At 64.4% G+C, this 44916-nt stretch carries 34 protein-coding genes; 14 read left to right on the top strand and 20 right to left on the bottom strand.

Annotated features, from left to right (window positions below; translation table 11 throughout):
• Window positions 1–471: 471 nt before the first annotated feature.
• Window positions 472–3621: a hypothetical protein gene (locus tag KA354_19020; GenBank protein ID MBP7936740.1), complete on the top strand. Its 3150-nt coding sequence runs from the start codon at window positions 472–474 to the stop codon at window positions 3619–3621.
• A 5-nt stretch (window positions 3622–3626) separates the two neighbouring features.
• On the opposite strand, the gene KA354_19015 is transcribed toward KA354_19020, so the two are convergent.
• The 3 genes from KA354_19015 to KA354_19005 all read right to left on the bottom strand — a co-directional run bounded on the left by KA354_19015 (window position 3627) and on the right by KA354_19005 (window position 8315).
• Window positions 3627–4637 (bottom strand): Gfo/Idh/MocA family oxidoreductase, encoded by a 1011-nt coding sequence (locus KA354_19015; GenBank protein MBP7936739.1) that lies wholly within the window; start codon window positions 4635–4637, stop codon window positions 3627–3629.
• A gap of 267 nt (window positions 4638–4904) precedes the next feature.
• The gene (locus KA354_19010; GenBank protein MBP7936738.1) at window positions 4905–6644 is read right to left on the bottom strand and encodes a glycoside hydrolase family 16 protein; all 1740 of its coding nucleotides are present in this window, start codon (window positions 6642–6644) and stop codon (window positions 4905–4907) included.
• A 327-nt stretch (window positions 6645–6971) separates the two neighbouring features.
• Entirely contained in the window at window positions 6972–8315 is a 1344-nt protein-coding gene (locus tag KA354_19005; protein MBP7936737.1) for a sigma-54-dependent Fis family transcriptional regulator, read from the bottom strand.
• 227 nt (window positions 8316–8542) lie between these two features.
• On the opposite strand from KA354_19005, the gene KA354_19000 reads away from it, so the two are divergent.
• The 3 genes from KA354_19000 to KA354_18990 are packed head-to-tail and all read left to right on the top strand — an operon-like array spanning window position 8543 to window position 11768.
• Window positions 8543–9679 carry an efflux RND transporter periplasmic adaptor subunit gene (locus tag KA354_19000; protein MBP7936736.1) on the top strand — a complete coding sequence of 379 codons (1137 nt, stop codon included), beginning with the start codon at window positions 8543–8545 and terminating at the stop codon, window positions 9677–9679.
• Window positions 9676–10626, top strand: a complete 951-nt coding sequence (locus KA354_18995) for an ABC transporter ATP-binding protein (GenBank protein ID MBP7936735.1) — start codon at window positions 9676–9678, stop codon at window positions 10624–10626. The genes KA354_19000 and KA354_18995 overlap by 4 nt, the downstream gene beginning before the upstream one ends.
• The gene (locus KA354_18990; protein ID MBP7936734.1) at window positions 10623–11768 is read left to right on the top strand and encodes an ABC transporter permease; all 1146 of its coding nucleotides are present in this window, start codon (window positions 10623–10625) and stop codon (window positions 11766–11768) included. The genes KA354_18995 and KA354_18990 overlap by 4 nt, the downstream gene beginning before the upstream one ends.
• A gap of 63 nt (window positions 11769–11831) precedes the next feature.
• Here the strand turns inward: KA354_18990 and KA354_18985 are convergent, their stop codons facing one another.
• The gene (locus KA354_18985; GenBank protein ID MBP7936733.1) at window positions 11832–12755 is read right to left on the bottom strand and encodes a prepilin-type N-terminal cleavage/methylation domain-containing protein; all 924 of its coding nucleotides are present in this window, start codon (window positions 12753–12755) and stop codon (window positions 11832–11834) included.
• Window positions 12756–13294: 539 nt separating this feature from the next.
• Between KA354_18985 and KA354_18980 the strand changes: the two genes are divergently transcribed.
• Complete coding sequence (locus tag KA354_18980; protein MBP7936732.1) at window positions 13295–14131, top strand: hypothetical protein; 837 nt, start codon at window positions 13295–13297, stop codon at window positions 14129–14131.
• Window positions 14132–14143: 12 nt separating this feature from the next.
• On the opposite strand, the gene KA354_18975 is transcribed toward KA354_18980, so the two are convergent.
• Together KA354_18975 and KA354_18970 are read right to left on the bottom strand one after the other, a co-directional pair.
• The gene (locus KA354_18975; GenBank protein ID MBP7936731.1) at window positions 14144–15250 is read right to left on the bottom strand and encodes an LptF/LptG family permease; all 1107 of its coding nucleotides are present in this window, start codon (window positions 15248–15250) and stop codon (window positions 14144–14146) included.
• 133 nt (window positions 15251–15383) lie between these two features.
• A complete protein-coding gene (locus KA354_18970) occupies window positions 15384–17030 on the bottom strand; it encodes an LptF/LptG family permease (GenBank protein MBP7936730.1) in 1647 nt (548 codons plus the stop codon).
• Between the two features lie 204 nt (window positions 17031–17234).
• On the opposite strand from KA354_18970, the gene KA354_18965 reads away from it, so the two are divergent.
• From KA354_18965 to KA354_18955, 3 genes are all read left to right on the top strand, one after another.
• Entirely contained in the window at window positions 17235–17675 is a 441-nt protein-coding gene (locus KA354_18965) for a hypothetical protein (GenBank protein MBP7936729.1), read from the top strand.
• Window positions 17676–17867: 192 nt separating this feature from the next.
• Window positions 17868–19808 carry an MFS transporter gene (locus tag KA354_18960; protein MBP7936728.1) on the top strand — a complete coding sequence of 647 codons (1941 nt, stop codon included), beginning with the start codon at window positions 17868–17870 and terminating at the stop codon, window positions 19806–19808.
• A 16-nt stretch (window positions 19809–19824) separates the two neighbouring features.
• On the top strand, window positions 19825–20865 hold the full coding sequence (locus KA354_18955; protein MBP7936727.1) for a DUF4838 domain-containing protein: 1041 nt from the start codon (window positions 19825–19827) through the stop codon (window positions 20863–20865).
• Between the two features lie 201 nt (window positions 20866–21066).
• On the opposite strand, the gene KA354_18950 is transcribed toward KA354_18955, so the two are convergent.
• Both KA354_18950 and KA354_18945 read right to left on the bottom strand, forming a co-directional pair.
• On the bottom strand, window positions 21067–22134 hold the full coding sequence (locus KA354_18950) for a glycosyl hydrolase family 43 (GenBank protein MBP7936726.1): 1068 nt from the start codon (window positions 22132–22134) through the stop codon (window positions 21067–21069).
• A gap of 73 nt (window positions 22135–22207) precedes the next feature.
• On the bottom strand, window positions 22208–23071 hold the full coding sequence (locus KA354_18945; protein MBP7936725.1) for a M55 family metallopeptidase: 864 nt from the start codon (window positions 23069–23071) through the stop codon (window positions 22208–22210).
• Between the two features lie 159 nt (window positions 23072–23230).
• Between KA354_18945 and KA354_18940 the strand changes: the two genes are divergently transcribed.
• The gene (locus KA354_18940; GenBank protein ID MBP7936724.1) at window positions 23231–24070 is read left to right on the top strand and encodes a glycerophosphodiester phosphodiesterase; all 840 of its coding nucleotides are present in this window, start codon (window positions 23231–23233) and stop codon (window positions 24068–24070) included.
• Window positions 24071–24314: 244 nt separating this feature from the next.
• Window positions 24315–24476, top strand: a complete 162-nt coding sequence (locus KA354_18935) for a hypothetical protein (GenBank protein ID MBP7936723.1) — start codon at window positions 24315–24317, stop codon at window positions 24474–24476.
• Window positions 24477–24734: 258 nt separating this feature from the next.
• Here KA354_18935 and KA354_18930 read toward each other — a convergent pair whose 3' ends face one another.
• Window positions 24735–26003, bottom strand: coding sequence for a DUF3754 domain-containing protein (locus KA354_18930; protein ID MBP7936722.1), 1269 nt, complete (start codon window positions 26001–26003; stop codon window positions 24735–24737).
• A 915-nt stretch (window positions 26004–26918) separates the two neighbouring features.
• On the opposite strand from KA354_18930, the gene KA354_18925 reads away from it, so the two are divergent.
• The 4 genes from KA354_18925 (at window position 26919) to KA354_18910 (ending at window position 31374) form a co-directional block, all read left to right on the top strand.
• Window positions 26919–28055, top strand: coding sequence for an FtsX-like permease family protein (locus KA354_18925; protein ID MBP7936721.1), 1137 nt, complete (start codon window positions 26919–26921; stop codon window positions 28053–28055).
• A 262-nt stretch (window positions 28056–28317) separates the two neighbouring features.
• Window positions 28318–28977 (top strand): ABC transporter ATP-binding protein, encoded by a 660-nt coding sequence (locus KA354_18920; protein ID MBP7936720.1) that lies wholly within the window; start codon window positions 28318–28320, stop codon window positions 28975–28977.
• Between the two features lie 68 nt (window positions 28978–29045).
• On the top strand, window positions 29046–30125 hold the full coding sequence (locus KA354_18915) for an efflux RND transporter periplasmic adaptor subunit (GenBank protein MBP7936719.1): 1080 nt from the start codon (window positions 29046–29048) through the stop codon (window positions 30123–30125).
• Between the two features lie 52 nt (window positions 30126–30177).
• Complete coding sequence (locus KA354_18910) at window positions 30178–31374, top strand: hypothetical protein (protein ID MBP7936718.1); 1197 nt, start codon at window positions 30178–30180, stop codon at window positions 31372–31374.
• A 6-nt stretch (window positions 31375–31380) separates the two neighbouring features.
• Here the strand turns inward: KA354_18910 and KA354_18905 are convergent, their stop codons facing one another.
• From KA354_18905 to KA354_18855, 11 genes are all read right to left on the bottom strand, one after another.
• A complete protein-coding gene (locus tag KA354_18905) occupies window positions 31381–32316 on the bottom strand; it encodes a bifunctional methionine sulfoxide reductase B/A protein (GenBank protein MBP7936717.1) in 936 nt (311 codons plus the stop codon).
• A 190-nt stretch (window positions 32317–32506) separates the two neighbouring features.
• Window positions 32507–34111, bottom strand: coding sequence for an NADH-quinone oxidoreductase subunit N (locus tag KA354_18900; GenBank protein ID MBP7936716.1), 1605 nt, complete (start codon window positions 34109–34111; stop codon window positions 32507–32509).
• Window positions 34108–35850 carry an NADH-quinone oxidoreductase subunit M gene (locus tag KA354_18895; protein MBP7936715.1) on the bottom strand — a complete coding sequence of 581 codons (1743 nt, stop codon included), beginning with the start codon at window positions 35848–35850 and terminating at the stop codon, window positions 34108–34110. The genes KA354_18900 and KA354_18895 overlap by 4 nt, the downstream gene beginning before the upstream one ends.
• Window positions 35851–35854: 4 nt before the next feature.
• Window positions 35855–37813, bottom strand: coding sequence for an NADH-quinone oxidoreductase subunit L (nuoL, locus tag KA354_18890; protein ID MBP7936714.1), 1959 nt, complete (start codon window positions 37811–37813; stop codon window positions 35855–35857).
• A 30-nt stretch (window positions 37814–37843) separates the two neighbouring features.
• Complete coding sequence (gene nuoK / locus KA354_18885; GenBank protein MBP7936713.1) at window positions 37844–38101, bottom strand: NADH-quinone oxidoreductase subunit NuoK; 258 nt, start codon at window positions 38099–38101, stop codon at window positions 37844–37846.
• Window positions 38102–38162: 61 nt separating this feature from the next.
• Window positions 38163–38915 carry an NADH-quinone oxidoreductase subunit J gene (locus KA354_18880; GenBank protein ID MBP7936712.1) on the bottom strand — a complete coding sequence of 251 codons (753 nt, stop codon included), beginning with the start codon at window positions 38913–38915 and terminating at the stop codon, window positions 38163–38165.
• Window positions 38912–39490 (bottom strand): NADH-quinone oxidoreductase subunit I, encoded by a 579-nt coding sequence (locus tag KA354_18875; protein MBP7936711.1) that lies wholly within the window; start codon window positions 39488–39490, stop codon window positions 38912–38914. Before KA354_18875 ends, KA354_18880 begins: the two co-directional genes overlap by 4 nt.
• A complete protein-coding gene (nuoH, locus tag KA354_18870; protein ID MBP7936710.1) occupies window positions 39487–40656 on the bottom strand; it encodes an NADH-quinone oxidoreductase subunit NuoH in 1170 nt (389 codons plus the stop codon). The genes KA354_18875 and nuoH overlap by 4 nt, the downstream gene beginning before the upstream one ends.
• A 301-nt stretch (window positions 40657–40957) precedes the next feature.
• On the bottom strand, window positions 40958–42583 hold the full coding sequence (locus KA354_18865) for a (2Fe-2S)-binding protein (protein ID MBP7936709.1): 1626 nt from the start codon (window positions 42581–42583) through the stop codon (window positions 40958–40960).
• A gap of 52 nt (window positions 42584–42635) precedes the next feature.
• Window positions 42636–44000: an NADH-quinone oxidoreductase subunit NuoF gene (gene nuoF, locus KA354_18860; GenBank protein ID MBP7936708.1), complete on the bottom strand. Its 1365-nt coding sequence runs from the start codon at window positions 43998–44000 to the stop codon at window positions 42636–42638.
• A 3-nt stretch (window positions 44001–44003) separates the two neighbouring features.
• Window positions 44004–44621 (bottom strand): NAD(P)H-dependent oxidoreductase subunit E, encoded by a 618-nt coding sequence (locus tag KA354_18855; GenBank protein MBP7936707.1) that lies wholly within the window; start codon window positions 44619–44621, stop codon window positions 44004–44006.
• Window positions 44622–44916 lie beyond the last annotated feature (295 nt).

Genomic DNA, 44916 nt, shown 5'->3' with positions numbered 1-44916 from the left:
TTCCGATGGCCAGAAACGACTGGGGCGAACGGGCGGCTGACGTCGCCCAACCCCCCAGCCGCCGGCGACTCCACACCGCAAGGACACACCTCCCCCCCCCCCCAGCAATCCGTAAGGGTCCTCCGCCCCAGCCCCGCTCCGGCAGTACGTCGTCCGTGCCCACGCCCTCCACGGCCATGCGAGTACTCCACCGTCCATCACACCACAACCGGCGGCCCATCACCATCAACACCCGCCCGGTCAACGATCACACGATGAAACCCCCTCTGCCCCCAGCCATCCGGTTGAGTCCGCCCATCCCAGGAAGCAAGCAAGGCCAAACGCCGGACATGCACACGGCAAGTTGATCCTGTGCCCACCCATGCTATCCTGGACCCCCGGCACCCATAACCGCATACGCGGGCAGGATCCTCGATGATCGGGCCAGGCACCCATACCCACGAAAGCCTCAGCAATACGAAAGGACCGGACATGCGCTCATCACTTCGCTTTGCCTCGGCGGCGACCCCCGCGGCTTCGGTAGCATCGCGTTCAACCCACATGCTTCAGCCCCGGCGACGGTCCGGCCACCTCATCCCCTGCATTCTGGCCGTGGCCCTGGCCGGGCCGAGTACCCTGGCGCAGCAGGCCACGCGTGCCCCGGCAGTGGTCAAACCCCTGGCCGACGGGATTCTCCAGCTCGACGCTGGCACCGCGGCAATCCACGGCCAGACCGCCCGGTTCATGGTGCTCGAGGGCGTCGGCAATATCTGCTATTGGACCGATGCGGCGGAATGGCTCTCCTGGCAGGTAGCACTGGATCACTCCGGCGAGTACGTCGTGGAGATGCGATACTCCTGCCAGGCCGGCTCGGAAGGCAGTGCGTTCGAACTGGCACTCGACGGCCAAATCTTGCCCGGCACCATCGCGGTACATACCGGCACTTGGCTCGACCACGAGATTGCCCGAATCGGCACCCTGAAGGTCGGACGCGCCGGACCGCTCGCCCTCTCCCTCAAACCCACCACGAAACCCGGTCAGGCGGTCATGAACCTGGTGTGGCTGCGGCTGATACCGGCCCGAGACTATGACGCCTATCGGTCCCGCACCGCCGCCGAACGCCGGCAGAAGTCCCCCCCTCTGCCCGCTCGGGTCTTCGTGGTACCCAACTTCCACCCCGCCAGCTGCGGCTGGCTGACCAACTGGTCCACCGAGCGAAACTACTGCGCCAACAGCTACCTCGACCACCTCGACCGCGTCCGCGATGACACCCACTACTGCTTCGCGCTCTCCGAGTGCAATAACATGATCGCGATCGGCAACTTCGAGCCGCGACGCTTCACCGAGCTCAAAGAGCGCATCGCCCAGGGCCGCGTCGAACTGGTCAACGCGTTCTTCCTCGAACCGACGATCAATCTCTCCGGCGGCGAGGCCCTGGCCAAAATGGGTATTGACGGACTTCGCTGGCAGCAGCAGGTCATGGGAGCCCGGCCGCGGTTCTGCTGGGCGATCGATGTGTGCGGTACCCACTACCAGATGGCCCAGTTGTGCACTCAGCTCGGACTCGAAGCCCTCATCTACACTCGCCGCAACCGGACCGACAAGAGCATCTTCTGGTCCGAATCGCCAGACGGCTCACGCATCCTCACCCTCGTGCCCGGCCACTACTCCGACGACATCGGCGGATGCTACGCGGCCCGGGAACCCCTCACCCCAGCCCAGCTGCGCAGCATGGCCGGCGCCATCGCCTCGAAGGTCGGCTACACGTCACCCGGACTCCCCGTGCTCATCCTCGGCGGCTACGGCGACTACGCCTTGGCCCCGCCACGGCGCGAGAACCCGACCGAGCTCCTGAAACAATGGAAAGACTACCGCCCCGATTGTGACCTGCGTTTCAGCACCCTGTCGTCGTATGTCGATGCCGTGTTGCCCGACATCAAATCCGGCAAGCTCGAGTTGCCCACCGTCCGCGTCAACACGAACTTCACTTACGATTCCTTCTGGATTCAGAACCCGCGAGTGAAGAGCTGGTATCGCCGTGACGAACACGCCCTGCAGGCCGCCGAGACCCTGGCCACCATTGCCAGCCTCAAGAGCGACTTCGAGTACCCCGCGCAGCAACTCTATCACGCATGGCTGCTGATGCTGCTGAACATGGACCGAAACACGCTGTGGGGGGCCGCCGGCGGCATGGTGTTCGAGCACCAGACCTCATGGGACGCACGCGACCGCTTCGAGTGGGTCGAACGCAACAGCGCCGCTACCCTGGATGCCGCCGCCCGCAAGCTCGCCGGCGAGGGCGCGAATGTCACCCTGTTCAACCCCGCAAACTGGCTCCGTACCGATCCGCTCTGCCTGAAACTGCGCCCCGGAATACGCCTCGCCGAAGGTCTGTCCCAGGACGCCGGCAACGGGACCACGCTGTGCCGCCTCGACCTGCCCCCAACCGGACTGCTCGGCGTCGAAACCACAACCGGGGCGGCACCGGCCCCCAAGACCATCGCGCTGCCACCGGTCATCGAAACGAACTTCTACACCGCTCAACTGGACGCGTCGACCGGGGCCCTCACCAGCCTCAAGCTGAAACCGTCCGGACGCCAGATGCTCGGCGGGCCGGCCAACGTCTTGGTCGCCGAGAAACACGTCGGCGACCACGATCCGGGAGACTTCACCGAGCTTCGCCCGAAACGCCCCCGCCTGGCCACCTCGAGCGACTCCAAGTCGACGGTCACCGTCACCGAGGGGCCGCTGGCTATGACCGTGGAGGCCCAAGGCGAGTTCTACGGAGGTGGAACCGGACGACGCATCACACGCTTCTTCAAGAACCATCCACGCATCGAATTCGAGACCGAACTGAACGATATCCCCAACCGGACCGTCGTCGTCGCCGAATTCCCCCTCGCCGAAACCCCCGCCGAAATCCGCCGCGGCATCCCCTTCGGCTTCTCCCGGGACGACGGCCAGGTGGAGGGCATCACCCCGACAGTGCGGTGGAGCGACTATGCCTCCCCCGGAAAAGGCGGCGTGGCCATCCTCGACCGCGGCTTGACCGGACGGGAAATCAACCACCGAACCCCCGCCCTGTATCTGCTCAATGCCACCGAGAAGTACAACGGCTATCCCAATGCCTGGCTCAGCGGCAAAGGCGCGCACCGCTTCGAGTACGCCCTCGTGGCCCACGACACGGATTGGCCGACCGCACGAATCCCGCAGCTGGCCTGGGAATACAACTGCCCCGTCATCCTGGCCGATCACTGCAAACCGGTCGCCACCGCCTCGTTCGTACGCACCTCCGACAACGTCATCGTCGAGGTCATACGCCGCGACGGCCAGGACATCGAAATCAGACTGCTCGAGGTCATCGGCCAGGCGGGTATCGCGACAGTCACCGTCGATTTGCCACACACCAACGCCGCCCTCACCAGCCTGGTCGGCGATCATCCCCGCAAGCTCGACAATGGCCCGACATACCAATTCCCGGTCCGCCCCCAGCAGATTATCACCCTGCGGCTTCGCACCGCCACAGCTCTCCAGCCGGTCAAGCCGCTCCTGGAGTGGGACGAACTGGTCCCCCCTGCCAAGCTGCCCGCCCTGCGGGAACATCTCAAGAACGTCAAGGGACATCCGCCCCGGGGCTCCTGACCAGCCTATTTGATCTGCCAGTCGTGCTCCTTGACCGCCATCGTGATCCGCTCGGCCAGATCCACCGCCGCGGCGCCTTCCTCGGCCGTCACCGCCGGCCTCTCACCCGTGCGAACCGAATGCAGAAACGACTGCAGTTCCGCTCGCAGCGGCTCGACATCATCCACCACCAGCGGCTCAACCTTGACCATCGAGCCGAAGTCGCTGCCGGCCAGCTGCGAGAGATCCTCGGCCTTGTGCTCGCGGGCAAACTTCAGCAGGTCCAGGTTCGCGTCCTTCTTGATCGCGATACCGCTCTTCTTCTGATAGTCCAGCGACAGATAGGCCTCCTGGCTGAATACCCGGATCTTTCGCTCGGTCTTCAGAGCCAGACGCGAAGCGGTCAGATTGGCTACGCACCCGCCTTCAAAGATCACCCGGGCGTTGGCAATGTCCTCGTGCCGGCCAAGCACGCTCACCCCCACCGCCTCTACTCGAGCCGGATTCGCCTTCACCAGCGAGAGCACAATGTCAATATCGTGGATCATCATGTCCATGACCACGCCAATGTCCGCCGAGCGAAAAGTGAACGGGCTGATGCGATGAGTCTCGATGAACTGCGGCGAGACCTGCATGCTCCTCATCGCCCGAACCACGGGATTGAACCGCTCGGTGTGCCCGACCTGCAATAACGTTCCATGCCGCCGGCCGGTCTCGAGCAGTTCGCCCGCCGTCGCCGTGTCCTGGGCCAGCGGCTTCTCGATCAGCACGGCCACACCCGCCTCCAGAAAAGGCCGGGCAACGGCCAGGTGCGCAACCGTGGGAACGGCCACACTCACCGCCTTCACCTTGCCAAGCAGCGGCGTAATCGAGGCGTAGGCCTTGGTCTTGAACTTCGCGGCCAACTCCCCCGCACGGGCCTCGTCCAGGTCCACGATTCCCACCAGCTCCGCTTCGGCGAGCTCGTGGTAAATACGCACGTGATGGCGGCCCATGTGACCGGTGCCAATGACCGCGACAGGGAGACTCTGCGACACAGTGTGGACTCCAAACAAGCAATCAGCTGCCGGTTCTCGCCCAGGAGCGAACGTCGGCACCCCAACGCCGGCATCCGGCCATCAGCCCTCGGCTGGCGGCCGTCAATCCCCGGAAGCCGAACGACGGCATAGTCTAACCGAAGCGGCACCGCCCCAGAAAGCCCACTCCCACGCCCATCGACGACCGCATAACGCCCAGTTCACCAAAGCAAGACCAGACCCTCACGCCACCAGACGGGTGCGGTCCCACCCGTTTCCCCAACGAGTTCATCTCTTGGCATAGGCCCGGACATAGTCCACGTACAGGTACGAGGGGCTCACCGCCTTGTCGATCGGCCATCCGCTGCCCATGGCCAGGTTAACCAGCATGTACAGCGGAACCTTCGCTTCCTCCGGCGTCTTCTGCTGCTGGGTCCGGATGCCATCAAAGTAGTAGGTCACGTTGTCCTCGTCGATCAGTACCCCGTAGCGATGAAACTCCTCCGTCAAGCCCGGCACGTTGATGTGGTCCCCGACGGCCGTATGCTTGCCGTTCGGCCGCCAGAGATGCATGGTGGACATAACCAGGTTCGGGAGTGCACCGTACCACTCCACTACGTCAATCTCGGGGTTGGTCCTCGACCGGTCGGTCAGCGAAGGCTGACCCAGCAGCCAGAACGCCGGCCACATGCCCGGGCTCGCGGGGAACTTGGCCCGCATCTCGAAGTAGCCGAACTTCTGGGAAAAACCGCCCCCCTTGGGGTCGGCAGAGGCCAGGATGCCGCTGCACCAGCGCCCGTCCTTCTTGGCGGCTTCAATCCGCAGGACAGGCTTGTCCGGCAGAACACCCTTGACAATCGAGAATGGAAAGCCGTCCGCCTGGGGCACGAAGCGGGCGTCGCCAAAACTCTCCTTCGTGGCCGTAAACCACCGCGTCCCCGGACCGGCCGCCGAGACGCTGAGATCCCGGAACTCGTCCTCGAAGGTCACAACGTAGCCGTCCAGATTCAACTTGGGCCCGGTCAGTCGGGGAATCGGCGCCCGCGAGTCAACCTCGAGTACGCCCACCTGGAAGGCAGTGGGGTCGCCTCTGAACGCCGTGACCCCATCCCCCGCCTTGAGGACCACACGCCTTCCGCCGCGATAGAGACCGGCTACCATCACATACTCGCCCTCGGGGCTGTCGATCGGTACGTAAATCCGGTTCTTGTACTCGATGCGCCCGGACCAGATCGAGGTCGATTCAGGAGCCGCATGGTCAGACTGGAACACCATCTTCCCCTTGGCGTCCAGAAGGTGAACGAAAACACGGTGGTCACTGCCCAAAGGCTCGGCATCCCAGCGATATCGGACCGCAACCTCGAAGCCGGGGCGGCAGGAGGGCCGATCCGGAACCACCGAATGCAGGGTCGGATGCCCGTCCATCACAGGCCCCGGAACAACCTCGATGTCATCCAGGTGAATCGAACTCGCCCCCGTCCGGGCGGTGGCCGCGTCCCTGCCGATATTGATGCCCAGCCCTTTGGCCGGTCCGTGCCATCTGCCGTCATTGGCCCCGCCCCAGTGCTCGCCACCCACCACATCCGCGATCTTCAGGACCACCTTCTGCCAGTCCGCGGTCGCGGCCAGGGCGACTCCACCATGCTTCTGGTGGCACTGGTCGGTGCTGTCGACGATACGCACGCCAATGTGGGCAACGTGATTCGACTTGATCCACAGATGGATCGCCTTGAAATCCTCATCCTTGAGCCGGTCGAGATCGCGGTACGTCCCAACGTAAGCCCCACCGGCGGTGAAGTCCGCCTCGAGCTTCAAAGAGGCTTTGCCCCCATGAGCCACCGTCGTGTCAAGGGCCAGCGATCCCTTCGCCCCCGGGAACTCCCGCCCATCGACGTAGTTCCACCCGTCCCGCCCGTTTTCGAAGTCTTCCAGCATCTTCCTTGGGGCCTCGACCTGGACCTGCCCCCAGACTGTCGGCGGTGAGAGGACTGCGCAAACGATCGCCGCTAAGAGCAGGTCAGGTCTCATCACCGCCTCGTTTCGTCGGGTTACGGTACGGATCACATCAAGGCTTGAACGGGCCCAGGAGCAGACCACTCCCCTCCGCCGTCATGGTCAGGATGTCCGGCCGAAGCCTCTCTCCGTCAAGAGTGACCCTGTCTCTGTCAGGAGTGAGCCTGTCTCCCTCAGCAGTGTGGAGCAGGCTTCCAGCCTGTCACTTGACCGGCAAGCTACCAGTCCCACACCTAACGGGATAGGCTCCAAAGCCTGCTGGCGCCCCGGTTCGCCATCCGCCCCTTTGCCCGCACCACGACCACCGCGTTCACGCCCGCCTAGTAGGTGAACGACTCGGCCTCAGGTCTCGATGTCGCTCTTGCCCTGCGAAGTGCCAACCATGCCGTACTTGGTCATCTTGTCACGCAGGGTGGTGCGGGGAATGCCGAGAATCTGAGCGGCCCGGGCTTGGTTGCCGGCGGCCCGCTGAAGCGCGGAATCGATCAGCGTCCGTTCAATGTCGGCGATTGTCTCGGTCAGCGCCGGCGGGCGAACCGCGTCGGCGGCCGCGCTGGTCGAGGTCAAGCGGGTAGACTCCTCGGGGAGGAGAACGTCCCGAAGCTCGATCTGGCCCCCGCTGGTCAGGGCCGCGGCCCGTTCAAGAACATGCTCCAACTCGCGAATGTTGCCCGGCCAATGATAGGCGAGCATGGCCTCCGTCGCCTGCGAGGCAAGACGCAGCGTCTGCCCGCCGGTCCGTTGGGCCCTGTTCCGTAGATACGCCTCAGACAGCGGCACGATGTCCTCGCGGCGATCGCGAAGCGGTGGCACGGTCACCGTCACGGTCGAGATGCGATAGGCGAGATCCTTGCGAAATCCGCCCGAGTCAACCAGAGACTTCAGGTCGCAGCCGGTCGCGCAGATCAGCCGAACATCGAGCCCGCCACCCTGCGGCGTCTGCATCCGGTCCAGCAGATACAGCAACCGACCCTGGATCTCCGAGGGCAGCGTGTCTACGTTCTGAAGAAACAAGGTCCCCCCCGCAGCTTCCTCGAACTTGGCGGGCAGATCCATCTCCAGCTTGGGCGCCGGACACAGATCGCAGTCCAGCACCAAAAACGGCTTCTGGCCACCACGGCTGAGCTGATGGATCGTCCGCGCGACCAGACCCTTGCCGGTCCCGGTCTCACCTTGTAGCAGGACGGCACAGTCGTTGCCAGTCAGCTCACGCACCTGCCGACAAAGTTGGGCCCCCGCGTAACTGTACCCGACCAGCGGGCCAGCCTGCTCCCCACCCGCCGGCTGGGCTCCCGCCGCCCCGCCCAGAACCCCGGCCGCCCGCAGACCATCCAGCTTGCGGATCAGCACCTCCGTGGCAAATGGCTTCGTCAGGTAGTCCTGGGCACCACGCTTGATCGCCGTGACTGCTGCATCAACTGTCCCGTAAGCGGTCATCAGGATCACGTGGGTGTGCGGCCAGTGCACCTTGATCTGCTCCAGAAACTGCAGCCCGTCCATCTGGGGCATCCGAACATCGGTGACCACCACGTCCACCGGCCGGGCCTGCAGCTGCCTGAGCGCAGACTCGGCATCGGTGGCATCCAGGACCGTATAACCCGCTTGCGAAAGCTCAATCTGTAACGTGATTCTCTTCAGTGGCTCGTCATCGACGACAAGCACGACGCCCTTGGTGTTCTCGCTCATGCCCGCAATCCTCTTGACGTGTGGTGGTGAAACTGCTTCCCGCCACTCCCTTGGCTCGCGTTCGCCACAACGGCCGCAAGACCCTGCAAGGCCGACACTATCGGACCGCGGCCCACAGTTTATCAGCCGCGGGATTAATTGCAACGGGAATTTTGCGTCTCATTCACCTCGTTACAAACGAAAGACCACACGCTAAGATGGGCAAGCTCCTTCGGAGGTGAATCCTCATGCGTAAGGTGCTCGGACTTGCCGTCCTGGCCGGCCTCGGCGTCCTCGGCTGGTTGTATTGGCAGCAACACAAACCACAGGCCCTCGTCGTCTCCGGCTTCGTGGAAGCCGATCTGATCCGCGTCGGCTCCCGCGTCGGCGGACGGGTCGCCGAGGTCAGCGTCGTCGAGGGCCAGCAAGTCAAGGCCGGAACCCCCTTGTTCCGGATCGATCCGTTCGATCTTCAGGAGCAACTCAAACAGGCCGAAGCCGAACTGGCCGCCAGCCAGGCCGATCACGCCCGCCTCAAGGCCGGCAATCGCCCCCAGGAGATCGAACAGGCTCGGGCCAAATTCAACCGGATGAACGCGATCCACGAGAAACTGCTGGCCGGCCCCCGCCCTCGGGAGATCGAGATCGCCCGGGAAGAACTCAACCGGGCCAAGGCCGGCCTCGAACTGGCCGAATCAGAGCACGAACGCGTCGAATCACTCCGTAAACAGGGCACCGCACCCAAAATCGAACTCGACCTGGCCATCCGCCAGCTCAAGGCGGCAAAGGCGGATACCGCCGCAGCCCAACTCAAGCTCGCCCTCCTCGAGGAAGGCTCCCGAAAGGAGGATCTGGCCGAGGCCAAGGCCGCTTTGGCCGAGGCCGAGCAGGCCATGAAACTCCTGGAGGCCGGATTCCGGACCGAAGACCTCGCCAAGGCCGCCGCCCAGGTCATGGCCGCCCAAGCCAGAGTGGCGGCGATCCAAGTGCGATTCAAGGAACTCGTGGTCATCGCACCCTGCGATTGCTCGGTCGAGGCCATCGATCTCCATCCCGGCGATCTGGTCGCCATCAACGCACCCGCCGTCTCACTGCTCGATACCACCAGCCTCTGGGTCCGAGCTTATCTCCCAGAATCCCGCCTCGGACAGGTCCGACTCGGACAGAAAGTGCCCATCCGGGTGGATAGCTTCCCAACCGAGCAATTCCAGGGACGCCTCACCTTCCTCGCCCAGGAAGCCGAATTCACCCCCCGAAATGTCCAGACCCCAGAGGAACGTAGCAAGCAGGTGTTCCGGATCAAGGTGTACCTCGACCAAGGCTCGGACCGGCTCCGCGTCGGGATGGCCGCTGACGTCCTGCTGGGAGAGGCCGCCAATCCATGAACCAGGCAGTCATCCACACCACCAGGTTGACCCGCCGGTTCGGCAGCTTCGTGGCCGTCCGCGAGGTGAGCTTCGAGGTGCCACGAGCCAGCATCTTCGGCCTGCTCGGCCCCAACGGATCAGGCAAATCCACCTTGATCCGCATGCTCTGCGGCGTCCTCCGACCCAGCGACGGACAGGGCCGAGTGCTGGGCATCGACATCCGCCGCAACCCCGAGGCCATCAAGCGGCGGATCGGCTACATGTCCCAGAAATTCAGCCTCTACGCCGACCTCAGCGTGACCGAAAACCTCCGATTCTACGGCATGATCTACGGCCTGAACGCCACCCGTCAACGCGAACGAGAACAACGCGTCATGGAACTGACCGGCCTGGGCGCGTACGCCGACCGCCTCGCCGGACATCTCTCCGGAGGCTGGAAACAACGCCTGGCCCTGGCCTGCGCCGTGATCCACGAACCAGAAATGCTCTTCCTCGATGAGCCCACCGCCGGCATCGATCCGGTCGCCCGCCGGGATCTCTGGGATCTGCTCTTCACCTTGGCTCATCAGGGCGTCACCATGCTCGTGACCACCCACTACATGGACGAGGCCGAACGCTGTACCCACGTCGGATACATCCACCTGTCACAACTCATCGCCCTGGGCGAACCCGACGACCTCAAGGCCCTGCCCGCGGTCATGCCCGCCGGTACCCGGCGATTCGAGGTCGTCTGCGCCAATCCGCCCGCCGCCTTGGCCCGGTGCCGGGAACTGCCCGCCGTCCGCGACGCCACCCTGTTCGGAACCGCCTTGCACGTCCTGGTCCAGGAAACCCTCCCCCCCCAGAACCTCCTGGCTCACATCGCCCCAGGCGATTCGGCGGCTACCTTCCGCCCCATCGGACCCACCCTGGAAGACGTGTTCGTCCTCCTCAGCCGTCAGCGGGCGGCGGGAGGTGCCTCATGAACGGCTTCCGGGCTATCCTCCTCAAGGAATTCTCCCACATCCGCCGCGATCGCTCCACCCTCATCTTCGCCCTCTTCGTCCCCGTACTCCAATTGACCCTCTTCGGCTACGCCATCAACGTCACCATCGATAACATCCCCCTCGCGGTCTTCGATCTGGACCGCCGGCAGGAGAGCCGCCGACTCATCGATGCCATGTGCAACACGCGAACGTTTCGCGTCATCGAACACACCGCGGATAGGCAAACACTCCAACGCGCGATGACCAGCGGGCGAGCTAAAACCGGAATCCTCATCCCCGCCGACTACTCCGAACGGCTGCTCCGCGGCGAACAGGCCCAGGTCCAGGTGCTCATCGACGGCAGCGATTCACAGGTCGCCAGCACGGCCTTGAACGCAGTCAGCCTCCTGGTTGTCCAGCTCTCCACCGGAAAGGCCAAGGCCGTGGTCGAGGCGGCCCAGATCGCCCCGTCACGCGATCCCCGCGGCCGCCCGGCCTTGCCAATCGAGGCCCGCGCCCGCCTGCTCTACAACCCCGACCTCGAAAGCTCACACTTCTTCGTCCCGGGCTTGATCGCCATTATCCTGCAACTGGTCCTGGTCTTCATGACCAGCTTCTCCATCGTCAAGGAACGCGAACAGGGAACACTCGAACAGCTCTTCGTGACCCCCGTCGGCCGCGCCGCCTTGCTCTTCGGCAAGCTGATCCCCTACGCCCTCCTGGCCCTCGCCGAACTCCTCGTCATCCTCGTGGGTATGAACGCCGTGTTCAAGGTGCCTGTCCACGGAAGCCTCCCGCTGCTCATCCTCCTGTCGTCCTTGTTCATCGTCACCGCCCTCGGACTGGGACTGCTGATCTCTACCCTCGCAACCACCCAGCTGCAGGCCATGCAGTTCGCGTTCCTCATCATGATGCCCTCCGTACTGCTGTCCGGCTTCATGTTCCCGCGCTCGGAAATGCCCCTCCCAATCTACCTCATCAGCTGCATCCTCCCAGTAACCTACTTCGTGGAAATCCTCCGCGGCGTGATCCTCCGCGCGGCCGACGCAACCGACCTCATACCCCATATCGCCGGGCTGGTGATCTGTTGCCTCGTCATCCTCGGCCTCAGCCTCACCAGGTTCCGCAAACAGCTGGATTGAGCCCGACCCTGAGCCCGCAACGGCCGACCACCCACCCGACTCTCCCTCAGGGGCCCGGAGAGTCTACCGGCCGGCGCCCATGATCACGTAAGCCGCCATCCGATCCTTGGTGTGATTGTTGCACCTGGCGTCGGCCATCGCCGTGTGACCGTCCCAGTACAGAACATTCGATTTCTGCCGGTGACGCATGGCGAAGAAGTCGCCCAACGCCGGAAAACTCGTACCATTGTCCATCGAAACGAGGGAACTGCTCGCAGCGGACCTGTCCGTCGAGATCAACGAGTCTCCCTCGCCGTTGGGCCACTCCTCGAACAACAACGCGACCCGGTCCGGCGTCGTCCTGCATCGCGTGGGCTTGCCGTAAAACTCGCTGAGATACGTCGACGCCTCCACGCCCAGATTCTTGGGCGTGATGCGCTCAATCGACAGAAAATCGGTCGCATCGAGCACCCCCTCCTGCGGGCTTACGTTGCGGTTGCCTTTGACATGCCAGAGCGAGAAGTAATGCGTCTCCAGCACCCGCGAGTAACTGTGAATCGGCTTGCTGCCGTAAGCCCCGCCCGCCCCGATCGCTACCCCGATACGCCGCTTCCTGTCCTTCGGACAGAAGTACATCTCCTTGTCCTTCATGTACCTGTGGATCTGGCCGAACTCCACCCACCGGCTCGAGTCCGACGGGTACTTGCCCCCCGTCTTGGCATACAGGTCCGGAAAGTAATACATCATCGCTTCCGGGTAATTGTAGCTCGGGATCGGATGCGCATCCCACAACCACCACTCGTAGTGCGGGAAGAACTGCTTCTGTTCGTGAGCGTAAAACAGGTGGCCGTAATACAGCTCCCGCAAACGCGTCTTGCACACCACCGTCTGGGCCTGGTCCCGGGCGTTCGCAAGCGACGGCACAAGAACCGCGATCAGCAGGGCGATCAGGCTGACCACCACCAGCACCTCAATCAGCGTGAACCCCCGGCACGTGCGACGCGACATCACCAGTGACCTCCACGCCCACCGAACCCGCCACGACTCGATCCCCGGCTTGCGACTTGTTCCCCAGAGTTTAAAACTTCTCAAAGCTGGTGCCGGACGCCCCGGAGCCATGCCCAGAAAACGACGGCCACCGCCTCCACCGTCCAGCCCCCGCAGTCACCTCCGCCTCCACCGCCCAGGCCCGTGACTCGCTCGTCCCAAACCACCCAAAGCAGATAAGACGTCAGACGTCTTATGAATTATAGCCCGCCCGGCCCACCCCGCAAGCTTAATTCAAGAATCCCCCTCCAACCTCGGCACAAACGCCAAACCCACAGGATCCGCCCATCCTTGCCCAGCCCGCACCGAAACGCCACCGCCCAACCCCTACCCCCCCAAAAAAACCAACCCGGCTCCAGTTCGAATCTCGCTCGCCTATCCCAGAGATCGGCTTTCATCTCGCGTCCTGCCGATACAATACACGCCGCCTGCGGGACGGCCATGCTCCATCCGCCCAGCCCGGACATTGAGCCGCCCGACAGGCGACCACGAGGAGAATCATGGCCAAGAACACATTGGGCAGGAATCTGCTCCACGGGGCTCGAGCCTACCTCTCCGGTCCAATGGACTGGGTGGCTTCGCGGGCCGACGAAAAGAAGTCCGGCTGGCGGGTGCGAGTGAGCGAATTCCTGGCCCACCACGGGGTCACCGTTTTCGACCCGTGGCACAAGCCCGCCATCCGCGGCCTGCACGGGTATGGCGAAGAGGATGAACGAAGCCTCGAAATCCGCGACAACTGGACCTTCGCCTGGGGAGCACAGGGCGCCGCCGCCCGGGCCAAGTGCGCCGCCGCCTTTGGCGAGACCGTCCATATCGACCTGCGAATGGTCGATATTAGCGATTTCATCATCGCCTTCTGCCCGACCAACATCTACAGCGTGGGCACCCCCCATGAGATCGTGGTCGCCACCCTCCAGCATAAACCGGTCCTGTTCGTCAGCCCGCCGGTCCGATTCCCTACCCTCCACCAACTCGAGGAACACGCCCGGAAAGACCCCGAACTGGCCGCCCTGATCCAGCAGCTTAAACGCGAGGTGCCCATCCGCGAAAACACCCGCGGCATCCCCAGCCTGTGGTATCTGCCCATCGTCGGCAGCGAAAACTTCTTCGATGGCTTCGGGTTCGCCCCGTATCGCGAGAGGTTCCACTGGGAAGTCGACGCGAGCATCCAGCGGGAACTCGATCACCCCCCGCAGCGGCCGCTCCTGACGTTCCTCGAAAAACTCACCCAGGGCCACTACCCACAGCGGTGGAGCGCCCGCGACAACGCCTTCAAGGACGACGACGACTGGCTGCTGCTCGAAGGGGCCCTTGAGCAGGGCCAGGCCGCCGAATAAAACCGGCCCACCTTATGTCTTCACGTTGTCCAGCAACAGAACCGCAACCGGACCGAAAACAAGGATCGGAATCCAGGCCGGCAGGGCGGGGGACACCTCGAGCGTGCCGGCAACCTGCTGCCCGGCAAAAGTAATCAGGAAACTGACTGCACATACCAGCAGGGCCTTGCCACCCTGCGTCAGAATGCTGGTCGGCAGTCGGTTCATGAAAAACGGCAAACCAAGCAGGAGCAGGATCATGTTGCCGATCGGTTCCGTGAACCGCCGGTGCTTGATCTGGGCAATGCGGAGACGATCCACGTCGCCATGCTCCGCCAGGGCATTCAACTGGCGAGTGCCCAGAAACGCTAGCCACTGCGTCGTCTGACGGAGCTTGAGATCGTCCGGTACCAGCGTGCTGTGGTAAAAGTGAGTCCGTTCCTTCACCATCCGGTTCCGGCCGAAAACCCCTTCACCCTGCTTGGCCACACTGTAACGGAAACCGTTGGTCAGATCCCAGCCGTGCTTGGCCTCGTTCCAGTCCGCCTTGTCCGCCAGGATCATGTCTCCCAGGCCACCCCTGTCCGAGGGATCCGTCGACAACTCCATCACAATCAGCTTGCCCGCCCGCTGCTCCTTGGGCGAGAACTGCTGAGCACTGATCAGCCGGTTCTCCCCATCCTTGATGAACCAGACTTCGTAAACCCGGGCCCCCTCAACGTCATCGCGGGTCCGGGCCAGCTTGGGGGCAATATTCGGCAGAACCACCTCGTAATTCATGACCAGCAGCAGGTTCATGGCCAGCCCGGCAACGATGATCGGAGCCGCCAGCCGGTAGGTGCTCGTCCCCGAGGCCAGGAAGGCCGTGATCTCGTTCTGCCGCTGCAGGCGGGCCAGCGTACCGCAGGCGGCGAAAGCAGTGATCACCCCTGATAACTGGGCGAAGTACACGGGTACGTTGTAGACGTAATAGTCGAAAACGTTACCCAGGATGTCAATGAAGCCCCCACCGTCCTCGGTAAACTCGTCCAGATTGACGAACAGATCGAGTACCACGTACAGACTGATCAGGACGAACAACGACAGGACGTAGTTCGAGACAAAAGACCGCAGCAGGTATCGGTCCAGCGTGCGAAGCATAAGAAAACCTGTCAGCGGTCAGCGGTCCGCTTCTCGCTGCCCACGTTCCATCTCTGACTCTCCCAATGGCCGGGCGATGACCTCACGCCCGCAAAACCCGGAATCCTCAAACCTTCGAAAACCCCGTCGCCCTTCATCGCTTCAGGTACTTCGCCAGCACCACCACATCAGCAAGGGCCACAATCCCAATGCCCACCCAGATCACCCCCAAGCCGACTACAAACGTGTCCGGGTTGCCGCTGAGCTGCCGCCCCATGATGTTCATGACCACCACCAGCAACCCGGGAATGAAACTGATCACGAAAGCGGTCAGCATCTGCCCGCCGCGGAAGATGACCCCCAGGGCCGCGGCCAGCACCAGAATCACCAGCGAGCTCGTACTGAACGCCAGCCGTGAGTGCACCAGACCGGTCAGATTCTGCCGAACCGAAAAGACATTCTTGCGATCCGCCTCGCGGGCGTCATCCACCCGGCTCCCCAGCCCCATAGACGGTAGATCCACTTCCATGCTCGCCGGCGTGCTGTAGTTGCCCAGCAGAGCCCGATCGTCCGGCAACGGCGGTAACACCGCGAGCAACTCGCTGAGACCAACCCTGTCCAAATCCCACTTGCGGCGCTCGATTCTGTGCTTCGGATCGGAAGAGTCCACCATGACCACCTTCCCGCCCAGCGTCAGCGAGGCGTAAGGCACCGTGCCACTCGATCCCCCCCGGGTGGCCTCGATCCGGCAGGTGTCCGCGTCGTAGGTACGCTTCCCGTTCTTGTAGTACTCAACCACTTGAACCTTCGACAGCTCAGGCCGGAAACTCTCGCTGTCCAACCGAACCGCACCAGCTCGGATCTGGTAGCGAAGCCGATCATCCCTCAGTTCGATCATCTTCTTCGGGCTCTCGATCTGCTCGCGGACATATCGGTAGAACTGAGCCTCCCGCACCAGACCCCGCAACTTGAGCATGCGACTGCGACCGGTCGGCAGCTCGGTGGGGTGCTTCCGGTAATACCAGAGCTGCGACAGATCCAGCCACTTGGGATTCAGCTTCATCTCCGTCCTGAGACCCACCGGCGTGAACGGCCGTTCCTCGTCCTCGAACAACTGCTCGCGACTGAGATCCAGAAGCCGTACCTTCTTCAGCGTCGCCCCAAGCGTGGCGGTCTTGCTCGCCGGATCGGTCGAGAAGTCAAACTGGGCCGTCTCGGCCGTCCCGCAACGGGTCAGCTCGTCCCGCTCAAACTGAACGAACGCCGCATTCTTGATCAGAATAGTCTTGAGCTCCGGCCCATCATCAAACAGATGGGTCTGGTCAGCGTGTAGATAGTAGCCCTCGAACTTGCCGTACCCTCGGGTCTTCAACGCCTGGTACACCACCCTCTGCATGTCCCCCTTCACAATCGAGTCCAACTGCTCAATGAACCTCGGGATCAGGTAGTTCGCGAACGCAAAGGTGAAGACCCCCGTGAACAAGCTCAGTCCGACTGCCGGCAGCAGCAGCCGGAAAATGTTGATGCCGCTCGCCTTGCAGGCATCGAACTCGCGGTCCGCCGCCAGCCGCCCGTACACAATCGCACACGCAAAAAGGGCAGAGACGGGCAAGGTCAACGTCATCGCCACCGGCAGCACCAGAGCCAGAATCTTGGCCACCTGCACCGCCTTCAACACGTCAGCCTGAATCATGTTCATGACCCCTCCGCACAGGCTGAACGTCAACGTCAACCCGACGGCGGTGAGCCCAAAGGTCTTCAGCAGCTCACGGCTGACATAGCGTTGCAGGGTCAGAATCATGCACTCGCCGCCCCAAACGATCCCCCCGTCTTCGGGCCTCAAGGCCCTCCCGCGGAGGTCAGATCAACACCGTAACTCTCGAAACCACAGCAGGTAACAGATCGCAGGCTCGCCACCGCCCACGCCAAATCCCCACACCGTAGCCAAATCCGCCCGCCCGTCAATAGCTGGGCGCCCCTAGGACCCTTCGGGCATAATGACAGGATGAGCCGATCCGGACACCCCAGAGGCCAACTCCGCGTGGGCTCGCCCACCCAAATCGACCCCGGGGGACCAATCCTGCCCGAATGGAACCTCCGTTGCCTCAAGTGTGGCTACGACCTGACCGGCCTGCTTTCTCGACGCTGCCCAGAGTGCGGAGAGCTGTTCAAGCCGCGGGAAACTTGGCAGGCCAATCGGCTCAAGCACGCCGAGCCCTTCCACATGCCTTCGAACACCGCCTGGATCGTCGTCGGCATCATCCTGCCCGCCTCCGTGTTCCTGGCCTGCACGCGACCACTGCTGCTCTTCCTGGCCCCGGTGTGGATGGCCGTCGAGTTCACCTGCGCCAGGTTACAGGCCAAGCCCTTCTGGCCCCGCGTCGTCCTGGCCGCCATCACCGCCGCAGCAGTCGCCTACACCATTCTGCGACTGGTCTTCCCCTGACAACCACGTTCACCCGGCCGTACGCCGGCGAGAACGTCTGCCCCGCCGCCCTCCTCCTCCGTCGCCACCCCCACCCTCGCCCACGCTTCAGACTCCGATCCACAACCCATGACCCACCATACCCCCCCGACCCGTGCATCAGCCCCCCTGAAAGGGTGCGTTTCCCCAGTCCGTCACGTAGAATCCACGGCCATGTCCGACACCCCTGCGCTGAGTCGTTCGCGAGAACATGAAACCGAAGCGGGCCTGTTCCGCAACCGCGGCTTCATGCTGCTATGGGCGGCCTACGGCATCAGCGCCATGGGCGACCACATCTCCGAGATGGCCCTCCTCAAGAAGCTCGGAGCCCTCGAGGCGACCAACCTCACCCAGCTCGAAGCCCTCATCACCTTCATGTTCATGCTCCCCTTCTTCGTCCTCGGACCGTTCACCGGCCTCCTCGCCGACCGGCTGCCCCGCCGGGGAATCATGATCTTCGCCGATCTGGTCCGGGCCGCACTCATGTTCAACTTCGCCTACCTGGTCACCGCCTTCGGGCGACTGGGCGAGGCCCACGGCTTCACCGAGGTCGGAGCGTTCGTGCCGCTGCTGATCGTCGGTATCTTCGCCGCCCTCTTCTCCCCATCCCGATCCGCCTTGCTGCCAACCCTCATCCGCCAGGACCAGCTCGTCCGGGCAAACGCCATGACCAGCGGCCTGGGCGTCATCTCCACCATGATCGCCGTCCTCATCGGCGGCTACCTGGCCGATCACTACAGGGCCGAAGTGTCCTTCCACGTCGACGCGGGCACGTTCCTCGCTAGCGCCCTCCTGCTTGCCTTGATTCGACCGCCTGCCCGCGAAATCCACCGGCATCACGCCGGCGCCGGACCCGCCGCCCTCGCCGAGATCATCCGCTACGTCCGCAGCCACCGCCGCGTCATCCAACTCATCGTCGTGGCCGTCGTGGTCTGGAGCTGCGGCGGCTTGGTACGCAGCACAATGCCGGCCATCGTCCGCGACGTCTTCCACCGGCCTAACTACACCGAAATCAGCGGATTCCAGGCCCGCCTGGGACTGGGCATGCTCACCGGGGCCATCATCCTCACCATGCTCGGCGGAGCCCTCCGTAGCGAGATCGCTATCACCTGGTCACTCGCTGGGACCGCCGCCTCCATCGGCCTCCTGGCATTCAGCTGCTTCGCGCCGATCTCGGCCACAACGGCCTATCATCTCGGCGGCGCCGCGGTCATCTGCTCCGGTATCTTCGCCACCGGCGTCATGGCCAGCTACAACGCCCTCATGCAGCGCATCGTACCCAACCGCCTACGCGGCCGACTCTTCGGCATCACCGATCTCGTCACCATGGCCGGGCTGCTCCTCGCCACCGGCTTGCTGGGCATCCCTCGTTGGCAGAACATCGATCGCTGGGTGGGCTGGATCCTGGTCGCCGTGGCCCTGGTGGTCCTGGCAACCGCCATCGGCTCGCTCACCGTCCGCTTGCGGGCCAGCCCCTTCCACCCAAAGGTGGCATTCTGGTGGAACCTGAACGAGTTCTACTGCAAGTGGTGGTTCCGCCTCCGCCGCATGGGCCGCTGCACCGTGCCCGCCGAGGGCCCGGTGATCGTCATCGCCAACCACACCGCATCCAACGATCCGCTCCTCCTCATCGCCAGCGTTAGCCATCGCGTCCTCGGCTTCGTGATCGCCGAAGAGTACCATAACATCCCCCTGTTCGGACGCCTCACTCATATGATCGAATGCGTACCGGTCAAACGCAACGGCGAAGACATCGCCGGAACCAAGGCCGCCCTCAGACACCTCAAGGCAGGTAAACCGCTCGGCGTCTTCATCGAGGGCCGCATCGTCCGACCAGGCGAACAAGTGGCCCCCAAGGAGGGCGCCGCCCTCTTCGCCCTGCGAACCGGAGCGACCGTCGTGCCCGCCTTCATCTCCGGTACCCGGTACGATAAAGGCGTGGCGATGGCCTTCGTCCGCCGCCACCACGCCCGCGTGCGCTTCGGCAAACCGATCGACCTGAGCCCCTGGCAGACCGCCAAACCGGACAAGGAAACCCTCGCCGCGCTCAGCACCCGCTTCATGCAGGCCATTCAGGAACTCAAACCAGAAACCGATCCCCAGGCCGGGCATTGACAGGAGAGAACCAGCCATGACCAGTCGAAGACGATTCCTGTGGGCATGTCTCAGCGGCGCAGCTTGGTCGACACTCCCCACCCCCTCCACCAGGGCCCAGTCGTTCCCCAAAAGCCCCCTCGCCACCCGCGGCGTCGTCCTCGTGCCTGAAGACTTCACCCTCGCCGACTGGCCGGAACGAGCCAAAAACGCCGGTTTGACCACCATCGCCCTCCACCATCAGCACTCACCCCAGATCGTGGCCCAGTGGGTCAGAACGGACGCCGGCCGCCAGGTCCTGGAACAGTGCCGCAAACTCGATCTCCAAGTCGAGTACGAGCTCCACGCCATGAAGGAACTGCTCCCGCGCAACCTGTTCGCCAAAGAGCCCAACCTGTTCCGCATGAACGAAAAGGGCCAACGCACCCCCGACGCTAACTGCTGTACCCACGCCAGGCAGGGACTCGACATCATCGCCGAGAACGCCTTGACCATCGCCAAGACACTTCAACCCACGACCGGCCGGTATTTCTACTGGGGCGACGACGGCTTGCCCTGGTGCCTTTGCCCACACTGCAGGGAACTCTCGCCCACCGACCAGGCGGTCGTGGTCGAAAACCGGATCTGCAAGGCACTCCGAACCGTCAACCCCAAGGCCCAACTCGCTCACCTGGCCTATGACAACACCCTCTCGCCACCGACGAAGATCAGACCCGACCAGGGACTCTTTCTGGAGTACGCTCCAATCCACCGACGTTACGACATCCCCTACGAAAAACAGGACGCCAGGCAAGCCGACGGACTGCCCGCCCTCGACGCGAATCTGAAAGTGTTCCCCAAGGAGACCGCCCAGGTGCTGGAGTACTGGCTCGATGTGTCCCTGTTCTCAAAATGGAAAAGACCCGCCGTCAGGCTGCCATGGAGCCGAGAGGTGTTCGCCGCCGACGTCGCCGCCTACCGCAAACGCGGCATCCGACACGTCACCACCTTCGCGGTCTGGATCGACGCGGACTACCTCAGGCGGTTCGGTAACCCCAACTTCATCGTCGAATACGGGCAAGGGCTGACGGCCATGTGACCCCGCCAACCAGAAGACGCGGCCCAACCAGCCCTCAACGCCGGGCCTCACCCTGCGACCGCTCGGCCGGCGGCCACGTCAACTTCCTCAACTCACGACCCGACGCCAAGTCGTCCAGACGCCACTTCGCCCGCCAGCACATCTCAGAGCCCTCCGCAGGGAAGACGATCGGCAACCACAGGCGGCGAGAGTCGGACAGGCTCATCGCACCCCTCCCGCCCCTCGCTCGCCCTTCCCGAACGCGACCACCAGAGCATCATACTGCTTGCGGGTGATAGGCATCATCGAACCGTGCCGAACCCCCGGTGGAATCACGTACTTGTTCCAGTCCCGATGACGCGTGCCGCCCGCCGCCTGAAACCACGGCCCCTCCAGCCGCCCGCCGACCGAGAGACCATACGCCACGCCGGGGTACTGCTCATAGTACAGATACCACGCCTTGCCGTCAGGCGAGGGAATCAGCGTCGGAGCCTCCCGAAAGCCCGGACTGACCGGCAGCCCCGGCGCCGAGTACGGGCCCAGCAGGCTCGGCGAACAGCAGATCCGGATCGTCTTGCCCGTCGTCCATTCCAGCGTCGGATATCGCTCGTCCTTGAAGATCGCGTAGTAGCGGCCAGCCTCCCGCCGGACAATCGTGTCAATCGTGGCCATGTCCCACGAGAACAGCTTCCGGGGCGGATCCGAAAACACCTTCAGGTCCTTCGAGGTGACCCAGAGCGTCCGCTGGCTGGCCCAGTAAGGCTCGGGCAGCTCCGTCTGGCCCATGTCGTGGGGCGTGTGCCAGGTGAGCAGGTACTCCGCCCCCACTTCATCAAAGAACAACTTCGGCGCCCCGATCCGAGGCATGGCCCGAGCATAATCCGGCACCTTCCGGAGATCCGGAACATAGTCACTGTACCTCTTCCAGGCGATCAGATCATCAGAGACCCAGAAGTTGATGTCCGGCCGGTCGTCGCCGCGGTTCCCCACCAGGTAGTACCGACCATCGTGCCCTCGACAGATATCAGCATGCCCCCGGTACGCGTCAAAAACACGCTTGCCACCGTTGAGCCTCTCCCAATGCAGACCGTCCAGGCTGACACTGTAGTGCAGCCGCCAGTAGTCGCCGTCCATCATGTGGGCAAAGAGATAAGCCTCATGCCGGGGTCTCTGGTCACCCTTCACCTGACCCGGGGGATCGGGCATCTGCGCCGCCACGGAGCTGGCACACCCAAAGACCGCGACTGCGGAAACGAATCCTCTCACCCGGCCGATAGCGTGAGTTCGCATGACCGTTCCTGATGGGACCGCCGACCACCGCCACCGGTCCCGAACATCCAGAGCCTGCCCCCGCTCGGCGGGCTCAAAAGTCCAACAGCTTCAAGACATCCTCGATCACACCTTCCTTCGTGGTCAACTTCCCCGGGCCCGCGACAGCCCCCGGTGACGCCGGCTTGGCTGGCTGCAGGTACTGCTTCTTGGCTTGGATCGGCGTGGCCAGCCGGTACGGCTTGCATCGCGGAATGGCCGCCACCGCACGCTTCCCACCTTCGTACAGGGCTTGCCGGGTCTCCACAAAGGGATACAGAACCGCCGCCTCGCGACTCAGTCCCCGCTTGACCGCCACCGTGACACAGGGGTCTCCAAAAAAATGCCGGGCTTCCCGGCAGGTGGCCTCGTCACCGGTCACCAGGATCGTCGGCACACCATAGTGCCCCGCGATCGCCGCGCACTGAACCAGTTCGCCGCACTCGACCCCGTTGTACCAGTAGCGATTCTCGCCACGCGACGATTGGGTGTGATGCAGCACCGCGTTCGGTGTGCCCATCATCGCGTGTGCCCCCAACTGAACCAGCCCCCGAACCTCCGTATCCAGCCCCCAGTGCCTCTCCGGCCGAGGCAGACCGGTGATGTACTTCGCCCCCGGCTCCATCAGATGCGGAACAAACGCCTGACTGCCGTGCCCGTCAAGAACCACGATCTCCGTCGCACCCGCGTCCCGCAACCCGCGGACCACCGCCGCAATGTCACCCATCAGGTACTCCTTGGCCTGCTCATACAGCGGGTCAGTGACCTCCCGCGTCTGGGCGAACTTGTAGACCCCGCTGGCACCCTCCAGGTCGGTGATGATGTAGATCTTCAGCCCCGCCGCCCTCTGCCCGACACCGGCACAACCGACCAGCCCGGCCAGAAGCCAGCCCGCCACGAACCATCGGGTCAACGGCATGTCCACACCTCCCTGCCAAACTCCCTCCCGAGCCCGGAAGGAACCTCGCTCCCCAAACCCATCACCCGCCAACGACACCTGCACCCTGCCTAACCGCTCAACGAGGACAAATCAAGACCACCTTGAACTGCGTGCACCGGTCGCGTTACTATACGCCCCATGAAACCACCCAAACGGTCCTTCCATATCGTGCTCTTGTCCCTCTGCTCCTGCTGTGCCTGCAACGCCGCACCACGGATCACCGTCATCGCCCACCGCGGTGACTCCAAGGTGGCCCCGGAAAACACCCTTTCGGCATTTCGCAGCGCCATCGCCGCCAAAGCCAACTACGTCGAGCTCGACGCCCAACCCTCGGCCGACGGAACACTCTACTGCCTCCACGACAGCACCCTCGACCGGACCACCGACGCCGTGAAGCTGTTCGGCCGGAAAAAAGTGCCCCTCAAGGAGATCTCCGACCAGGACCTGGCAAGGCTCGATGCCGGCCGCTGGTTCAACGAAAAGTACGCCGGCGAACGACTGCCCACCTTGGCCGCCGCCTTGGACACCATCCAGGCACAATCCAAGACGCTCCTGGAACGCAAGGCCGGAACCGCCCAGTCCTACGCCAAAATCCTCAGAGAGAAAAACATGATCGACAAGCTGATCGTTCAGGCTTTCGATTGGAAGTTCCTCGAAGATCTGCATAAGCTCCAACCCACCCAGACCCTCGGCGCTCTGGGCGAGAAGGCAATGGACGACAAGAAGTGGACCCAACTCCAAGCCTCCGGGGCCAAGCTGGTCGGCTGGCAGTTCAAGGACCTCACCGCCGATATGGTCAAGGAGTTCCACAAACGCGGCTACAAGGTCTTCGCCTGGACCGTCGACGAACCCGCCGATTGGCAGAGGCTCATCGACTGGGGCGTCGAGGGCATTATCACCAACCGGCCCGGACCGCTGAACAAGATGCTCCATAAGGCCAGACTCTTCAAACCAGTAGCTCGGCAAACCAAGTCCTGAGCGGCACCCGCCTGCCCCGCCGAAAACCAAGAACCCAAACACCCAGCGCCGCCAGCCACGGCCCTCACCCTTCCACCAGCCGCAAAACACCCCTCGCTACCCGAGCCTCCGTCGAGCGGGACACGAACCCGAAAACTCCCTCGGACTGGACGCACGGCCGGCGGCGCGGACAATAGCACCGACCCGGCGGTCGGGTCAGAGGCGAGTGGTTGCCCAAGTCCATGAACGCAATCAGGAGATCCGTATGAGTCGCAGATGGGTCCGTTTGACACGTTGGATGACAATGGCCACCTCCGGCATGGTGGTCTTCCAGTTCCTGGGCTGCGATCCAACCCTGCAGCTGCTTCAAACCGGCTTCCTCGGGGCTATCACCGGCATGTTGATCTACCTCATGAAGCAGGTCTGAGAACCCCCCAGGAGTTGCCCGGCCCCGGCGCCTCGCCGATCAAGTGCCATCACCGCACGGGCAACACGCTCGGTCGCCCGAAACCAAGCGAATACCTCGCGACCAAACACCCCACGGGTTCGGCCGGCGCCAATACAACGCCGGCCGAACCTGCCCCGTCCATGCCGTAAACCGTCTCGTCTCCAGCCAGGCCGCGGAAACCACCCACCAGCACACCCCATCCGCCACATGAAATCAATCCGGACGCCCAACCACCCGCTACCGATTCTCGATGCCCGCCGGCCGGCAGCCTCGGTCCCGGACACGATCGGCCGCCCGGTCCCGATGATGATCCCGTGACCGATGATGAACCCAATGGTCCCGCAGCCGGACAACCGCCTGGGCCAGCGGAATCACCCGCATCCGCTCCCGGTCGTTCCACAATCCCAGCCGATCCAGCGTCCGTACCGCGTCCGCCACATCAAAGTCAACCTGAATGCCAAACCGATCGTGCAGGTAGGACTCCGCCTTCGCACCCAACTCGGCCTCCGAGGTCAGGGACGCCGCCTCGCAAGCACATAACAGGTACGCAAGCGCCGCTTCCTTGATCTCCTCCTGGGTAGTCATCGAAATCAGCATCTGGATCGTGCCGCTGTTGTTCGAAATATTCTGAAAGTACAAGTGCCGCGTACGCTGCGAATCACGCTTGGCCTTGGCCGCCCGGTAACCGGTCAGCGTTCGCCAGAACAAGACCGCAGCTCCGAAAACCACCACCCACAGCAGCCGGCTCACCACCATCAGGCCGGCCGAGGCGATCTTCGCAACCTGGGCAGTCGTCGAACCGATCGCCCCCGCACCTCCACCCAGCATGAACAGTCGGTCCATCCAGTTCATGGTGATCTCCGCGTGCGGCAGCAGGGCTTCCACGTCCTCCTCCGGGATGTCCTTGAACATCTTGAGCAGAATGTGCGGGTCACCCTTCAACCGGGCAATCACCACCAGCCGGCGATGAACCAGCAGCGACCGCCGCGTGCCCCGGATCGGCGCCTTCAGACAGCGGCGGGTCCGTTCCACCTGACCCATCCCACGAACAAACACACAAAAGTCCTCAACCCGGGAAGGATCAAGCTGCACCCGAAAACCATGCGAACTCGCTACCCGAATCGCTCGGTCGACGGCCACATCGTCCAGCCGCTCAAAGTTGGCCTTGTCCAGCAGGTACCGCAACTGGGCGTCAAGGGCCCGATACCCCTCCGGAACACGGGCGGCTAGATCGCCTCCCAGCGGCAGCGTCTCCCGGTCCGGGTTGAAAAACGAATACTGGTCCTCCAACTCACGCTCGAAAGCCCCCGCTTCCTGCTCGATCACCGCCGCCAGGGCTTCCACAAACGCCGCCGATTCGCCCCGGTCAATCCCCCGTAAACCACAGTCCTCCTCCAGGACACGAGCCAGATCACAGACCCGCAACGGCACAAACCGGTTGTCCACGTGATGGCATTCAACCTGGGCCGTCGGATCCCGGACCAACTGACTGCGCGATCGACGCATGATCGCGATCGTACCAGTTCCAGGAGTGCTCGGCGACACCCGCCTGCCTAATCCCAAACCTCTGACGCCGGTGACGCGATTCAACCACCCCTTACTCCGGCCCCGTCCTCCACCACGATCTCGATCCCTGACCCTGTGGTAGGGCGGCAGCCTCTGGTTCCCCCCCCCCCAGAAAAAAGCAGCCCACCCCAGCGGGCAGGAAAGTCGGCTCACCGCCCTCCACAACCACCGGAGCATCCGTAGTGTTGTCTCCAGGGCGTCAACCAGCCACCGGTGTCCAACGGGACAACACCACCGATCACCAGGTCCCCCGAAAAACCTGTGGCTGACGACCCTCTAGAATCGAGTACGGCGCGTAATATGTTGATAAGAATAAGATTATGCCTTGCGCCCCCCACGCAACAAATCCCTCCTGGATGGCTCCAGGCGACGCTCAAAATGGCTTCGTTTGGCGCCGGCGCATTCAATCGGACATGGCCGAGACGGAATTCCGTCCGCCGGCAGGCTCCCCATTCATGGGCCCCGCACCTTCAGGAGGTGCAATGAACGTCAACCTCGCCGTCCTTCATGGCACCGCAGGCGACACGCGCCAACACGGCTCGCGAGAACCAATGCCGGGTGCCTTGCGAGGCTCCCTCGGCAGCTTGCTCCCCGCGAAGAGCGGGGTGAACCGCCGGGTGCCTTCCCATGAAGCACCAATGAAGCTATGATGAACGCTCGCTGAACGCCGGAGATATGCCCTTACACCGCGAAGGGACAGCGGGTGACCCGCCGTCGGGACCACCCGCGAAGATTAGGTCTGCAGGCGCGACAGACCCCTCTCCAGCGTCTCTGCTCATCGGTGCAATGGGTCGTACCCCGACGTGAGACGGGGCATGGCGGCACGTGTGTCAGCCGGCGCGGTTGGAAGGATCTATGCCCGCGATTGCCCTCCATAACCTGATTCACGACAAGCACAAGCTGATGCTTGCACTCGTGGGCATCATGTTCTCCGTCGTGCTTATTACCCTCCAACTGGGCATCCTGACCAACGCCACCCACAACGCCGCCGGCCTGGTCAACAACGCCGGGGCCGACGTCTGGGTCATGCAGTGCGGCACCCGAAATGTCGACCAGTGCGAGACCCTCAGCGAACGGCGATACTACCAGGTCATCACCGTCCCCGGCGTGGCCTGGGCCGAACGCCTGGTGGTTCAATTCTCGCCCTGGAAGCTCCCCGACGGACAACAGTCTACCGTCACCCTCGTGGGCCTCGAGCCCGACTCCCGCCTGAACCTGCCCTGGGGCATGGCCGTCGGCCAGCGAGACGACATCTTCCATCAGAACGGCATCATCATCGACGAACGCGAAAGGAGCCGGTACGGCTCGGCCGCAAGACCGCTCAGCGTCGACGACCGCCTCGAGATCGGCGGGCACCGGGCACGCGTCGCAGGCTTCAGCTCCGGCGTCGGTACCTTCACCTTCGCCCCCTATGTCTTCACCAGCTACAAGCGAGCTCAGGAATCCGGAAAACTGCGCCCCGACACCACCAAGTATGTCCTGGTCAAGGCCCTGCCCGGCCTCAGCGCGGAAGAACTCCGCGATCGCATTCTCCAGCGAGTCAACGAGGTCGACGCCTTCACCACCGCCGAATTCGCCGCCAAAACCAGCTACTACTGGCTGATCAGCACCGGAATGGGACTCGGCGTCATCGCCGCGGCCACCATCTCCCTCATCGTCGGCACCGTCATCGTCGGCCAGACAATGTACTCGGCTACCATCGAGCGCCTCCATGAGTACGGTACTCTCAAGGCCCTGGGCATGAGCAACATCGCCTTGGCCGGCGTCGTCGTCCGCCAGGCGATCATGACCGGATTGATCGGCTACGCCGGCGGAGCGGCCATCGCCCATTTCGTGGGCAACCGCTTGCCCCAGTACAACGTGCCCGTCGAAGTGCCGTTGGCCTTGCTGGCCGTCATGCTCGTGGTCGCCGTCGGGATGTGCGTGGTCGCAAGCGTCAGCAGCGTGGTTCGCGTGTTCCGTCTCGAACCCGCGATCGTGTTCCGCAGCTAACGCCGTTCGCCACCCGCTTCTCGTCTTCGGGTGTGGCCCCGGCGTCTCCCGGTACGGTCCTCGCGGCCCGGCCGATATTCAGGTTCGCATGCGGGTCCTGCGACCAGCCACACCGCGGCGAAAGCGTGCGTCTTCTTCCCCCTGGTTGCCGGGAGAGTCGACATTCGAGGTGCCTCAGGAGCTGAACAGAGTGATCGAAGTCGCCGACAACGTGGCCTTGCAGGTCGAGGAGGTACACAAGAGCTACCTCGAAGGCACCCGCATGGTTGAGGTGCTCAAAAACGTGACCCTCCATGTCCGCCGCGGCGAGCTGACCTTGCTGGCCGGACCCAGCGGCTCGGGTAAAACCACCCTCCTGACCATCATGGGCCTGTTGCTCAAGCCGACCAGCGGAAAGATCGTCCTCCTCGGCCGCGAGGTCACCGCCCTGGGCGAGGCGGCCCTGCCCGCCATTCGCCGGCGCCATATCGGCTTCATCTTCCAGGGATTCAACCTGCTGAGCTCCCTGAATGCAGTCCAGAACGTGGAGGTCGCCCTCGGCCTGCAGGGCGTCACCGGACGCCAGGCCCGCAGACAGGCCATGGAACTCCTCCAGCACGTGGGCTTGGAACACCGCTGGCGACATCGACCGGCGGCCATGAGCGGAGGAGAAAAGCAACGCGTGGCCGTGGCCCGGGCCCTGGCCAGCCCCGCTGAGTTGGTGCTCGCCGATGAACCGACCGGCAACCTCGACTCCAACACCGGCTCCCAGGTCATCGCGACACTCCAACAACTGGCCCACGAACAGAACCGCGCGGTCCTCGTCGTGACCCATGATCAGAGCTTGTTCACCCTGGCGGATCGAATCGTCCGCCTCAGGGACGGCCGGATCCTCGATGACGAACTTGTCTATCGCGGGGCATCAGCTAAAATGCCCGCTTGACGGGCGGGCCAACCGCCGGCCGACGGATCGGCCCGGAGTGACGGCGCGACGGATCGCCGAGGTGTGCTGTGAAGAAGCCTTGGATACAGTGTCTGGTGTTCTTTGGCCTCCTGGCGGCCACCGGTGTCCCCCTGTTCTACTACGGCTCCGGCCGCTCGGCCATCGGCCAGGCCCAGCCACACCCCCCCGAGACCATCTGGCCCGGCCACGATCCCCACCTCCTGTTCAGCGCCCCCGGCGTGACCGAGCCCTCCTCACGCACACTCCAGATCTTCAGCGAGGCCTCCGGCACCATCCGGCAAATCTTCGTCAAAAGCGGCGATGCCGTCACCACCGGCCAGGCGCTCTTCGAACTCATCAACGATACCCAGATGGCCCAGGTCCGCCACCGCCAAGCCTTGGTCCGGGCCGCTCAGGCTCAATTGGCCAAACTCCGAAGCTGGGAACGCCCCGAGGACCGCATCATCGCCCGGGAACAGTGGCAGGAGGCCGAGGCGATGGTCCACCTGGCCGAGTACGAACTCAAACGCGTCGAGTCCCTGGTACGCGAAAACGCGACCTCCGACAAGGAACTCATCAACGTCCGCGAAAACAACGCCGCCGCACGCGCCCGGGCCAACGCGGCCAAGGCCCGCTTCGATCGGGCCGAGGCCGGCCCTAGCAAGGAGGATGTCGAGGTCTGCGAGGCGGCCGTCGACGAGGCCCAAACCCAACTCCAGGTCTCCCAGACCGTCCTGGCCAAAACCACGGTCAGAAGCCCAATCGATGGCATCGTGATCTACCGCCATCTCGAGCCCGGCGAGGCCGTCGGCCCGGAAGTCGGTAAACCCGTACTCTCCATCGGCAATCGCGATGTCCTCCACCTCCGGGCCGACGTCGATGAGACCGACCTGGCCAAAGTCAAGCTCGGCCAGCAGATCTTCGCCACGGCCGATGCCTTCGGATCCACCCGGTTCGGCGGCCGGGTCGTGCACATCGAACAGACCCTGGGCCGCAAGAACTTCCGGACCTATTCTCCGACCGAAAGAACTGATACGAGGATATTGGAGGTGGTCATCGCCTTGGACGACGGCGGCAGCCTGCCCCTCGATCTGCAGATGACCACCTGGTTCCTCGACGATGACGCCCCGGACACCGCCTCGAAGTGAGAGCCCTCGAGGCCCGGGCGCCCTGACCTTGGGCCGTTGAGCATCGCTGGATATGCAAACACACCGCCGATTCGCAACCGTTGTTCTCACCCTCGGAGCCGCCTGGACGGCCGGGTGCGGCCCGTCCTCGCCCTTCGCCGAACAGACCTCCCCCCGCCTGAAGACCGCACCCACCGCCACCTTCCGGGCCGGCTCCCTCCTCGGAACCCAGGCCCTTCGCGGCCGCAACTACCTCATCCTCGACCAGGTCCCGCTCATCGATGAGTACTACCTGTTCAGCATCCAAACCAGCGAGGGCGTCATCCAGGCCCACGGACTCAACATGCTCACCCTCCGCCTGGAGGAAATGCGCTCCGTCGAACTGGCCGAACGCATCAACACCGGTTCACATGTCGCCCGCGGCGGCGTCGACTCGCTTAGGAAAACCACCGAGGGCCTCGGCGAAATCCTCACCGATCCCGCCGGTACGCTCATCCGCGCCCCAGGCGGCGTGGAACGGGCCATCACCGAACAGTTCGACCCCGCCGACCGACGCGCGGGCAGCCTCGTCCGCCGCCAGCTCGCCGCCGCGATCGGCTGCGATCCCGAAACCAGCAACCCAATCCTCAAACGCATGCTCGACAGCATGGCCCTGCGGCGGAAACTCGGCGAACTGGCCACCGGCGGTGCACTCGGGCTGGCCGTCCCCGGAGCAGGCTTACTGTCCGGCGCCGCCGATATCAAGCACACCGTCCAGACAACCTTGCCCCACGAGATCAACGCCGGAATCGAGAACCGCCTGCTCCAGATGGGCATCCCTCAGGACCTGGCCCGCGAGTTCATCCGCCAACCTCACTTCACCACCACCCAACGCATGGTCTTCATGTGGTTCTTCGGCCAACTGCAGCATGTCGCCGGACGCGCCGCCGTCGTCACCACCGCCGCCCAGGCCCGCGATGAGGCCGAGGCCCTCGGCGTCATCCACCAGACCGTCCTGCTCGCTCAACTCGCCCAGCGGCGAACCATCCGCCAACTCACCGGCACATCACCCGTCGTCGCCGTCCTCGACGACGATACCCTCGTCGCCGTCCGAACCGCCGACTACCTCTATAACCCGCAACCCGCCATCGACGCCGTCAACCGCTGCCGAACCGCCCGGCCGGAGACACCGGCCGCACTGGTCATCACCGGCCGATTCGCCCCTCAGGCCGCCCAAGCCTTGGTCCGGGCCGGCATCCGCCCGGCCGAGAACGGACGCTTGACTTGGTAGCCGGCCTCAATTCGTCGGCAGCGGACACGAGCCACCGTGTTTGACGTGATAGTCCTGGTGATACTCCTCCGCCTCGTAGAACGGCAGGGCAGGCTCAACCTGGGTGACGATCTTGCGGCCGCGGAACCGCGAAGATTTCGACAGCTCCTCAATGTACGACCTGGCCTCCTCGGCCTGCCGGTCGTCGACCGCGAAGATCGCCGAGCGGTACTGGGTCCCGACATCCGGCCCTTGACGGTTGAGCTGCGTCGGGTCGTGGATCCGAAAGAACCATTCGAGCAGCTGGCGATAGGTCACCTGCTTCGGATCAAACCTCACCCGCACCGTCTCGGCATGACCCGTGGCGTGCGCGCAAACCTGCTGATAGGTCGGGTGCGGCGTCTTTCCACCCTGGTACCCCGACACGGCGCTGATCACCCCCGGCACCTGCTGCAGCCGGTCCTCAATCCCCCAGAAGCAGCCACCAGCGAAATACGCCGTCTGGAACGCGATCGGCCGCGATTCGGGCGGCAGCTCCTCTCCCTTCCGGTGAAACCGCAACGCCCCGGAGTTCAGGCAGTAACGCAGACCCGTCGGCCTCGGACCATCGTTGAACACGTGTCCCAGGTGACATCCGCACCGCACACAGAGCGTCTCGATCCGGATCATCCCGTGACTGGTGTCGCGCACCTCGCGAATGTGAGCCTTGTCAAACGGCTGGAAGAAACTCGGCCAGCCGGTTCCGGAGTGGAACTTGGCGTTCGACGAGAACAGCGGCAGCCCGCACAGCCGGCACAAGTACGTCCCTTCCTCCTTGTTGTCCAGCAGGACGCCGCAGAACGGCCGCTCGGTTCCCTTGGCCAGCAGAATGTCACGCTCCTCGGGCGTTAGAGCGGCGGCCAACTCCTCGACACGACGCCTCGGCAGGGGGGTCAGGTCGTATCCGCTTTCCGAGTAGATCATCTTGCTTCCCTTCTTGCTCTTCGCGCTCTCCTTGGCCGCCGGCCGGCTCGCCGCTTTCGCTGCAGCCCGCGGCCCCGCCTCGCTGACCGTCCAAGCCACCAGCACCGTCAGCAAGACGGCCGCCAGCCCCCGCCAACCCACGGCTCCCAATGCGCTCATCGCTCAGCCTCCCGCCGCGATCCGTCGCCGCTCACGGCGGTCCATTATAGGGGGCTTCAGACCGGGACGTGTAAACCGTTTCCGGTCGGGCGGAATCCTCCGGCGGTGCGCCCGGAACAGCGAAAACCGGTGTCGGGCAGGAACTCGAAGGGCTCACCACCGCGGCTCCTTCCTGGGCCGGTTGGAGAAGAAGATGCGGCCGAAGACCCAGCAGGAGAACCACGACCGCACAGGCCAGCAGGCCCAGCCGCTGTGAACGCACGGCCTCGAACGAGAGCTCGCCTTGCGGTGCCGACAGGTAGCACGCCCCAATGACGCGGAGGTAATACACCGCGGCCACCGCGGCGTTCAAGACACCGATCACCACCAGCAGGATCATCGCCCCCTGATGTGGATGACCGGCACCCGCGGACAGAGCACTGCCGAAGATCAACACCTTGCCCAGAAAGCCCCCGGTCGGCGGCATACCCATGAGACCGAACAGACACAAGGCCATGACCAGGGCCGGAGCCGGAAAGCGTCGAGCCAGGCCGGCCAGATCGTCGAGATCCTCCGCCGCCTTCGAGCCCGCCCGCAGGTACGCCAGCACTGCAAACACGCCTAGGTTCAGCACGCCATAGACGATCGCGTAGAACAACATGGCCGACCACCCGTCGTCGAGTGGCCCGCCGCCCCCGGCTGGGCCGGCCAGCACCGCGACCAGCAGGTACCCCGAATGGGCAATGCTCGAGCAGGCCAGCATCCGCTTCACGCTGCGCTGCCAGAGGGCCTGACAGTTGCCCACCGTCATGGTCGCCGCCGCCAGGAACCACAGCAGCCAGAACAACCCGGCGGGCGGACACCACGCCTCCGCACGCGTGCCGCCGGCCGGGGCGATCAGGGCCAGCAACTTCACCAGGGCCACGAATCCGGCCAGTTTCGGAAGGAAACCCAGCAGGGCCGTCACCGGCGCGGCCGCCCCCTGGTACACGTCCGGGGCATAGAGGTGAAAGGGGATGACGGCCAGCTTGTAGGCCAGGCCCATCATGGCCAGGACCATCCCGATCAGAACGAGCGGATCATGAGCATCCAGCAGGCCGGCCATGCCCGAGAGTCGGCACGTGCCCGAGGCTCCGTACAGGAAACTGAAGCCGTAGACCAGAACGCTCGCGGCCAATGATCCCAGGAAGAAGTACTTCATGCCCGCTTCGTGAGCCCGAACGTCGCGACCGCTCGCCGCAACCAGGACATAGGTCGGCACACTCACCAACTCGAGGGCCAGGAACAGCGTGATCAGATCGTCCGCCGAGGCCACCAGCGTCAGCCCGGCCAGGGCAAAAAGCACCATGGCAAAATGCTCGCCCTTCTCGCCAGGCGAAGGCAGATGGAGGTGAACGAGCATGACCAGCAGGCCGACGCTCAGTCCGGCGATACGGGCATACCAGGTCAGGGCCGAAACGCGAATACCCGGCAGATCGGCCCCGCCCGAGGCACACGGTTGCAGCGACAGCCAGATGGCCGCCGCGACCGCCGCCATCGCGATCCACGGCGGACCGGCCCGCAGCCGCATCGAACCCGATACGCCGGCCAGCAACGCCAACCCCGCGGCGACCAGGAGCAGCATCTCCGGAGCCAGGATGGAGAGACCGTACGTCATCTCGGTGCCGTCCTTCCTGGACCATCCCCGGGCCGGCCGAAGGACGGCTGGGGCTTCCATCCATCGCCCGCGGTCAGGAGTGGCTCATTCTCGCTCGAGCCGGAAGAATCGGCGGTCGCGGGCAGCGAGACATCATGCACATGGGCCACGATCTGCGTGGTCAGCCCGGCCTGCATCGACTGGATCATCGGTTTGGGCCACACGCCGAGCACGACGCAAAGGACCGCGACGGGAGCGAGGATCGCGATCTCGCGCCGGCAAAGATCGCGCTTCGTCAAGGCGGTGCCCGAGGCGGGATCCGGGCCTTCCTTCGCCGGACCGAAGAGCACCCGCTCGCACAGCCAGAGCATGTAGATCGCGCCAAGAACAACGCTCAGGGCGGCGGGTATCGCGAAGGCCGGCCCCAGCGGTCCGCCCGGCAGCCGGTCAGACTCCGCCTGCGACGCGAATGTGCCCAGCAGGACGAGGAACTCGCTGACAAAGCCGTTCAGGCCGGGCAGACCGATGCTGCTGAGCGTGAAGAAAACCAGAAAGAACGCCAGCCAGGGCATCCGCCGGGCCAGGCCGCCGAGTTCGTTGATCTGACGCGTGCCGCATCGCTCCTCGATCATCCCTACCAGCAGAAACAGGGCTCCGGTGGCCAGACCGTGATTGACCATGCCCAGCAGCGAGCCGGTGAGGCCGGCCATCTTCAGACTGAACAGCCCCAGGACCAGGAACCCCAGGTGCGAGATCGAGGAGTAGGCAACAAGCCGCTTGATATCCGTCTGGATCCAGGCAATCAGGGCTGCATAGAGAATGCCTGCGATCGCCAGATCCGCGATCAACGGAGCGGACTCGGTGGTCGCGGCCGGCAGAACGGGAAGGACAATCCGCAGGAAACCGTACGTGCCCAGCTTGGACAGGACGCCGGCCAGCAGCACCGTGCCGGCCGTTGGGGCCTCACCATACGTCAGCGGAAGCCAGGTGTGCAGCGGAAAGAGCGGGACCTTGATCGCGAAACCGGCGGCCAGTGCGACCAGCAGACAACGCTGGGTGGCGAGGGGCAGTCCTGAACCCACGGCGTACAGCGTGTTCAAATCGAAGGTGAACCGACCGACCGCGGGTGATTCCGAGGCCGCGAAGGCCAGATACAGCACGCCCGCGAACAGCAGCACGCTGCCGGTCATGGTGTAGACGAAGAAGGTCGCTGCCGCCCGCCGGCGATCCGGACCGCCCCAGATGCCGATGATGAAGTAGAGCGGGATCAGCGTGAACTCGAAGAAGACGTAGAACAACAGGAGATCACGGGCGCAGAAGACGCCCAACATCCCGGCCTCCAGCAGCAGGAGCAGGGCGTAGTACTCCCGCACTCGTTCGCGAATGCCCCCGAAACTCACCCAGACGGCCAGCGGCCCCAGCAGTGCGGCCAGCACGACCAGCCAGAGGCTCACACCGTCAACACCCACGTGATAGGCGAGATCCACTCCGCCCGCCGGTCTGGAATGGCTGAGCCACGCGAGCTTCTGGTTGAGCAGGAACTGGCCGCCCTTCCATCCCGCGGAGGCGTCGGCGGGCGTGCCCTGGTAGAACAACACCACAACCGCCAGGGCCTGGACCAGGGTGATCAGCGCCCAGCCGAGAGCCTGCCGCCGAACGCGATCGTCCGACGTGCCGCGCGACAGGGCGATCGCGATCGCGCCGGCCAGCGGCGTCGCGATGAGCAAGGTCAGAATCCAGTGAGTCAGCCCGTGCGCCATTCGATCAGATCACCAGTAGAACAATCACGATCAGGGCCAACCCCCCCATCATCACCACCGCGTAGTCCTGCACCGCCCCGGTTTGCAGGACCCGCCAGGCCGCACCACAAGCTCTCGGCCCCCATGACACCGCACGCACCAAACCGTCAATCACATGAACGTCCGCGCCGAAGAGCGCCTGCGCCAGCCGTCGCAGCGGCCGGACCACGATCGCATCGTAGCACTCGTCGACGTAGAACTTGTTGAACACCACCTGGTGGCAAGGGGCCGCCATGGCCGCGCCCCGTTCCGCCCAGTCACGGCGTCGAACGTAGACCGCGTAGGCCAGTCCGATGCCCATGAACACCAGGATCGTGGAGCAGTAGGTCAGCATGTGCCCGAGTCCCTGTGGCGGGCGGGGGGCCAGGCGGCTGAAAGGGCGAAACGTCGCGTCGAGGAACCGGCAGAGCCAGCCGTTCGGCTCAACCAGCCCCAGGAACCCGGCGCGGTCGATGGTCACGTCCACGTAGCCCGCAAACAGAGCACCGACCGCCAGGATCGTCAGCGGGACAAGCATCCACACGCCGGATTCATGGGCGTGAACGCCCTCCGGCACTCGTTCCGGACCGTGGAACGTCAGAAACACCATGCGGAACGTGTAGAAGGCGGTCACCAGCTCGCCGAACAGGGCGATGGCCCCGAGCGGGGTGGAAGCCGCAAAGGCACTGTGGATGATCTCGTCCTTGCTGAAGAAGCCGGACACGAACGGGAAACCAGTCAGGGCAAGCCCGCCGATCAGAAAGGTCACGTAGGTCACCGGCATCCGCCGCCTCAGCCCGCCGAAGTGGCGGAGATCGACGGTGCCGGCCAGAGCGTGCATCACGCTCCCCGCCCCGAGGAAGAGCAGGGCCTTGAAGAACGCATGGGTAAACAGGTGAAACACGGCGGCGTTCGCTGCGTACACGCCGAGTCCGAGAAACATGTAGCCCAACTGGCTGATCGTCGAGTACGCCAGGATGCGCTTCATGTCGTGCTGAGTAAGGGCGATCAGTCCGGCGAACAGGGCGCTGGCCGCTCCGATGACGGCCACGACGGTCATGGCCGCCGGCGAGCGGGTGAAGATCTCCCCGCAGCGCGCGACCATGTAGACGCCCGCGGTCACCATGGTGGCCGCGTGGATCAGGGCCGACACCGGCGTCGGGCCTTCCATCGCGTCGGGCAGCCAGACATGCAGCGGGAGCTGGGCGCTCTTGCCGATCGCTCCACAGAAGAGCAGCAGGGCGACGGTCGTGCACTGGGCGGTGGTCAACTGCCCGATCTTCTCGAAGACGACGGCGTAGTCGAGCGGATTGCGGCCGGCTTCGACCAGGGGACTGATCCACAGGTAGATGAACAGAATCCCCAGCCCGAAGCCGAAGTCGCCGATCCGGTTGACCAGGAACGCCTTTCTCGCCGCCGTGGCCGCCGCCGGACGCTGGTAGTAGAAGCCGATCAGCAGGTAGCTGCACAGCCCGACCGCCTCCCAGCCGAGATAGAGCAGCAGGAAGTTGCCCGCCAGAACCAGCACACACATCGAGAACACGAACAGCCCGAGGAACGCGAAGAACCGCTCGTAGCCGCGCTCGGGGCGCCCGCCTGCGCGCATGTAATCGCGGGAGAAGATGAGCACCAGCAGCGATACGCCGCAAACCGTGACCAGCATGATCGCGGTCAGCGGATCCATGCGAAAGCTGACGTCGAACCAGAGATGAGCGTCCGGGGCGATCCATTGATACAGATGGTAGCTGTTCGACAGTCGGTCGCCGCCTCCCGGCTCGGCGTACATGAAGACTCCGAGCATGATGCCGCTGATCAGCAGGGCGATGGCCACGCCCACGATCACCGGCCAGTGACTGGCCCCGCGCAGGAGCCTCGGACCGGTGACGCCGGCGATCAACGCCCCGATCAACGGCGCCAGCGGGATCGCCGGGGCGCCGTTGAGCATCCCGAATTGTCTGAACTCCTCGGTCATTCCTCAGCCCCGCATCGACCGCCAGACGTCGGCATCGAGGGTCAGTTTGCGCCGGAACATCACCACCACGAGCCCCAGGGCCAGTCCCGCTTCGACTGCCGCGGCCACCAGCAGGAAAAGGGCGAACACCTGGCCGTCCAGGCCGTTGTGAAAGCGGCTGAAGCCGACCAGGTTGACGACCACACCCTGTAGCATGACCTCGGTCGAGAGGAACATGATGATCAGGTTCCTCCGGGTCAGGAAACCGACGACGCCGAGCATGAAGAGCAACGCCCCCAGCAGGATGTACCCGTGCAACTCCGACACTCGAAACAGTCCTTTCCTAGAACGGTGGCACCTCTCGCCCGATCTGTCCCAGTGGCTTTCCTGGCCCGGCCGGCATCGCCGCTTCGTCCGCGGTGACGCGCCGATGCACCAGCCAGATCGCACCCACGATGGCCGCCCACAAGAGCACGCCGGCCACTTCCAGAGCCACGAAGTACCGCGTCAGCAGCGTCCCCGCGACCAGCCGCACGTTGCCCGGTTCGCCGCTCGCGGCGGCGGAGGCCGCCTGCGTCGCCGCGACCGGCTGCTCGGTCAGCAGCTGGGCGATGGCCGCCACGAGCAGGGATGCGACGATCACCGCGGCCAGAGGCTCGCGGGCCCGGTTGTCATACTCCGCCGGGCCGTGCTGCTGAGCCAGCATGATGACAAACACGTAGGTGACCAGGATCGCCCCGGCGTAGATGATCACCAGGGCCGCACCGAGGAACTCCGCATCGGCCAGGATCAGCTCGCCGGCCACGGCGAGGACAACGAGCACCAGGTAGACGGCGCTGTACACCGGCCGGGGATGGGAGACCACCCGCACCGCGCCCCACAAGGCCGGAATCGCCAGCAGCCAGAAGTAGAAACGGCGCATGTCCCAATCACCCATCCGGCGAAGGCCCAGGATGGCCAGCCCGACTATCGCGATGGTGACCATAACGCCTGCCCACGACGGCCGGCGGGCTTGCGGGCGGGGCATCAGACTGTAGAGCCCGGCCGCCCCGAGGAGCATCACCCCGTACAGAATGTAGAACCAGCTGTGGCTCATGTGAGTCCTTGCCCCGGCTGGCGGGTGCACAGTTCCGGATGGCCGGTGCCGGCGTATCCGGTGATCGGCGGATCCTTCCGCGGCTTGATGTCCTTGGTCTGATCGTACACGTCGAGCAGCTTCTCCTTGTCGTAGATCATGTCCGCCCGCGTCCGGCCGACAACATGGTACAGGGGGGTGAGTTCAATCGCGTCCACCGGGCAGGCGTACTCGCACATCCCGCAGTAGATGCAGCGCAGCTCGTCGATCTCGAACTCGACCGGGTACTTCTCACGGTCTGGCCAGGGAGCCTCGCCCGCCACGATGCGGATGCAGTTCGCCGGGCATGCGGTCGAGCACATGAAACAGGCCACGCAGGCCACCCGGCCCTGCTCATCGCGGTTCAAGCGGTGCAGGCCGCGGTAGTTCTCGATCCGCTGGGGAGCCCTCTCCTCCGGATACTGAACCGTACGTTTCCTGTGGAACAGGTGCCGGAGCGTGGTGATCATGCCCCGGAGAATCGCCGGGAGATACGCTCGCTCCGCGGCCGTGACCGCGGGCTCCTTGACCACGAGCAAATCCTGCTCACGAATCATGAGCCACCTCCGCCCGAGGGGATCGGTGGCATGTGCGTCTGACGCCCAGTCACCGCCCGTCGCGAACAGCTCAGCCGCAGCCAGAGCAGGGCGAGGATCGCCAGATTGCCGATGGGCGCCGACCACGACACCGCCTGGTCAAGGTACACCAGTACGCCGGTCAGAATGACCAGGGCCAGTCCCAGGGGCACGAGGCTCTTCCAGGCCAGACGCATCAGCTGATCGAACCGGAACCGGGGAATTGTCCATCGCACCCACATGTACACGAAGATGAGGACCGCGATCTTGGCGAACACGATGCCGAACCGCAGCAAAGCGGCCGGCCAGGCGGTGCCCTGGTTCAGCCAGTCCAGCCAACCCCAGCCGAGCCTTCCACTGAATGGGAACAACTCCCAGCCGCCGAAGTAGAGCGTGACCATGAGGGCGCTGGCCGTGATCATATGGGCGTATTCGGCCAGGAAGAACAGGCCGAACTTCATCGAGCTGTACTCGGTGTGGTAACCGCCGACCAGTTCCTGCTCCGCCTCGGCCAGATCGAACGGCGTGCGGTTGGCCTCGGCGAAGGAGGCGATGATCAGCAGGAAGAAGCCCAGGGGATGGAGCAGGAGGTTCCAGCATCCGCCAGACTCAGGCCGTATCTGAGCGGCCACGATCCGCTCCAGCCGCAGCTCACCCGAGGTCAGCACCACAATCAGGATGGCCATGGCCATCGGGACTTCGTAGCTGAGCAGCTGTGCGGCCGCCCGCATGCCCCCGTAGAACGCGTACTTGTTGTTGCTCGCCCAGCCCCCGAGAACGATGCCGTAGACGCCCAGCCCCGCGACGGCCAGGATATACAGCACGCCGATGTCCAGGCTGGCCACCTGTACGCTGACCCGCCGGCCGCTGGCAAACTCAATCTGTCCGCCCCAGGGGATCACCGCAAAGCCGATCATGGCCACGATGAAGATGACGGCCGGGGCCAGCAGGAACAAACCGCGATCGACCTTGGCGGGAATGAAGTCCTCCTTGAGGAACATCTTGATTCCGTCGGCCATCGGCTGCAGGAGACCCATCGGCCCGACCCGGTTCGGTCCGCGCCGGTCCTGCACGTACGCGGCGACCTTTCGCTCGAAGTAGATGCAGTACGCCACCGAGGTCATCATCACCCCGATGATCGCCGCCATCAGCAACACGCTGAAACCGAGTTGTGTCTCAAGCCAACCCAAAACCTGCCATCCTCACCATCGAGGCGGAAGCGGTGCGTCGCTGTCACCCGATCAGATCAGCAGTCAGCCGGACTTAACCAGCCACCTGCACATCATCCACCGCGCTGGCGCCGAACCAGACGGCCGAATCGAGCCGGTCGCAGTCATTCCCGAAACGCACAGCCGGTGCGATGTCGATACACTCGTAGAGTGTGCGACCTTGCTCAACTCTCCGTTCTCCATTCTCCATTCCCCAACGTTGCCTCATGCGACGTTGGAGTCAATGCTGATGCTTGGGCAGCGCCGGTGGCCGATAGACCTCGCCGAACTCCGGCATGCTCGCCGCCATCATGCTTCGCACGCGCTCGGCCTTGTATAAACCCTCATATCCGGCCAGAGCATACAGATACTGACCGTCTCGCCACAGACCTTCGGGCGGATGCACCACCCGCTCGAAGGGTTGCACAACGCCGTCCAGGTTGATGAACGTCCCATCGCGTTCGACCCAGGGGCAGGCCGGCAGGACCACGGCCGCCGCGCTGCTCAGAGCGCTGGGGAACAAGTCCTGCACAACCAGGAAGCCGACCTGCTTCGCGCCGGCCAGGAGCGTGTTGGGCGCCCGGCTGCTCTTGAAGTGGCCGCCGGCGATCCATGCGGCCGCGATTTGCCCTGCGGCAATGTGCTCGCCCAGCGATTCGCGGTCTGTCGTGGGGCCGCCCACCGCCTGGATGACTCGTTCCACCCCGCACCGGTTGGGGCACTTCTCGGATCGGATCGTGAACCCGGCGTCTCCCTCCGACGCCCCGAAGGGAAACCGCAGATCCTCGCCTTCCGTCGGCACGTCGCCGAGTGTCAGGAGCGCACCAGGCGCGACGCGGCGCACCCACGACGCCAGCAGCCAGGCCTCTTCGCAGGCCATCATCGGCGAAAGCTGCGCGGCTACCGCTTGATCGCCGTGCCTCGCCGCCGCCGCCGCGAACTCGCGGCGAATCAGGTCGAGCAGCCTGGACCAATCGTCGGCCGCAGCCCTGTTCGGCATGCGGACCTCGGGCCGCACAATCCGTCTCGGATCGCGGAGGACCTTGTACACATACCGCCCGTCGTCGCAGATCCACCAGCCGTTGACCTTCGGATTGTGCCGCGGGCGGATGCGGTGGACGACGTTCTCGCTGTGATCGACGAACGTCGTGCAGCCGGTGCTGCAGCCCGGGCAGACCGACGGCGTACTCCGGAACATCCACACCCGCTGCGCGAAGAGGAAGTCCTTGTCCAGGAGACTCCCGACCGGGCAGAGGTCAACGACGTTGCCCTGGAGCTTGTTGGCCAGCGGCTCGCCGGGAAAGACGTCGATCTCAGCGCGGCTGCCGCGATTGATGACGCACAATTCCTTCGTGCCGGTGACCTCGCGGGTGAACCGCACGCATCGCGAGCACATCACGCAACGGTCCTGGTAGAGCAGGGTGTGCGGGCCGATGTCCTTCTTGGGATTCCTGTTCTTGACCTCGACCATGCGGGAGTCGGCGTGGCCGAAGCGCAAGGCGTAGTCCTGCAGCCAGCATTCGCCCGCCTGGTCGCAGACCGGGCAGTCGAGCGGGTGGTTGAGCAGCAAGGCCTCCATGACGTGCCGCCGGTTGGCCCTGACCGGCTCGGTCTCGAACCGCACCTCCAGGTCGTCGGCCACCGGTGTCTGGCAACTCGGAACCAGCCTCGGGCTCCATTCCAGCTGCCCGGTGCGCGGGTTGCGGATCCTCATCTCCATCAGGCACAGCCGGCAGGATCCGACGATCGACAGGGCGGGATGATAGCAGTAGTGAGGCACCTCGATGCCCGCGTCCAGCGCAGCCTGGAGGACGTTGATGCCGTCCCGGCACTGGATCTCGCTGCCGTCGATGACGATCCTGGCCATTCGTCCACCGTCTCAAACCCGCGCCGCCCGAGGGGCGGCACATGGCCGTCGCTCACCATTTCCTGTTCGCGGCCTCCTGGGCCAGCACCGGCAACCGGTAGACCGACCGGTTGTTGCCTGAGAGTGTCTCCTCGACGCTGCCCGGCCGCTGGGCTTGAATGTGCCGCTCGAACTCCGCGCGATACTTCGACACGATCGTGCGGATGGCATAGTTCGCCCCGTCCGGCAGGCCGCAGATGCTCTGCCCGTCCATCATGCCCATGGTGCGGGTCAGCGACTGCATGAGGTCGAGATCCTCGATCCGGCCCGCTCCGGCCGCGATGCGCCGGGCGATCTTGTGCAGCCAGTCCGTCTGCTCGCGGCACTGGGTGCATTGGCCGCAGGATTCCCGGGCGTAAAACCGGGCGACGTTCACGAGGACGTCGCGCATGTCGGTGTCCTCGTTGATGATGATGGCTCCGGCCGTGCCCAGCCCGAGAAGCCCGTACCTCTGCGGATCGTCGAAGTCCAGCCTGCAGTCGAGCTCGTCCGCGCTGAGAATGCCCACAGACAGCCCGCCGGGAATGACCCCCTTGACCTTCCGGTTGCCGATCATACCCCGGGCGTACGCGTCGCCGAAGACGAGCTCGCGCACGCTCAGCCCGAGCGGGGCTTCATAACAACCGGGCCGGTTGACCGGTCCGCTGACCGTGTACAACTTCGGCCCGGAGCTACCCGCCGGACCCAGCGATAGGAACCAATCAGATCCTCGGGCGATGATATGCGCCACGCAGCAGAGCGACTCGACATTGTTGACCACGGTGGGTCGGCCGAACACGCCCGAGACCGCCGGGTAGGGGGGCTTGATCCGGGGCCAGCCGCGCTTGCCCTCCAGCGACTCGATCAAACCGGTCTCTTCGCCGCAGACGTAGGCCCCCGCTCCGCGGTGAATGTGGCAGTCCAGGGACATGCTCGTGCCAAACAACCCCCTTCCCAACAGACCGGCCGCATACGCCTCATCGATAGCCCGCTGAAGAACGTGAAATGTTTCACAAAACTCGGCGCGAAGATACACGTAGGCCGTTCGTGCCTGGGTCGCATGAGCGGCGATCACCATTCCCTCCAGGAGCTGGTGCGGATCGTGATCGACCAGGTAACGGTTGTTGAACGTTCCCGGCTCGGACTCGTCGAAATTGACGCAGAGATAGGTGGTTTCGCGCCCCGGCGGCAGCAGGCTCCACTTCACGCCGACGCGGAAACCGGCCCCGCCCCGGCCACGGAGGTCGGAGGCCTTCACCAGGTCCACGACCTGCTGGGGCGACATCGTCGTGACCGCCCTGCGGGCGGCCTGATAGCCGCCACGGGCGCGGTACACGGCCAGCGTCCGAGAGCCCTCGACGCCGACGTTGCTCAGTAGGACCGGTTCATACCCGCCCATGGGTCATCCGTTCTCCGTCCCTCCGGCCGAGGCCTGCTCGGTCCGGCCGCGGTCGTCAGGGGGATCATAGAGGCTGCTGCGGGCGATATCGAGCCGGTCGTTGCCCGGGTCCTTCAGAATCGCGGGTATCTGTTCCGCCGTGAGCCGGGGGTGGAGTCGCTCGTTGATGAGCATGCACGGCCCGTGCTCGCACGCCCCGAGGCATTCCTCGGTGATGAAGCTGTACTGGCCGTCGGGTGTGGTCTCGTGCTCGTCGATGCCCAGTTCGCGCCGGACGGCGTCGGCTACCACTCGGCCGCCCATCAGCTCACAGCTCAGCGAGCGGCAAAGGACGATGACCTTCCGGCCCCGGGCGTGAGGCCAGAAGTGGGTATAGAAGCTGGCCGTGTCCATGACCTGCGACGGGGCGAGGCCCAGGAGCTCGGCCACCTCCTTCATGACCTGGAGGCTCACGCAACCGGCGGCCTCCTGAGCGATGTGCAGGGCCGGCAGCAGGGCCGCCTGGCGAGTCGGATACCGGTCGAAAAAGGCGCGGATCTTCTCCTTGACCGCCTCGGACAACACCGGCGGCGCCCCCTCCGGCATCGCCGGTCGGTTACGATCAATCGCTTGCCAAGCCACAGCCCACGTTCCTCGGTTTCAAAGAAGCCGCCGCGAGATCACAAGAGCGCACATCCCGATCGCGTTCACCAGCCGAGCTGGCTCTTTCCCCTGCGGTTCACGGCTGGCGGACTCGGCAACACCGGATGCACTGTACTGCTTCCTCCATTCTCGACTCTCCATACTCAATTGGGTGTAACTCGCCGGGCGCGCCCTCATAAGGTCCTATAATACAAGCCTTTACAGCTTGTGGAGTTGTGATATAAGGGTCTCCAGAGGTGGAACATTGCTTGTTCAGGACGATGTTCGGCCCTCT

It is taken from the genome of Phycisphaerae bacterium (genome assembly GCA_018003015.1).
Lineage (GTDB): Bacteria > Planctomycetota > Phycisphaerae > UBA1845 > PWPN01 > JAGNEZ01.
This window is presented reverse-complemented; position numbering and strand designations above follow the sequence as displayed.

Bases quoted from the DNA above. Each gene is read 5' to 3' on its own strand.
- KA354_18875 (MBP7936711.1), bottom strand. From the start codon at position 39,490: ATGATTCGTGAGCAGGATTTGCTCGTGGTCAAGGAGCCCGCGGTCACG.
- KA354_18960 (MBP7936728.1), top strand. From the start codon at position 17,868: ATGTCCGACACCCCTGCGCTGAGTCGTTCGCGAGAACATGAAACCGAA.
- KA354_18955 (MBP7936727.1), top strand. From the start codon at position 19,825: ATGACCAGTCGAAGACGATTCCTGTGGGCATGTCTCAGCGGCGCAGCT.
- KA354_18935 (MBP7936723.1), top strand. From the start codon at position 24,315: ATGAGTCGCAGATGGGTCCGTTTGACACGTTGGATGACAATGGCCACC.
- KA354_18900 (MBP7936716.1), bottom strand. From the start codon at position 34,111: ATGACGTACGGTCTCTCCATCCTGGCTCCGGAGATGCTGCTCCTGGTC.
- nuoK (MBP7936713.1), bottom strand. From the start codon at position 38,101: ATGCTCGGCGTCGTCGGTTTCCTGACCCGGAGGAACCTGATCATCATG.
- KA354_18980 (MBP7936732.1), top strand. From the start codon at position 13,295: ATGGCCAAGAACACATTGGGCAGGAATCTGCTCCACGGGGCTCGAGCC.
- nuoH (MBP7936710.1), bottom strand. From the start codon at position 40,656: ATGGCGGCGATCATCGGGGTGATGATGACCTCGGTGGCGTACTGCATC.
- KA354_18990 (MBP7936734.1), top strand. From the start codon at position 10,623: ATGAACGGCTTCCGGGCTATCCTCCTCAAGGAATTCTCCCACATCCGC.
- KA354_18865 (MBP7936709.1), bottom strand. From the start codon at position 42,583: ATGGCCAGGATCGTCATCGACGGCAGCGAGATCCAGTGCCGGGACGGC.
- KA354_19000 (MBP7936736.1), top strand. From the start codon at position 8,543: ATGCGTAAGGTGCTCGGACTTGCCGTCCTGGCCGGCCTCGGCGTCCTC.
- KA354_18995 (MBP7936735.1), top strand. From the start codon at position 9,676: ATGAACCAGGCAGTCATCCACACCACCAGGTTGACCCGCCGGTTCGGC.
- KA354_18880 (MBP7936712.1), bottom strand. From the start codon at position 38,915: ATGAGCCACAGCTGGTTCTACATTCTGTACGGGGTGATGCTCCTCGGG.
- KA354_18940 (MBP7936724.1), top strand. From the start codon at position 23,231: ATGAAACCACCCAAACGGTCCTTCCATATCGTGCTCTTGTCCCTCTGC.
- nuoF (MBP7936708.1), bottom strand. From the start codon at position 44,000: ATGGGCGGGTATGAACCGGTCCTACTGAGCAACGTCGGCGTCGAGGGC.
- KA354_18975 (MBP7936731.1), bottom strand. From the start codon at position 15,250: ATGCTTCGCACGCTGGACCGATACCTGCTGCGGTCTTTTGTCTCGAAC.
- KA354_18950 (MBP7936726.1), bottom strand. From the start codon at position 22,134: ATGCGAACTCACGCTATCGGCCGGGTGAGAGGATTCGTTTCCGCAGTC.
- KA354_18985 (MBP7936733.1), bottom strand. From the start codon at position 12,755: ATGTCGCGTCGCACGTGCCGGGGGTTCACGCTGATTGAGGTGCTGGTG.
- KA354_19005 (MBP7936737.1), bottom strand. From the start codon at position 8,315: ATGAGCGAGAACACCAAGGGCGTCGTGCTTGTCGTCGATGACGAGCCA.
- KA354_18925 (MBP7936721.1), top strand. From the start codon at position 26,919: ATGCCCGCGATTGCCCTCCATAACCTGATTCACGACAAGCACAAGCTG.
- KA354_18905 (MBP7936717.1), bottom strand. From the start codon at position 32,316: ATGATCTACTCGGAAAGCGGATACGACCTGACCCCCCTGCCGAGGCGT.
- nuoL (MBP7936714.1), bottom strand. From the start codon at position 37,813: ATGCTCAACGGCGCCCCGGCGATCCCGCTGGCGCCGTTGATCGGGGCG.
- KA354_18945 (MBP7936725.1), bottom strand. From the start codon at position 23,071: ATGCCGTTGACCCGATGGTTCGTGGCGGGCTGGCTTCTGGCCGGGCTG.
- KA354_18920 (MBP7936720.1), top strand. From the start codon at position 28,318: ATGGTTGAGGTGCTCAAAAACGTGACCCTCCATGTCCGCCGCGGCGAG.
- KA354_18895 (MBP7936715.1), bottom strand. From the start codon at position 35,850: ATGGCGCACGGGCTGACTCACTGGATTCTGACCTTGCTCATCGCGACG.
- KA354_18910 (MBP7936718.1), top strand. From the start codon at position 30,178: ATGCAAACACACCGCCGATTCGCAACCGTTGTTCTCACCCTCGGAGCC.
- KA354_19020 (MBP7936740.1), top strand. From the start codon at position 472: ATGCGCTCATCACTTCGCTTTGCCTCGGCGGCGACCCCCGCGGCTTCG.
- KA354_18965 (MBP7936729.1), top strand. From the start codon at position 17,235: ATGAGCCGATCCGGACACCCCAGAGGCCAACTCCGCGTGGGCTCGCCC.
- KA354_18930 (MBP7936722.1), bottom strand. From the start codon at position 26,003: ATGCGTCGATCGCGCAGTCAGTTGGTCCGGGATCCGACGGCCCAGGTT.
- KA354_19010 (MBP7936738.1), bottom strand. From the start codon at position 6,644: ATGAGACCTGACCTGCTCTTAGCGGCGATCGTTTGCGCAGTCCTCTCA.
- KA354_18970 (MBP7936730.1), bottom strand. From the start codon at position 17,030: ATGATTCTGACCCTGCAACGCTATGTCAGCCGTGAGCTGCTGAAGACC.